This is a genomic window from Ruthenibacterium sp. (genome assembly GCF_017421385.1).
In the GTDB taxonomy this organism is placed as follows: Bacteria; Bacillota; Clostridia; order Oscillospirales; family Ruminococcaceae; genus Ruthenibacterium; species Ruthenibacterium lactatiformans.
Window position 1 is genome coordinate 1 of record NZ_JAFOIN010000011.1, and the last position, 57,495, is coordinate 57,495.

The 57,495-nt window shown below is 54.7% G+C and carries 53 protein-coding genes, 1 tRNA gene, 3 pseudogenes and 1 riboswitch; of the genes and pseudogenes, 34 read left to right on the top strand and 23 right to left on the bottom strand.

The features are described from left to right. Positions 1-547: hypothetical protein (locus IIY41_RS01040; RefSeq protein ID WP_287399246.1), on the top strand; the 547-nt coding region annotated here is incomplete at its 5' end. A 123-nt stretch (positions 548-670) separates the two neighbouring features. Here IIY41_RS01040 and IIY41_RS01045 read toward each other — a convergent pair. After that, a complete protein-coding gene (locus tag IIY41_RS01045) occupies positions 671-1,702 on the bottom strand; it encodes a hypothetical protein (protein ID WP_278886758.1) in 1,032 nt (343 codons plus the stop codon). 56 nt (positions 1,703-1,758) lie between these two features. Continuing rightward, positions 1,759-2,991 (bottom strand): hypothetical protein, encoded by a 1,233-nt coding sequence (locus tag IIY41_RS01050; RefSeq protein ID WP_154523391.1) that lies wholly within the window; start codon positions 2,989-2,991, stop codon positions 1,759-1,761. Positions 2,992-3,337: 346 nt separating this feature from the next. Between IIY41_RS01050 and IIY41_RS01055 the strand changes: the two genes are divergently transcribed. The 3 genes from IIY41_RS01055 to IIY41_RS01065 all read left to right on the top strand — a co-directional run bounded on the left by IIY41_RS01055 (position 3,338) and on the right by IIY41_RS01065 (position 5,678). After that, on the top strand, positions 3,338-4,048 hold the full coding sequence (locus tag IIY41_RS01055; RefSeq protein WP_154523394.1) for a metallophosphoesterase: 711 nt from the start codon (positions 3,338-3,340) through the stop codon (positions 4,046-4,048). 312 nt (positions 4,049-4,360) lie between these two features. After that, positions 4,361-5,041 carry a BglII/BstYI family type II restriction endonuclease gene (locus IIY41_RS01060; protein WP_154523768.1) on the top strand — a complete coding sequence of 227 codons (681 nt, stop codon included), beginning with the start codon at positions 4,361-4,363 and terminating at the stop codon, positions 5,039-5,041. Between the two features lies 1 nt (position 5,042). Continuing rightward, entirely contained in the window at positions 5,043-5,678 is a 636-nt protein-coding gene (locus IIY41_RS01065) for an MT-A70 family methyltransferase (RefSeq protein ID WP_154523771.1), read from the top strand. Between the two features lie 133 nt (positions 5,679-5,811). On the opposite strand, the gene IIY41_RS01070 is transcribed toward IIY41_RS01065, so the two are convergent. Beyond that, positions 5,812-6,360 carry a helix-turn-helix domain-containing protein gene (locus tag IIY41_RS01070; RefSeq protein ID WP_154523774.1) on the bottom strand — a complete coding sequence of 183 codons (549 nt, stop codon included), beginning with the start codon at positions 6,358-6,360 and terminating at the stop codon, positions 5,812-5,814. Between the two features lie 1,008 nt (positions 6,361-7,368). Between IIY41_RS01070 and IIY41_RS01075 the strand changes: the two genes are divergently transcribed. The 5 genes and pseudogenes from IIY41_RS01075 to IIY41_RS01095 all read left to right on the top strand — a co-directional run bounded on the left by IIY41_RS01075 (position 7,369) and on the right by IIY41_RS01095 (position 11,948). After that, on the top strand, positions 7,369-7,611 hold the full coding sequence (locus IIY41_RS01075) for a helix-turn-helix domain-containing protein (protein WP_154523777.1): 243 nt from the start codon (positions 7,369-7,371) through the stop codon (positions 7,609-7,611). Between the two features lie 183 nt (positions 7,612-7,794). Then, positions 7,795-8,952 (top strand): annotated as a pseudogene (locus IIY41_RS01080) (AAA family ATPase). An 11-nt stretch (positions 8,953-8,963) separates the two neighbouring features. Beyond that, positions 8,964-9,245, top strand: coding sequence for a plasmid mobilization protein (locus IIY41_RS01085; protein WP_278886753.1), 282 nt, complete (start codon positions 8,964-8,966; stop codon positions 9,243-9,245). Further along, on the top strand, positions 9,226-10,599 hold the full coding sequence (locus tag IIY41_RS01090) for a relaxase/mobilization nuclease domain-containing protein (protein ID WP_195839820.1): 1,374 nt from the start codon (positions 9,226-9,228) through the stop codon (positions 10,597-10,599). Before IIY41_RS01085 ends, IIY41_RS01090 begins: the two co-directional genes overlap by 20 nt. A gap of 161 nt (positions 10,600-10,760) precedes the next feature. Further along, positions 10,761-11,948 (top strand): tyrosine-type recombinase/integrase, encoded by a 1,188-nt coding sequence (locus IIY41_RS01095; RefSeq protein ID WP_154523786.1) that lies wholly within the window; start codon positions 10,761-10,763, stop codon positions 11,946-11,948. A 78-nt stretch (positions 11,949-12,026) separates the two neighbouring features. Here IIY41_RS01095 and IIY41_RS01100 read toward each other — a convergent pair. From IIY41_RS01100 to aspS, 3 genes are all read right to left on the bottom strand, one after another. Next, positions 12,027-12,114, bottom strand: a tRNA-Ser gene (locus IIY41_RS01100). Between the two features lie 290 nt (positions 12,115-12,404). Further along, positions 12,405-13,082 (bottom strand): PAQR family membrane homeostasis protein TrhA, encoded by a 678-nt coding sequence (gene trhA, locus IIY41_RS01105; protein WP_055080358.1) that lies wholly within the window; start codon positions 13,080-13,082, stop codon positions 12,405-12,407. Positions 13,083-13,264: 182 nt separating this feature from the next. Further along, positions 13,265-14,584 (bottom strand): aspartate--tRNA(Asn) ligase, encoded by a 1,320-nt coding sequence (aspS, locus tag IIY41_RS01110; RefSeq protein WP_287399258.1) that lies wholly within the window; start codon positions 14,582-14,584, stop codon positions 13,265-13,267. Positions 14,585-15,012: 428 nt separating this feature from the next. Between aspS and IIY41_RS01115 the strand changes: the two genes are divergently transcribed. The 7 genes and pseudogenes from IIY41_RS01115 (at position 15,013) to IIY41_RS01145 (ending at position 24,007) form a co-directional block, all read left to right on the top strand. Continuing rightward, positions 15,013-15,813 (top strand): GNAT family N-acetyltransferase, encoded by an 801-nt coding sequence (locus IIY41_RS01115; protein WP_205486079.1) that lies wholly within the window; start codon positions 15,013-15,015, stop codon positions 15,811-15,813. Between the two features lie 105 nt (positions 15,814-15,918). Continuing rightward, positions 15,919-17,523: a phosphoenolpyruvate--protein phosphotransferase gene (gene ptsP, locus IIY41_RS01120; RefSeq protein WP_287399260.1), complete on the top strand. Its 1,605-nt coding sequence runs from the start codon at positions 15,919-15,921 to the stop codon at positions 17,521-17,523. A 205-nt stretch (positions 17,524-17,728) separates the two neighbouring features. Further along, positions 17,729-18,220, top strand: a pseudogene (locus IIY41_RS14120) (SF0329 family protein). Positions 18,221-18,390: 170 nt separating this feature from the next. Continuing rightward, positions 18,391-18,476: riboswitch (ZMP/ZTP riboswitch) on the top strand. 129 nt (positions 18,477-18,605) lie between these two features. After that, the gene (pflB, locus tag IIY41_RS01130) at positions 18,606-20,837 is read left to right on the top strand and encodes a formate C-acetyltransferase (protein WP_205506397.1); all 2,232 of its coding nucleotides are present in this window, start codon (positions 18,606-18,608) and stop codon (positions 20,835-20,837) included. Between the two features lie 3 nt (positions 20,838-20,840). Beyond that, the gene (gene pflA / locus IIY41_RS01135) at positions 20,841-21,596 is read left to right on the top strand and encodes a pyruvate formate-lyase-activating protein (RefSeq protein ID WP_287399263.1); all 756 of its coding nucleotides are present in this window, start codon (positions 20,841-20,843) and stop codon (positions 21,594-21,596) included. A gap of 323 nt (positions 21,597-21,919) precedes the next feature. Continuing rightward, positions 21,920-22,492: a manganese efflux pump MntP gene (locus tag IIY41_RS01140; RefSeq protein ID WP_050005375.1), complete on the top strand. Its 573-nt coding sequence runs from the start codon at positions 21,920-21,922 to the stop codon at positions 22,490-22,492. Between the two features lie 141 nt (positions 22,493-22,633). Continuing rightward, complete coding sequence (locus IIY41_RS01145; RefSeq protein WP_009323003.1) at positions 22,634-24,007, top strand: sodium-dependent transporter; 1,374 nt, start codon at positions 22,634-22,636, stop codon at positions 24,005-24,007. A 65-nt stretch (positions 24,008-24,072) separates the two neighbouring features. Here the strand turns inward: IIY41_RS01145 and IIY41_RS01150 are convergent, their stop codons facing one another. The 3 genes from IIY41_RS01150 to IIY41_RS01160 all read right to left on the bottom strand — a co-directional run bounded on the left by IIY41_RS01150 (position 24,073) and on the right by IIY41_RS01160 (position 27,726). Continuing rightward, a complete protein-coding gene (locus IIY41_RS01150) occupies positions 24,073-25,422 on the bottom strand; it encodes a S1C family serine protease (RefSeq protein WP_287399267.1) in 1,350 nt (449 codons plus the stop codon). A gap of 88 nt (positions 25,423-25,510) precedes the next feature. Next, complete coding sequence (locus IIY41_RS01155; protein WP_069955726.1) at positions 25,511-26,989, bottom strand: sensor histidine kinase; 1,479 nt, start codon at positions 26,987-26,989, stop codon at positions 25,511-25,513. A 47-nt stretch (positions 26,990-27,036) separates the two neighbouring features. Beyond that, complete coding sequence (locus tag IIY41_RS01160) at positions 27,037-27,726, bottom strand: response regulator transcription factor (RefSeq protein ID WP_009323000.1); 690 nt, start codon at positions 27,724-27,726, stop codon at positions 27,037-27,039. 545 nt (positions 27,727-28,271) lie between these two features. Here IIY41_RS01160 and dinD point away from each other — a divergent pair. Then, positions 28,272-28,853, top strand: coding sequence for a DNA damage-inducible protein D (gene dinD, locus IIY41_RS01165; protein WP_353806287.1), 582 nt, complete (start codon positions 28,272-28,274; stop codon positions 28,851-28,853). Positions 28,854-28,922: 69 nt separating this feature from the next. Beyond that, positions 28,923-29,906: an IS5 family transposase gene (locus tag IIY41_RS01170; protein WP_287399272.1), complete on the top strand. Its 984-nt coding sequence runs from the start codon at positions 28,923-28,925 to the stop codon at positions 29,904-29,906. Positions 29,907-30,049: 143 nt separating this feature from the next. On the opposite strand, the gene IIY41_RS01175 is transcribed toward IIY41_RS01170, so the two are convergent. The 3 genes from IIY41_RS01175 to IIY41_RS01185 are packed head-to-tail and all read right to left on the bottom strand — an operon-like array spanning position 30,050 to position 30,985. Continuing rightward, positions 30,050-30,328, bottom strand: a complete 279-nt coding sequence (locus tag IIY41_RS01175) for a helix-turn-helix domain-containing protein (RefSeq protein WP_287399274.1) — start codon at positions 30,326-30,328, stop codon at positions 30,050-30,052. A gap of 19 nt (positions 30,329-30,347) precedes the next feature. After that, positions 30,348-30,692 (bottom strand): GPP34 family phosphoprotein, encoded by a 345-nt coding sequence (locus IIY41_RS01180; protein ID WP_287399276.1) that lies wholly within the window; start codon positions 30,690-30,692, stop codon positions 30,348-30,350. Beyond that, complete coding sequence (locus tag IIY41_RS01185; protein WP_287399278.1) at positions 30,668-30,985, bottom strand: hypothetical protein; 318 nt, start codon at positions 30,983-30,985, stop codon at positions 30,668-30,670. Before IIY41_RS01185 ends, IIY41_RS01180 begins: the two co-directional genes overlap by 25 nt. 211 nt (positions 30,986-31,196) lie before the next feature. Between IIY41_RS01185 and IIY41_RS01190 the strand changes: the two genes are divergently transcribed. Continuing rightward, on the top strand, positions 31,197-31,514 hold the full coding sequence (locus IIY41_RS01190; RefSeq protein WP_502709810.1) for a PadR family transcriptional regulator: 318 nt from the start codon (positions 31,197-31,199) through the stop codon (positions 31,512-31,514). Further along, complete coding sequence (locus tag IIY41_RS01195; protein WP_287399281.1) at positions 31,508-32,836, top strand: permease prefix domain 1-containing protein; 1,329 nt, start codon at positions 31,508-31,510, stop codon at positions 32,834-32,836. Before IIY41_RS01190 ends, IIY41_RS01195 begins: the two co-directional genes overlap by 7 nt. Positions 32,837-32,912: 76 nt before the next feature. Here the strand turns inward: IIY41_RS01195 and IIY41_RS01200 are convergent, their stop codons facing one another. The 4 genes and pseudogenes from IIY41_RS01200 to IIY41_RS01215 form a co-directional block, all read right to left on the bottom strand. After that, a complete protein-coding gene (locus IIY41_RS01200; RefSeq protein WP_287399282.1) occupies positions 32,913-34,541 on the bottom strand; it encodes a mannitol dehydrogenase family protein in 1,629 nt (542 codons plus the stop codon). Between the two features lie 19 nt (positions 34,542-34,560). Beyond that, positions 34,561-35,637 (bottom strand): mannonate dehydratase, encoded by a 1,077-nt coding sequence (gene uxuA, locus IIY41_RS01205; RefSeq protein ID WP_287399284.1) that lies wholly within the window; start codon positions 35,635-35,637, stop codon positions 34,561-34,563. A 52-nt stretch (positions 35,638-35,689) separates the two neighbouring features. Then, complete coding sequence (locus IIY41_RS01210) at positions 35,690-36,718, bottom strand: substrate-binding domain-containing protein (protein ID WP_287399286.1); 1,029 nt, start codon at positions 36,716-36,718, stop codon at positions 35,690-35,692. 101 nt (positions 36,719-36,819) lie between these two features. Then, positions 36,820-37,452 (bottom strand): annotated as a pseudogene (locus IIY41_RS01215) (IS30 family transposase); the annotation flags it as partial. An 8-nt stretch (positions 37,453-37,460) separates the two neighbouring features. Between IIY41_RS01215 and IIY41_RS01220 the strand changes: the two are divergent. From IIY41_RS01220 to IIY41_RS01260, 9 genes are all read left to right on the top strand, one after another. Then, positions 37,461-37,898 (top strand): transposase, encoded by a 438-nt coding sequence (locus tag IIY41_RS01220; protein ID WP_287399290.1) that lies wholly within the window; start codon positions 37,461-37,463, stop codon positions 37,896-37,898. Positions 37,899-38,454: 556 nt separating this feature from the next. Then, on the top strand, positions 38,455-39,237 hold the full coding sequence (locus tag IIY41_RS01225; protein ID WP_287399292.1) for an amino acid ABC transporter ATP-binding protein: 783 nt from the start codon (positions 38,455-38,457) through the stop codon (positions 39,235-39,237). 24 nt (positions 39,238-39,261) lie between these two features. After that, complete coding sequence (locus IIY41_RS01230) at positions 39,262-40,095, top strand: sugar phosphate isomerase/epimerase family protein (protein ID WP_287399293.1); 834 nt, start codon at positions 39,262-39,264, stop codon at positions 40,093-40,095. Further along, positions 40,092-40,925 (top strand): sugar phosphate isomerase/epimerase family protein, encoded by an 834-nt coding sequence (locus IIY41_RS01235; RefSeq protein WP_287399295.1) that lies wholly within the window; start codon positions 40,092-40,094, stop codon positions 40,923-40,925. The genes IIY41_RS01230 and IIY41_RS01235 overlap by 4 nt, the downstream gene beginning before the upstream one ends. 68 nt (positions 40,926-40,993) lie before the next feature. Then, complete coding sequence (locus IIY41_RS01240; RefSeq protein ID WP_287399297.1) at positions 40,994-41,728, top strand: cupin domain-containing protein; 735 nt, start codon at positions 40,994-40,996, stop codon at positions 41,726-41,728. Between the two features lie 66 nt (positions 41,729-41,794). Then, on the top strand, positions 41,795-42,754 hold the full coding sequence (locus tag IIY41_RS01245) for a transporter substrate-binding domain-containing protein (RefSeq protein ID WP_287399298.1): 960 nt from the start codon (positions 41,795-41,797) through the stop codon (positions 42,752-42,754). 112 nt (positions 42,755-42,866) lie between these two features. Then, positions 42,867-43,544, top strand: coding sequence for an amino acid ABC transporter permease (locus IIY41_RS01250; RefSeq protein ID WP_287399300.1), 678 nt, complete (start codon positions 42,867-42,869; stop codon positions 43,542-43,544). After that, the gene (locus IIY41_RS01255) at positions 43,525-44,421 is read left to right on the top strand and encodes a DMT family transporter (RefSeq protein WP_287399302.1); all 897 of its coding nucleotides are present in this window, start codon (positions 43,525-43,527) and stop codon (positions 44,419-44,421) included. The genes IIY41_RS01250 and IIY41_RS01255 overlap by 20 nt, the downstream gene beginning before the upstream one ends. A 133-nt stretch (positions 44,422-44,554) precedes the next feature. Continuing rightward, entirely contained in the window at positions 44,555-45,274 is a 720-nt protein-coding gene (locus IIY41_RS01260) for a hypothetical protein (RefSeq protein WP_287399304.1), read from the top strand. Between the two features lie 296 nt (positions 45,275-45,570). Here IIY41_RS01260 and IIY41_RS01265 read toward each other — a convergent pair whose 3' ends face one another. From IIY41_RS01265 to IIY41_RS01290, 6 genes are all read right to left on the bottom strand, one after another. Continuing rightward, entirely contained in the window at positions 45,571-47,001 is a 1,431-nt protein-coding gene (locus IIY41_RS01265; protein ID WP_287399306.1) for an IS5 family transposase, read from the bottom strand. Positions 47,002-47,111: 110 nt separating this feature from the next. Then, on the bottom strand, positions 47,112-47,660 hold the full coding sequence (locus IIY41_RS01270) for a recombinase family protein (RefSeq protein ID WP_055079563.1): 549 nt from the start codon (positions 47,658-47,660) through the stop codon (positions 47,112-47,114). Then, a complete protein-coding gene (locus tag IIY41_RS01275; RefSeq protein WP_287399309.1) occupies positions 47,578-48,336 on the bottom strand; it encodes an N-6 DNA methylase in 759 nt (252 codons plus the stop codon). Before IIY41_RS01275 ends, IIY41_RS01270 begins: the two co-directional genes overlap by 83 nt. 113 nt (positions 48,337-48,449) lie before the next feature. Then, on the bottom strand, positions 48,450-49,430 hold the full coding sequence (locus IIY41_RS01280) for a class II glutamine amidotransferase (protein ID WP_287399311.1): 981 nt from the start codon (positions 49,428-49,430) through the stop codon (positions 48,450-48,452). 3 nt (positions 49,431-49,433) lie between these two features. Continuing rightward, entirely contained in the window at positions 49,434-50,543 is a 1,110-nt protein-coding gene (locus IIY41_RS01285) for an amidoligase family protein (RefSeq protein ID WP_287399312.1), read from the bottom strand. A gap of 199 nt (positions 50,544-50,742) precedes the next feature. After that, entirely contained in the window at positions 50,743-50,961 is a 219-nt protein-coding gene (locus IIY41_RS01290; RefSeq protein ID WP_287399314.1) for a helix-turn-helix domain-containing protein, read from the bottom strand. A 378-nt stretch (positions 50,962-51,339) separates the two neighbouring features. Between IIY41_RS01290 and IIY41_RS01295 the strand changes: the two genes are divergently transcribed. The 5 genes from IIY41_RS01295 to IIY41_RS01315 all read left to right on the top strand — a co-directional run bounded on the left by IIY41_RS01295 (position 51,340) and on the right by IIY41_RS01315 (position 56,717). After that, on the top strand, positions 51,340-52,581 hold the full coding sequence (locus IIY41_RS01295) for a tyrosine-type recombinase/integrase (RefSeq protein WP_287399315.1): 1,242 nt from the start codon (positions 51,340-51,342) through the stop codon (positions 52,579-52,581). A gap of 96 nt (positions 52,582-52,677) precedes the next feature. Beyond that, a complete protein-coding gene (gene ychF / locus IIY41_RS01300) occupies positions 52,678-53,790 on the top strand; it encodes a redox-regulated ATPase YchF (protein WP_009323455.1) in 1,113 nt (370 codons plus the stop codon). Between the two features lie 12 nt (positions 53,791-53,802). Beyond that, positions 53,803-54,492, top strand: a complete 690-nt coding sequence (locus IIY41_RS01305; protein ID WP_009323454.1) for a 5'-methylthioadenosine/adenosylhomocysteine nucleosidase — start codon at positions 53,803-53,805, stop codon at positions 54,490-54,492. A 191-nt stretch (positions 54,493-54,683) separates the two neighbouring features. Beyond that, complete coding sequence (locus tag IIY41_RS01310; RefSeq protein ID WP_055080445.1) at positions 54,684-55,199, top strand: HDIG domain-containing metalloprotein; 516 nt, start codon at positions 54,684-54,686, stop codon at positions 55,197-55,199. A 171-nt stretch (positions 55,200-55,370) separates the two neighbouring features. Beyond that, entirely contained in the window at positions 55,371-56,717 is a 1,347-nt protein-coding gene (locus IIY41_RS01315) for a glucuronyl esterase domain-containing protein (protein WP_154523488.1), read from the top strand. Between the two features lie 133 nt (positions 56,718-56,850). Here the strand turns inward: IIY41_RS01315 and IIY41_RS01320 are convergent, their stop codons facing one another. Beyond that, on the bottom strand, positions 56,851-57,282 hold the full coding sequence (locus IIY41_RS01320) for a hypothetical protein (protein ID WP_055080447.1): 432 nt from the start codon (positions 57,280-57,282) through the stop codon (positions 56,851-56,853). Between the last annotated feature and the right edge of the window lie 213 nt (positions 57,283-57,495).

The following is a 57,495-nucleotide window of genomic DNA, read 5'->3' on the forward strand; positions in this document are numbered from 1 at the left end:
CTTCCGCAAAGCCTGCCGCATCGGCACCCGCACCTCGCTATACTTGCTGCAGAGCGGCCTGGTGCCCTGCGAGAACACCGGCAAGCAGACCCGCTGCTACAAGATCGCCAAGGCCGACGTGGCCGCCTACCTGCGCCGCCGTCTGGCGGAGCCGGCGTACTACACCCCGCCCAGCGGCTGGTACAAGAACTACCCGAACCACAAGCCCCCAGCCTTCGGCCTGAACGGCGCGCTCCTCCTCACCGACGCCACCCGCCGGCGGGTGCGCCGCTGGTACGAGAACCTGCTGGCCCGCCAGCCCGACGTGCTGGACGCCCGCCAGATCTCCCGCGTCACCGGCTACGCCTCCCGCACCGTCAGCCGCTGGTGCACCGAGGGCAGGTTAAAGTCCTTTCCGTACCAGCACACCTATAAGGTGCCAAAAGAGTGGCTGCTGGAGTTCCTCACCTCCGAGGACTACAACAGCATCACAAGAAAGAGCAAGGAACACTACGCCATGATTGCGGCAGTAGCGCCGAAGAAAAAAGGCCAGAAAAGGACGTTGTAAAAGCGTGATGCAAATCACCAAAATATACCGAAAATGTGATGGCGCCCCAAAACTGCACGGTAATGCTCAAAACATTACCGTGCAGTTTCTATTGCGGTTAATCGTATTTTGTAAATGATTGTATCATTGCATGGTTAATCTTCTTTTTTCACCATCAATTAACGATTGAAAGTAAGTGTGCGAATCCTCTCCAAAATCAGGTGGTTGCCTATTTAATGTAATTTTTCCAATGAACTCTGCCAATTCGCAGTATTCTTTTTTGGGGAACACATTCGAAAGAACCCCATTCCAGCCATAAGGGTTGTTTTTATATATAAAGATCCGTTTTAACAGAATATCATTAGTCGCAAACATAAATTCTTCCGGATATTCATCGGGATACTCGTATAATGTGCTCCAGTGCGTCAAATAGGATATATCCCAAGCTTGGTTTTCACACCCCGCAATGACTTTTTCTACATCTTTGGAGTTGGCGTTTTTGGGAGCTTTGATATTTTCATACCCTGTAAATAAAAGAGTAATATATACCAACATATATTCGCCAATCAATAAGTTGTCACAGGTCCATTGAAAGAATTCGCGAACTTTTTCTGCAGCATTCATTCTTTTGTCCCGATATAACCATACAGCATGAAGTAAAGACGCTAAAGCCATATCATAGTGATCGCCACCCACCGCATAATCAACAGTGATATTCTGCGCTAATGCTTGGGAATAACTTATAGGCTGGATTTTTGTGATACGCCCCTCGGCAAGAGCCACCCATAGTTGTCCCGGATATGTGCTCATAATCTCTTGAAATCTTTGGATTTCAAGCAACCCACTTTCTTGGCAATGCAGTTGACTTGCTCGTTCCATAACGGCCAACCCGGAACTAACTTCCATCCCATTGAGTGCTGCCCACGCCATTACCAGTGCGACACGTCGTGCCTCTGCGCGATTCTTCAATTCTCCCTGTTCACATAATTTAAAAAGGCTGATCAATATGTTTCTGTCCAAAAACAAGGAAAATGGCTTTTGAGCTTTTGATTGAAAGAACTTCTCATAATCGAATTTGCCAAACGGAGCAACAGAAGGATGGAAGATGAGCTGTAGTTTTTGGATAGCATCCCAAATAAAGTTCACATCATTGTCGTCCACTACTAAAACATCCATATTATTCTCCACCAACACTTTGGGTCACTGTGAAATGTTATCAAAGTATTATATCGTTACTCAAACCCTTTTTCATATTCCTTTTTCATCGCCTCCATACGCTCGCTTATCCTCGCCCGGCGATCATTACTATTTGATACTTTGAAAATTGGCCGAACTTTCCATGTACTCCCAGACACTTTTTCCCATGCAATGATTTCAGGCGCTATTGCATGTGCAAAGGCGAAATCAGACAATGATGCGCAAAAACTTCGTTTGTGGGCTTCGTATCCCAAAATATTCCAAGCGGTATAGTATGCGATATCAAGGAATGTTTCTCCCTCGATTGCGGAAACGTCGCAGGAATACATTGTACTAACCTCTTTGCTTTGATCATTACGGATAACAGGACTAAAGGAATACTTTGCTATTTCATAGGGGCGCCCGCTAAAAGGCTCAAACAATAAATCCATTGCCAAATATTTGTAAATCTTTAGATGCCTTTTATGAATTTGTCGTTCTATTTCGCCTGCACGAAAAGCATACACTTTCGGCGTTCTTTCCGTAATTGAACTGTTAAGGCACAAAATCACATAATCGACTGCGGATTTGTCGATTATCCGCTCTATGAGTGCAATAACTTCTTGAAATAGTGGCACTTCTCCAATCTTACATGCACGTATCCCCCTGCTATCGAATTTCATCAAAGAAAAGAACTCTGCATAAAGATCAATGAGTAGTGCTATCTGAATTTTTTCTCCCGGCTGTGCGATTTTTCTCAAGTTTTCTTGATATGTCGGTATGCTCTTTACATGCGTTTCAAGATTTTGCTGCAAAGATGCTAACAACGAGCGATAATTTGCGCCTATCACTTTTTGCATATGTTCGCCCGCTAAATCAAAAAGGTCTTGAGCAGCCTCTTCGAAAAACTCTTCCGGCAATATCCCGCTCTCATCCAAGCAGTTATTCCATTTTTCATACGTAGCACGTTTCTTTTTATCCAAAACTGGTGCAACTGAAGCGATTCGTGAAGATTGAGCTTTTTTGCTCTTCTTAGGATGCTTTTTGATAGCCAAGTGATCTACTCGAAAATGCTCGATTCCCAGAAGGACACCTTTTGTCCCTTCCTTCTGAGGAGATATTCTCCTAACAAAATCAGGACGTTCTTCGTGCGCACGATAAACATCTTCTCCAGCCAAGAATTCAAGGATTTTGCGCGACTCTCCCTTTTGCTGCTTTTTTGCCTCTATGGCTATTTGCAAGCAATGTAATTCCTGAGACTTTTGATCGTTTTCATGAGATGAACTCATATCATTTTTCTCCGTAGCATTTTATCTTTTTATAAAATTATATCACATTCTCCCTTACGCATCGAATTTTCCTGTATATATATTAAAAAATCAATGGTTTTCGATAGCTTTTCTATGTTAACTCTTTTGAAATCCTCTATCTAATCATTATTCTAACAATCATTGTTAGAAAGATTGTTAGAAAGCCCATTATCGCATACCTTTCAGCACGGCTGCAATTCTGCACAACTTTTGCCGTTTTCCGTTCGCCGAGCGGACAAAGTTGTGTAATTTCAAACTCTCATTTTTTGATAGTCCATACTATGGGACCGGCTCTCTGCTATAATGGAAAAAAGGAGTGAGTGGTATGGTGTTCTACACAGGCGATCCCCACGGCGATGTGGCAGAAATCGTGAAGTTCTGTCGGCAGATGCGGCTGCAGCCCGCCGACACCCTGGTGATCCTGGGCGACGTGGGGGCCAACTACTATCTGAACAAACGGGATATATATGTCAAGGAGCAGCTGGACGCCTGCGGCCCCACGGTCTTGTGCATTCACGGCAATCACGAGTGTCGGCCTGCCCATGTGCCCGGCTACGGGTTGCAGGATTGGAGCGGCGGTCAGGTGTATGCCCAACCGGAGTATCCCCATGTTCTGTTCGCCGTGGACGGCGAGGTCTACACGCTGGAAGGACGAGATCATCTTGTGATCGGCGGCGCCTACAGCGTGGACAAGTACTATCGCCTCATGCGGGGCTTCCGCTGGTGGGAGGACGAACAGCCCGACGAAGCCACCAAAGCCAAGGTAGAGCGGGTACTGGTCGCCCGGGGCTGGCAGGTGCCAGTGGTGCTGAGCCACACCTGCCCCTTCAAGTACGAGCCGGTTGAAGCCTTTCTGCCCGGCATCGACCAGGGCAGCGTGGATTCCTCCACCGAGCGGTGGTTGGATACCATCGACGACCGCCTGACCTGTGACGCTTGGTATTGCGGGCACTGGCACATCAACAAGCGGATCGGGAGGATGCATTTCTTGTTCCACGAGTTTGAGGTGATGCAATCTCACAAAACTCAGCCTTAAAAATTGGTGTAGTTGTTACTGGAGAATTATCATTTTGTGTGATATGTTGTTGTGCTGAAAGGCAGGTTGATCTCCATGACAACATCAATAAAGAACCAGCACGAGCACCTCAACAAGAATTACCCCAATGAATTCTGGCGCTTTTATGATTTATATCGTAGAGGCAAACTTACCTTAGAGGATTTTGCAGAAAGTTCACACCTCACAAAAGAAGAAATCCTCATTTACCTTAAAGAATTAAGCAAAGAGGCATTTAAAGCAGAGCATTTTGTGTTATAATAGTTTATATCATCCCATTTGGAGGCGTCCCCTATGGACATTAAAAGTTACATTCCAGAGGACCTTCTGGAGAAGTATGAATTTCATAACTACAATCATGCTCTTGAGATTATCACACAAGCATTCCCCGAAGAGTGGAACGAGCTTGTCACCTGTCTGCGCAAGCTCAACATCTCGGTTTCTGACTTGCAGGCTGCCGGTGGAAATGAAACCAACATTCCTAAAAAATTCGATGATGTTTTGTATCCTTTCGGTTGGCGGGAAATCCGCATTTCCGGGGATCTGCATATCAAATTCTTTCCCAGGCAAGCGGATCAGCGCGGGCGCTTCTCGAATGAACCGTTTGAGGAACGAGTTATTGAACAGTACATTGATGGTCACAATATAGATTTCTTGAAAAACCGTGTTGCGTTCGACTTGGAATGGAACAGCAAGGACCAGACATTTGACCGTGACTTGCTTGCAATGCGTACATATTACGATTGTGACATCATCAGTGCTGGTGTCATTATCACTCGCTCACAAGAGCTGAACGATGTATTTAAGACCGTACTTGATCACGACGGGAAACCAATTATGAGAAAATATGGTGCCAGCACCACTTGGATGGGCAAGTTGCTGTACCGCTTAAATTCCAGACGCAATGGCGGCTGTCCTATTCTTGCTGTTGGCATTCGGAAAGCTTGCATTTCGGACTGGACCGAAGGAGAATAACATGGAGAAGGTCCTTACCACCGGAGAAAACTTATTACATTTTTGTGCGGGCAAAAAGTACGCAACCATTTATGCTGATCCGCCTTGGCGTTTTCAAAACAGAACCGGCAAGGTAGCCCCTGAGAACAAAAAACTCAATCGCTACGAAACCATGTCCCTTGAAGAGATCGAAGATCTTCCTGTTGGAGAAATCGCAGCGGAAAAAAGCCACTTGTATCTTTGGGTGCCAAACGCACTCCTTCCCGACGGCTTGGCTGTAATGAAAGCGTGGGGATTCGAGTATAAAGGAAATATCATCTGGGAAAAGGTCAGGAAAGATGGCCAGCCAGACGGTCGTGGCGTAGGGTTTTATTTCCGGAATGTTACAGAGATTCTCCTGTTCGGAATTCGCGGTGAAAACAACCGCACACTTGCTCCTGCAAGGTCGCAAGTGAATTTGATTCGCACACAAAAGCGCGAGCATTCCCGCAAACCGGACGAGATTATCCCGATTATTGAGCGGTGTTCGCCTGGCCCTTTCTTGGAACTTTTTGCTCGAGGCGATCGAGAAGGTTGGGATATGTGGGGAAACCAAGCCACTGCAGATTATGAGCCTACTTGGAACACATATAAAAACCATACTGTGAAAGGCGATTGATCTTTATGAAAAGAGACTGGCCAGAATGGCCAGTCTCTTTTCATTTTATTTTTTTCTAAGATAATTCGTCACCCGCTTAAAACACACTCTTTTCCCTATTTCTCACTGGTCATATCCTTGCGTTTTCCACCTATCATTTTTCGATAAAGAACTCTGCACCTCTCACCTCTGAATCCATCGGCCATCTGATTTTCCACTCAAAATACTGTTCGCGGGTGAGGCGTCCTGCGTAGTAGGCAGCCTGTTTTTCGGCCCACCCCTTAAAAAAGCTGTCCAACATCCCATTTTCTGTCCACAGCACTGTGGGCGGAAACACGCTGCTGGGAAGAACGATGTTCCCATGGAGGCAGGCCTCTGCTCCTTCCTCCTGGTATTCCTCCCGCCAACAGTCCGGATCATCAAATTGGATCGTGGTCAAGCGGAACACGCCGGGCACATCTTCATCCATCCAGAACAGCGTTTCCATGATGTCTGAAATATTTCCTGTATTCGGCTCTTGAAGCGCCAGAGGGGACACCTGCAGCGCCTGTGCCATCTGTTCCAGCAGAGGCTTCTTGGGCACACGATACCCCATCTCATACTGAGCAACACGATTGGCGGGCAGGCCGATCGCATCGCCCAGCTCTTTCTGTGTCATTTTCCGATGCTGCCGTATACGCTGGATTTTTCCGCCGGTTGTCATTGAGCAAGCCCGTCCTTTCCGTTTCTTATCTTGATTGTACCGTAGCAAGAAAAAATTGTAAAGAAAAAATTAACTTTTTTGCGAAAGCTATTGACATTCGCATTTTTGTTAATTATAATTAACAAAAATGCGAAACACCAATTCAACTTCGTATTGAACGAGCTGCTGGTAATCCACCTGGATCGCCAGCGGCTCGCATCTGCTTTGCGGTTGGATAGCCATGTGGCGATCCAAGTCAGCCTATCGCGCTGTATGCTGGGTGTATCACAAACTGTATCTTTCGGAGGCTTTGGGATGGTGGATATGCTGCCTGAATCGCCGTTTATTGCGGTTTTGCGAGGTTTGTGGGCCGTGGGGCTGTTCCTTTGGCCGGCGCGCCGCTGTTCGTATAGCCATGTGCAGGCAAGTGAACGAAGTGTGTTTCCCGGACTGTGAATCCGCCTCACCAGTCTTTTGCAAAATGTGAAATTTTCAAATGGGTGAGCGTTTTGGCATGTCCGTGTTACATGGATATAATGGGGAGATTTTTCCACTGCCCCCCTTGTCGTCAAAACCAACAAACTTCTGAATTTGTTTTTGGAAGGGTGACCGTTTTGAGGGGGTCCGTGTTACATGGATATAACGAGGGGCTTTTTCCATGGTCGGTTTCCCGTCAAATTTGCCAAACTTTCAAAGATTTTCTTGGCAGGTGTTCGTTTGCGGCACTCCGTGTTACTGGTATATAACGAGAGGACTTTTTCCCGACCATGCCACCACCGCAAGGAACCCTACATGATGGGTTCCTTGTTCGGGCAAATTCTGCCGTCCGTCGCCACAAGGAACCCTACATAAGGAACTCTGGAATCCCGTCACATTCAAAACAAGGAACCCTGCATAAGGAACCCTTGGCCGCCACCCATCAATCTCACAGAAAGGAGGGGTAGCGCCGCTTTCGGCCGGCGTCCGCTGTCCGTTTATCCGCCCAGGCGCGTTTTTCGCGCCGCAAAAACCTTTGAGAGCAGGTGATCGATGAAGAATATTGACATCCAAACCCTTTACAAACTGTTATTCGCCGACTATCCCGACATCGTGACGGTGCGCCAGCTGCAGGTCATGCTGGGCATCAGCCGCCATGCGGCCTACGACCTGCTGACAGACGGCAGCATCCAGGGGCTGAAGCTGGGCAACGCCTACAAGATCCCCAAGATCAACGTAATCCGCTATGTGGTGGAGAACGGCGTGCAACCCGCCGCCCGGGCCGCCGGCTCCTGACCCTCCCGCGCCGCAAAGCGTCCCTCGCCGCTGTCCGCCCGGTGTTCGCCCTGTGCGGGGCCTGACAGGCGGTGCGGACGTTTTCCCCCGCGCCGGGGCCAAGGCCGTTTTGCGGGCCTGTTTGGGGCCGCTGTGGCCGCGCCCGCCTCATCCAATCAAACCAACTGAAAAGGAGAAATGCTTTTGACGAAATTCCAACCCATTGACGCGCGAACTCTTTCCATCACCCCGCTGCCGCCAGTGCGGTGGCTCGTTCCCAATCTGTTGTCCGGCGGGCTTTCCATGCTGTCGGGCGGCAGCAAAATCGGTAAAAGCTGGCTTTGCCTCTGGCTGTGTTTGCAACTGGCCAAAGGCGGTGAACTCTGGGAGCGGCAACTCCGCGCCCAGGCGGTGCTGTACCTTTGCCTTGAGGATACATACAGCCGCATCCAGAACCGGTTGTTCCGCCTGAGCGAGGAGGAGATGCCGGACAACCTCTATTTCTAGACCGCCTGCGAAGGTCTGGGACATGGCCTCGAGGAACAGATCGAGCAGTTTCTAACCGTCCGTCCGGACACCGGGCTGGTGGTCATCGACACCCTGCAAAAGGTGCGCACCGGCGACGCCAACGGAAACGTCTACGCCTGCGACTACCGGGACATGAGCGCCTTGAAATCCCTTGCCGACCGACACAACATCGGCATCCTGCTGGTGCACCACCAGCGCAAGGACCAGACCGGCGACCCTTTCGATGACATTTCCGGCTCGGTGGCCCTGATGGGCGGGGCGGACACCAGCTGGGTGCTGCGCCGCCGGCGGATGAGCCTGAACGCCCAGCTGCACGTGACCGGCCGGGACATGGAGAGCCGCGCCCTGGATCTGCGCTGGGAGGACTGCCGCTGGGAGCTGGAGCAGGAGGAGACCTCCGAGGAACTGGCCCGCAAGGCCGTGCCCGCCTGTGTGTGGGCGGTGGCCGAGTTTGTTCAGCGGCAGAAATGCTGGCAGGGCACCGCCACCGAACTGCTGGCCGCCGCCGGCATCGCCGATGTGCAGCCCAACCAGCTGACCCGCAAGCTGGTGGAGTTCTATCCCACCGGCCTGGCGCCCCTGGGCATCCGCTGTGAGAGCCGCCGCACCGCCAGCGCCCGGCAGCTTCGGCTCTGGTATGACGGTGATGACGCGGATGACGATAAATCCGGCACATCCCCGGACGGCGGGGGTATCCCGGAAACACCGTCAGCACCGTCATCGTCGTCACTCGAGGCGCTTCGGGGTAACAAGCATGGGCTTTGTGTTGCCGCCGGGCAACCCTTCGCCGGTACGGGGAGCGCCCCGAACCCCCATGCGGAGGTGGCCCTGTGAGGATAAGAAGCGTGGGCCTCAACGTGCGGGTGAGCCCCGCCGAGAAACAACGAATCCAAACAGCGGCCGGCCAATGCGGGCTGACCCTGTCGGAATATCTGCGCCAACGGGCGTTGGGGTATGAGCCTCGGTTCCACCCGCCCCAAGCCTTCTTTGACAGTCTGGACCGGCTGGAGCACCTCACCGATCAGCTGGCGCAATACGACCCGGCATTTGCCAATGAGTTCCGCCGCTGTCGGGAAGGGCTGCTGGACAGCCTCTTGCGGAAGGAGGATGCCTCTGGCGACCACTAAAATTTGGCCGGTGCGGGACAGCCTGCGCCGCGTGGTGGACTACGCCGCCAACCCGGACAAGACCGAGTACAGCGGTTTGGCCCAGGCGCTGCACTACGCGGAGAACGGAGAGAAAACCATCTTGCGGGAAACGGCCCAGCTGGTGAGCGGCGTCCACTGCCGCCCCGCCACCGCCTGGGCGGAGATGCGGGCGGTGCAGGAGCAGTTCGGCAAAACCGAAGGAGTAGTGGCCATGCACGCCTACCAGAGTTTCAAGCCCGGGGAGGTGACTCCGGAGCAGTGCCACGCCATCGGGGTGGAACTGGCCCGTCGGGTGTGGGGCGGGCGGTTCCAGGTGCTGGTGGCCACCCATCTGAACACGGGATGTTTGCACAACCACTTCGTCATCAATGCGGTGTCCTATGTGGACGGCAAGAAGTATGAGCAACGGCGGAGCCAATATCAGGACCTGCGAAGAATTTCCGACCAGTTGTGCCGGGAGCACGCCCTGTCGGTCATCCGGCAGCCAGGAGGCAAAAAGCCCCGGCCGCTCTACGAAGGGGAGGGCCAGACCCGGTACGAGGCGATGCGCCGGGCCATCCGCAAGGCCATTTCTCAAGCCAGCACCGAGCGGGACTTCGCCCGGGTGCTGCGGCAGCAGGGGTATCTCTGGCGGCGGGAGGAGGGCCGCAAATACGCCACCCTCCGTTCGCTGGACGGCGGACGGGCGGTGCGTATCTACCGGCTGGGAGCGGAATACGACTGGCCCACCCTGGAGCGGGCGCTGGCCCAGAACTTTGCCCGGTACGGCCCCCACTTCTATGATCTGAATTTCAACCCCAAATACAGCCTGCGGCCCCGGCCTGCATACCATCCGCCCACGCGGCGGTATCGGTGCCGGGGAATGTTCGCCCATCAAACGGGCAGCCTGTTCCGGCTGTACCTCTACTACTGCTACCAGCTGGGCATCTACCCAAAGCGGCCCGCGCCCCGGGTGAACTGGCCGGAGATCAACGCCCTGTGGCGGGACATCGGCAAGACGCTGGAGGAACTGCACCTGATCAGCGAGCGGGGCTTTTCCACGGTGGCGGAAGTGAAGGCCCACCGGGAGGCCCTGGCGGGGCAAATCACCGCCCTTTGCCAAGAGCGGGCGGACTGCGCCCGGCAGCTGCGGTGGAGGGAGCCGTCGCCCGGGGCAGCTCAGCGGCGGGCGGAGCTGACCCGCCAAATTTCCGCCCTGCGCAGGGATGACGCGGCCGCCAAACGCATCATCGGGAAGGTGGAAAAGACCGCCGCCTGCCGGGATGAATACCGTCGCCAGCAGGAACGGGACAAGCCCCGCCGCAAACCTCGCGATCGCGCGCAAATCCGCTAAAATCAAAACGCCCGCGCCGGGCAAACCGGCGCGGGTAATCTGGTGGATGTGTACCCAATTCGGGCACACATCCTTGTACACTTTTGTGAATAGCTTTCGTACCGGGTTCCGGGTATTCTTGTGTCGGACCCGGAGAACACCAACTAAAAGGAGGAATGTCCATGGTAGCAGGCCGGTTGGCCGAAAAGAACGGCTACTTTTACATCGTACTCAGTTACAACGGCCCGGACGGCAAACGGGTGCAAAAATGGCAAGGCACCGGGCTGTCGGTGAAGGGCAACAAGAAAAAGGCGGACGAACTGCTGCGGCAGGCCCGCCGGGCTTTCACACCGCCCGTGCCGAACCGCTCGGATGACCTGAGCCCGGATATGCTGTTCAGCGATTACATGCTCTACTGGCTGGAAATCATCCGCCCCTCGGTGCAGCCCACCACCTGGTCATCCTATTGCTTCAATGTGAAGGACCACATCGTGCCCTACTTCGAGCCCACCGGCATAACGCTGGGCGGCTTGCAGGCGCGGCACATCCAGAGTTTTTATCTCCATGAGCGGAAAACGCTGAAATCCACCAGTGTGCTGCGGCTGCACGCCAATCTCCACAAGGCGCTGAAACAGGCAGTAAAGCTGGACCTCATCCCCGGCAACCCGGTGGACAAGGTGGAGCGACCCAAGCCCGAACGGTACATGGCCGCCTACTACACCGCTGAGGAGATGGAGCAGCTGTTTGAAGCCGCCCGGGGGCACCGGCTGGAACTCATCATTCAGTTTGCGGCCTTCTACGGGCTGCGGCGGGGCGAGGTGCTGGGCCTGCGGTGGGACGCCATCGACTTCGCGGCGGGAACCTTCACCATCCGCCACACGGTGACCACAGCCAGCGTGGAGGGAAAGCACCTGCTTATCCAGGCGGACCGGGCCAAGACCAAATCCAGCCTGCGGACCCTGCCGCTGGTGGAGGGCTTCGCCCAGCGGCTGCGGGCACTGAAGGAGCAGCAGAAGTACAACGAGAAACTCTGCGGCAACTGCTACAATCAGAAATTCAAGGGCTACCTGTTCGTGGATGAGATGGGAAACCTTATCCTACCTAATACCGTCACCGACAACTTCGCCCAACTGCTGAAGGAGCACGGCCTGCGGAAAATACGCTTTCACGATCTGCGGCACTCCTGCGCCAGCCTGCTGTTGAAGCAGGGTGTGCCCATGAAACAAATTCAGGAATGGCTGGGCCACAGCGACATCTCCACCACGGCGAACATCTACGCCCACCTGGATTCTCAGTCGAAACAGTTGAGCGCCGCCACAATGGAAAAGGCCCTGGCACTGCCCGAGGAACTGCCGGAAAGCCGGTGGTAAGGCAAGAAAAAATGTTGTCGGCGGTACGCCTTTAAGAAAAAGGCGTCATGCCGCAAAACCGCGGTATGACGCCTTTTTTGGCGGAGAGTTAGGGATTCGAACCCTAGGTCCCTTTCGGGACACAGCATTTCGAGTGCTGCACCATCGACCACTCGGACAACTCTCCATATTTATTTTTTCAAGCACCATCTTACACGCCCTTCGGACAAATGCAAGATTTCGATGCAAGATAAGCGGAAAAAATTATGATACACACCCCGGATTCAGCCCCGTGTGAAGCCAAACCCTGCGGACGAATCAGCCAGAAAGCCTCAAACTTTCGAGTCAGCCCCGTTATGACCACTTCGATACCGCTGCAAATGCTGCGCTGCAAATAAATCTGCTCACAGCCCAATTATTATACCAAAAAGGCCGATGGCAGTCAATGCTTACGCGCGGCTTTGCAACGGTTGTGTGTCAGGCATACGCCCGGGGCAGCACATACAGCAAAATACACAGATAATGCAGAACACTGCCCAGCAGCACGAACAGGTGCCATACGCCGTGCATGTAATGCACACGCCCTTTTTTATGCCAGGCGTAGAATACGATGCCGCCCGTATAGCTTACGCCTCCCAGCAGCAGAAGCCAGAATCCGGCGGACGGCAGTGCGCGTACCACATCCCCCACTGCAAATACAACGGCCCATCCCATGGCGATGTACAGCAGCATGGAGAACTTTTCAAACCGCTCCACACTGACGGCATTGAGCGTGACGCCCAGAAGGGCGGCGGCCCACACTACGCCGCAGATGACCGGGCCCTTCCAGGTGCCGTCCAAAAGGATAAGCGTGAACGGCGTATAACTGCCCGCAATGAGCAGGTAAATGGATGAGTGGTCGAACACGCGAAACAGGCGTTTCACGCCCTCGAACGGGAATGCATGGTACAGAGTGCTCATGGTATATAAAACCACCAGTGAAAGCCCGTATACAAGGCAGATGAGCACTGTCCGCCAATTGGCCAAAGCAGCGGCCAGCGCCACAAGCGCCCCGGTGCCCCCGATGGCCAGCACACTGCCCGCTCCGTGGCTGACCGCATTGAAAATCTCCTCGCCTTTTGTGTAGAACCCGGCTGGGTTTTGCTTTTGATGCATCGCGACAGCTCCCCTCTTGTGTGAATATTATTATACGCTGTTTTTAATATAAAATAAAGAGATTTTAGAAAATATGTAATATAGTTTTAAAAAACGGATTATTTCCAAAAAACTGCCGCCCGAAAATCGGGCGGCGGTATTTTTAGGCGGCAAAGCGGCGGCAAAAACAGCCGGCCGCCATGTCAGGGCACAAGATGATTGATGTCCCGGGGGAACAGACTGGCGTCGCGAATATTGGACAGCCCGCACAGCTTCATGGTCAGGCGCTCCAGCCCGATGCCCAGGCCGCCATGGGGCGGCAGGCCGCAGCGGTGTACGCCGATATAGCTTTCAAATTGAGCAGGGTCCAATCCGCGGGCCTGCATCTTGGCCACCTGCGCGTCATAATCGTGGATGCGCTGGCCGCCTGTCGTCACCTCCAGCCCGCGGAACAGCAGGTCGAAGCTGAGCGTTTCCCTGGGGTTGTGCGGGTCGTCCATCACATAGAACGGACGTTTGGCCGTGGGAAAATGCGTCACGAACACGAATTCGCCCAGCCTCTTTTCCCTGTAATACTCGCACAGCAGCACTTCGTCCTCGGGCGTGAGGTCGTTCCGGTTTTTGCCGCCGCCGAGCGTTTTCAACAAAGCCAGTGCGTCTGCGAACCGGATACAGGGAATTGCGCCGATCCGGGGCACATCAACGTCCAGCAGCGCGATCTCCGGCGCGCAGTGTTCTTGCACATAGGCCATGGTGTGCTGCAGCATGGCGGTCTCCATCTGCATCACGTCCTCCATGCCGTCGATGTATCCCATCTCAAAGTCCAGGCCTGTGTATTCGTTCAGATGGCGGCTGGTGTTGTGCAGCTCCGCCCGATAGACGGCTCCCACTTCAAACACGCGGTCGAAAAAAGCGACACAGGTCTGTTTGTACATCTGCGGGCTCTGCGCCAGCGTGGCGGGCATGCCGAAGTAGTCCAGCTCGAACACTTCTGCGCCGCCCTCGGCACCGATGCCCGTGATCTTCGGAGTATGGATCTCAGTAAAATCCTGGGAAAGCATGAACTCCCGGAAGCCGCAGGCGAGAGCCTGCTGGATGCGGAATACCGCGCGTTCCCTGGGATGACGCAGCGCCACGGTGCGGTACTCCATTTTGGTGCCCAGCGTGGCCTTCAGCTCTTTATCGGCTAGGTTCAGCGGCAGCGGCGAAGCCGGACGGGACAGAACGGTGAAGCCGTGGAGCAGCAGCTCCACGCCGTTTTCAGCGCGGGGTTCGGCGCGCAGCAGGCCCGTTGCGCGGACACAGTCGCCTGCGGAAAGCTGGCTCAGATTATTATCCGGACACACCTCCTTGTCGTACACGGACTGAATGAGATAACGCCCGGTGCGCAGCACCACGAATGCGATGCCGCCAAGCTCCCGGATGTTGTGAACGCACGCCTTGAGGGTGATTTCCTGCCCGGCGGCGGCCAGCAGCTCTGCGGGGGACGGACTGTGCCAGATTTGATCGCCTTTGATCTCCATGACTTACACCACCTTTTCTTTTCGTTTTGTAAAAGCCATAATTCTTCCGGCAGGCCGGAAAAATTATTTTAATATTTTAGCAAGATGAAGTGAAAATAGCAATATTTTTGATGGATTTTTTTTACAGAAAAACGCATTTTTTACCAATTGAACAAAAAAACGAAAAAACAACGCCGCAATCCCGCTCAATGCGGATTTCCGGGTATGCGCAAAATGTGCTATACTAATAAAAAACAGCAGCACAGCTGCTGTTTTTTACACGCATCCGGGCGCTTTGTGCCCGGGCGCTTGAGACCTTAAGGCCGTGGGCCGGGAGGGCCCGAATGGCCGTTGAGGGGACTTTTATTTCGGAGCAAAAAGGGGCGGCATGCCGCGGGAGAGGGCGACCGCCGCGCCCGGAAGACAATGTAGAGGAGGAGTGGAAAGGAATGGAAAAACTGACGGAGCAGAACCGGGCCGAGGTAGAGGCATATATCTCTGCCGAACCGGAATACAATGTATTTGTGCAAGGCGACCTTGAAAATTACGGCTTTGAATCGAAAACGGTGGAGATCTTCGGCACACGTGCTGCGGACGGCGCGCTTTGTGCGCTGCTGCTGCGGTATTTCAACAATTACTGTCTGTGCATGAGCGGGACAGCGCCGGTGGAGGAGCTGGCGGCGTTTCTGCAAGCCCGCGGGGCGCAGTATCTTTCGGGCAAGGAAGCAGATGTGGCCGCTTTGGCCGCACGCATGCCCGGCTGGAAGCTGCGCGGAACGAATCTGGCGCGCATGGACCGCCTGGCCGGCGGCGCGGCGCTGCCGGAGGGCTTTTCTCTGCGGATGCTCGGGCCGCAGGATGCGCAGGAAGTGATCGGGCTGGAAGTACAGATCGATGAATTTGCCGACAGCTTCCGCGATGTGGACCGGGAAGAAAAGGTGGAGGAATGCCGGGAAAACCTTACGCGCGGCGGCCATGCCTTCGGTGTGTACGATGGGGACAGGCTGGTGGCGCTGGCAGAGACGACTGCGGAAAACAGCGTTTCGGCCATGGTCGTCGGTGTGGCGACGCTGCCGGGATGGCGCGGGAGAGGCTTTGCCCGTGCCTGTGTGTACGCGGCCGCGGCCCACAGTTTTGCCGCCGGGCGGCGGTACCTGTGCCTGTTCTACGACAACCCCGCGGCGGGGCGCATCTATCACGCGCTGGGCTTTGCGGATGTGGGACGTTTTGGTATGGCAATGCCCGAATAAAAAGAACAAAAACAGATTTTCAAGGCACGCGAACCATTGGAGCAGGAAGAGGACGGCGGCGGGGCGGCTTGTGGCCTCTGCCGCGAAACCGGGAGGTGCGCGGATTTGAAGTATATCACGGCAGTGCCGGCCTCGGCGGGGCTGGCGGTGGGGACGGTGCGGTATTTGCGCCATACGCAAAGCGGGCTGGGGCGCGCGGTGCGGTCCCCCAAGGAGGAACAGGAGGCGTTTGAAAACGCGGTGCGGGAGGCGCAGGGCCAGCTCATCCGGCTGGAGCGGCGCGCTGCCGCACAGGACAGGGATATTTTTATGGTGCAGAGGGTGCTGCTGGAGGACGAGGGTCTTCGGCAGGAGGTGGCGTCCTATATCCGGGTGGGCGCGGGTGCGGCCGCATCGGTGGAGCGCGCGGCGGGCATTTTTGCGGGCCGCATTCGTGCACTGGAGGACCCGTACATGCGCGAGCGTGCCTGCGATATCCTGGACGCATGCCGCCGGGTCGTCAAGGTACTCGACGGCCAGCCCCACGAGACGCTGCGCCTGACGGGCCCGGCCATTTTGGTGGCTGAGGAGCTGTATCCCACGGATATCGTCACGCTGGACCGCAGTCTGGTGCTGGGGTTTATCACCAGCGCGGGTTCCCCCAATGCCCACGCGGCCATCATCGCCCGCACCATGGGCATCCCCGCCGCGGTGATGGCGGGGCCGGAGCTGCTGGAGGGCTGTGACGGCCGCACGCTGGCGCTGAACGGAGACACCGGCGAAGCGTATCTGGACCCGGATGAGGCGACGAAAACACGCTTTGCCCACAAACTGCGCTTGCAGCGGCGGCACACGCTCTCGCAGGAGCGGCTGCGGGCGGCACCATGTACCACGAAGGACGGCACGCGCATCTCGCTGATGGCGGACTGCGCGTCGGTGGAGGATGTGCGCACGGCCGTGGAGGCGGGAGCGGATGGCGTGGGTCTGCTGCTGAGCGAATACCTGCTGCTGGCGGGGCGCGTGAACGGCGAGGAGGAGCAGTATGGCTTCTATGCTGCCTGTCTGGCGGCGGCGCAGGGCAGACCCGTTACCATCTGTACCTTTGATGTGGCGCCGGATAAGACGGGGACGGAATTTCCACGGGAGGAAGAAGCAAATCCCGCGATGGGGCTGTGCGGCGTGCGCTACTGCCTAGCGCATCCGGATTTTTTTGAAACGCAGCTTCGGGCGCTGCTGCGCGCCGGGCTGGCGGGAAATCTGCGCATCCTGCTGCCCATGGTCTCTACGCGGGATGAGTTCGAGCATGCTCTGGACGCTGTTTACCGCGCCAAATGCGCGCTTCGGGAGCGGGGCGTGCCCTTTGCCGAAACGGTTCCCGTGGGTGCGTTTATCGAAACGCCCGCCGCAGCGCTGACAGCCGGGGACCTGGCGCGCCGCGCCGCGTTTTTCAATGTGGGCACCAACAATCTCATCCAGTATACATATGCGGCCGACCGTGTGAACCCCCAGGTGCGGGCCTATCTGCCCGCTGCCTCCCCCGCCGTATACCGGCTTGTACGGTTCGCCGTGGAGGCCGCGGCCGAAGCACGCATCCCGCTGTGCCTGTGCGGCGAGGGCGCGGCGCAGCCCGCGCTGGCCGAGGCCTATGCCCGCCTGGGCGTGCGCGCCTTTTCCCTGCCCGCGCGGGAGCTGCTGGAGGTAAAGGAGTACCTGATGGGCGTCACGCTGTAACAGAGCGTTCTGCCGGAGATAAGCGGCGGATGAACTTTGCGGGACACGGCGACACAGGCGTAAAACGAAGGCAGACAGCCGCTTTCATACAGCCCGGCGGCCCGGCAAACTGGAATCGGCCAGGCGGAACAGGAGATGCTTTCTGCATGACAGGGCAAGAAATGGGGCAATAAAACAATCAAAAGCTGAAGAGGAAGAACCGCAAATGGCAACAGGGAGCGGTATCAGGAAAAAGCTGGAAACAGAATATTTGGCGCAGAGTCTGCAAGGCCATATTCAGTATTACGCAACGTCGTATAGCAGAAGTCCTGACCATGAGGGGCGGGCGGCAATAAGATATGATGGCAACGAAATCATCAAGGGATGTTATTGGAATAACTGAATGAAAGCAGATTTGTTTCCCGGAGATGAAAAATACAAAAAACGCATGGAAGTGGAAAATGCGCATATGGATGATACAGCTTTAAGACTAAGTGTTTTTGGTCAACGCTGTTTTTACAACGCCTTTGCAGAGTTTGATGATCAAGATATTGAAATGAGCCTTAACAGTGCTAATTTAATCGTAAGAATATTTGCTGTATTGGATAGGCGGGTTGGCAAACGGAGATTGACCTTGATGAAAAAGAAAATACAGGAAAAATCAGATACGTTTCAGGAGTTTTTTGCAATTCGTGCAAAAGCAGAAGGACTGTTATAATTTCCAATTTACCAATTTTATGTTATCCACATACAGGCATCCTTCGTAAAGCAGAGCGTTGGCATCTCGAAGGCCGGTTTAACCATATTTTTGAGTTGTGCGGCCTGCGGATTCGGCTGTTTGTCCGTTGACAGCCTTTGCCGAAGCGTGGTATCATGAATACATAACCGAGACGCGGCCGTAACTGACGGAACGAGTGGGCTTACCACAGGGGAACGGGCGCGGAGTTTTGATGCCGACCGTCTGGGCAACACCGCTTTTGCGGTGCTGCCCTTTTTTGTTGCCCTGAAACAAGAAGATTTTCTCAATGGCCGCCGCCGGGGCGGTACAGGAATGAAAAGGGGCCGCGCCTCCGCGGTGTGTGAGCGAACAGGAGGTACAGGAAATGTGCAAGGCATGGGAAGGGTTTACGGCCGGGGCGTGGCAGAGCCGCATCGATGTGCGGGATTTTATCCAGAAAAACTATACGCCCTACGGAGGAGATGAAGCGTTCCTGGCGCCGGCAACACCGCGCACACAGGCGCTGATGCATAAGCTGCAGGGCCTGATGAAGCTGGAGCAGGAGTTCGGCGGCGTGCTGGATGTGGACACCCAGACGGTGTCCTCCCTGCTCAATTACAAGCCGGGCTATCTGGACAAAGACAACGAGCTGATCGTCGGCCTGCAGACGGACAGGCCGCTGAAGCGCGGTGTGAATCCTTTCGGAGGCATCCGCATGGCACGGGAGGCCTGCCGGGCCTACGGCTATGAGCTGTCCGGGCAGGTGGAGCAGGAGTTCGCCTACCGCACCACCCACAACGACGGCGTATTCCGCGTGTACAACGAGCAGACCCGTGCGGCCCGGCACTGCGGCCTGATCACGGGCCTGCCCGACGCATATGGCCGGGGCCGGATCATCGGCGATTACCGCCGCGTGGCGCTCTACGGGACAGACCGACTGATCGAGGAAAAGAAAAAGGACAAGGCGGAGCTGGGCCGCGGCGCGATGACGGACGAGAACATCCGTCTCATCGAGGAGGTCTGGCGGCAGATCGACTTTCTGGGCAAGCTGCGGGATATGGCCGCGCTGTACGGCTGCGACATCAGCCGCCCGGCGCAAAGTGCCCGCGAGGCCGTGCAGTGGACCTACTTCGGCTACCTTGGGGCCATCAAGGAGCAGAACGGCGCGGCCATGAGCCTGGGCCGCGTGAGCACGTTTCTGGATATCTATTTCGAGCGGGACCTGGCCGCGGGCAGGCTGGACGAGGCGGGCGCGCAGGAGCTGATGGACGACTTTGTGATGAAGCTGCGTATGGCGCGCCACCTGCGTACGCCGGAGTACAACGCGCTGTTCGGCGGCGACCCCATGTGGATCACCGAAGCCGTGGGGGGCATGGGCTCGGATGGCCGCACGCTGGTGACGAAAACTTCCTTCCGCATGCTGCATACGCTTTACAATCTGGGGGCGTCGCCGGAACCGAACCTGACCATTTTGTGGAGCGGTGCGCTGCCCGCCGCGTTTAAGACATACTGCGCCCGCGTCTCCTGCGAGACAGACGCCATCCAATACGAAAACGACGACCTGATGCGCCCCATTTACGGCGACGATTACGCCATCGCATGCTGTGTCTCAGCCATGCGGCTGGGTAAAGACATGCAGTTTTTCGGCGCGCGGGTCAATTTGCCAAAGCTGCTGCTCCTGTCCCTCAACGGTGGCCGGGACGAGATGAAGAACATGCAGGTCGGCCCGGTGCATACGCCCTATGAGGACGAGTATCTGGAGTACGGCAGGGTGACGGCGCTGCTGGACGCATACCGCCCCTGGCTGGCGGAATTGTATGCCGATACCATGAACGTCATCCATTACATGCACGATAAATATGCTTATGAAAAAACGCAGATGGCTCTGCACGACACCCATGTGCACCGCTACATGGCTTTCGGTATGGCGGGCCTGTCCGTGCTGGCAGATTCACTCTCGGCCATTAAATACGCGAAGGTGCGCTGCATCCGCGACGCCGGAACGGGCCTCATCACGGATTTCGAGGTGGAGGGAGACTACCCCGCTTTCGGCAACGATGACGACCGCGTGGACGCCATTGCCTGCGAACAGGCCGAAGCGTTTTACAACGAGCTGGCAGGCCATGCGCTGTACCGCGGAGCCGAAGCCACGCTCTCGGTGCTGACGATCACCTCCAACGTGGTGTACGGTAAAAAAACAGGCTCCACGCCCGACGGCCGCAAAGCGGGGCAGCCCTTTGCCCCGGGCGCGAACCCCATGCACGGCCGGGAAAAAAGCGGCGCGCTGGCCTCGCTGAACTCTGTGGCAAAGCTTTCGTACCGGTACTGCAAGGACGGCATCTCCAATACGTTTTCCATCGTGCCGGGAGCGCTGGGCAGGACGGACGAGCAGCGCCGGGCCAATCTCGTCAGCCTGCTGGACGGCTATTTTTCCCAGATGGCCCACCACATCAACGTCAACGTGCTCAGCCGTGAAACGCTGGTGGAGGCGTACAATGACCCGGAAAAATACCCCAATCTGACCATCCGCGTTTCAGGCTACGCGGTGAACTTCCACAAGCTGACGAAAGAACAGCAGCGCGAGGTCATCGCCCGCACGTTCCACGAGGCGATGTGAGCCGTGGACGCGCAGATGCAGACGCCGGAAAACGGCGTGAAAGGGCGCATACACTCGTTTTTGTCCATGGGAGCGGTGGACGGACCGGGGCTGCGCTATGTGGTGTTTCTGCAGGGCTGCCCGCTGCGCTGTGCCTGCTGCCACAACCCGGACACCTGGGACGCGGCGGACGGCACGGAATACACGGTGGAGGATGTGCTGCGGCGTGTGCGCCGCTGTAAGCCGTACATTTATGAGTCGGGGGGCGTTACGGTTACGGGCGGTGAGCCGCTGGCCCAGCCCGTGTTCACTGCGGCGCTGCTGAAGGCGCTGCGGGCGGAGGGCTACCACACGGCGCTGGATACCTCCGGCGCGGGTGCTCTTGCCGCCGCGCGGGAGGTGCTGGCGCATACGGACCTGGTGCTGGCGGACCTGAAGTTCAGCTCCGAAGAGGGATACCGCGCCCATACGGGCGGCAGCCTGGCCCATACGCTGGATTTTCTGGCGCTGACACAAGAGCTGGACGTGCCGCTGTGGGTGCGGCACGTGGTGATCCCCGGCTTGACGGACGGCGAGGCACATATCCGCGCATTGGCGCGCATGGCCGGACAGTTCCATAATTTGCAGAAGGTGGAGCTGTTGGGCTTCCGAAAGCTGTGTCTGGAAAAATACGGGGCTATGGGCGTTCCGTTCCCTCTTGCGGACACACCGGAGATGGACGCCGCAGCGCTGTGCCGGCTGGAGGACGCGGTGCGGCGAGAACTGCCGGACCTTGCGTGAAAAAGGCGCGCCGGACGAAAAAACACTTGCGCGCCGCAAAAGGGTATGGTAAGATATGCTTATACCTTTGAGGGAGTAGTTCGCGCCGGGCCTGTACGGCGTGTAAAGTCAACATGATGGCGCGCCGGCACGCGCCTGGCTTTGCTTAATGAACAAGACTCATGGGCGGCTTTGCGCCGTCCGTGGGTCTTTTTTTTGCGGCCCCGCCCCACAGGGCCGCAAAACGGACGCCTCCCTTTTCCGGCGCGCGCTGCGGGCGGAACAGATTATCCGGCCGCAGACACGCATATTCTTATGAAAGCAGATTTGGAGGAAAAAGCGTTATGGATTCGATCACCCTGTTCGTACTCGCGCTGGGGCTTTCGATGGACGCATTTGCGGTGTCCATCTCCAACAGCATGTGTTTTTCCGGCCTGCGGCGGAACGAGGCCGCCCTCACGTCGCTGTCCTTCGGCGTGTTTCAGGGCCTGATGCCCGTGGCCGGGTATTTTGCGGGCCGCGCCTTCGCCGATGTGGTGAGCGCGTTTGACCACTGGATCGCCTTTGCACTGCTGGGCTTCATCGGCGGCAAAATGATCTGGGACGCCGTCAAGGAGCTGCGCGCGCCGGAGGCGTGCCCCGTGGGCCGCGCGTTCAGCTATAAGCTGATGGTGGTGCAGGCCTTCGCCACCAGCATCGATGCGCTGGCTGTCGGCGTCAGCTTTGCCGCGCTGGATGTGAACATCGCCGCGGCGGCTTCCTTCATCGCCTGCGTCACGTTCGTCTGCTGCCTTGCGGGCCATCTGCTGGGTAAAAAATTCGGCAGCTGGCTGGGCGGTAAGGCCGAGATATTCGGCGGCGTCATTTTGGTGTGCATCGGCGCAAAGATCCTCGTTGAGCATCTTTCCGGCGGCTGAGGGCCGGAAAAAAACAGAGAAAATGCAAAAACGTGCGCGTGTTTCGTTGACACACGCACGTTTTGTTTGCTATGCTGGACAAAGACGGCGCTCTATGCGGATGCGCCGGGTATCGGAGAAGGAAAAAGAGGGATCAGGGTTATGGAAAAACGAGAAAAATTTGCCTCGCGGCTGGGCTTTCTGCTCATTTCGGCCGGGTGTGCCATCGGCATCGGCAACGTATGGCGCTTCCCCTATATTACCGGACAGTACGGCGGCGCGGCGTTCGTGCTTATTTACCTGTTTTTCCTGGTCGTGCTGGGCTTGCCCATCATGGCCATGGAGTTCGCCGTGGGCCGGGCGTCCCGCAAAAGCTGCGCGGTCAGCTTCCGCGTGCTGGAGCCTGCGGGCACCAAATGGCATTGGTACGCCTGGCTGGGCATGGCGGGCAACTATCTGCTGATGATGTTCTACACCACGGTGGCGGGCTGGATGCTGGCCTATGTGGTAAAAATGCTGCGCGGTGCGTTCACAGGCGCGTCCGCCGAGGCGGTGGGCGGCATTTTCAATGACATGCTGGCGCAGCCGGGGCCGCAGATATTCTGGATGATTGTGGCTGTGGTGCTGGGCTTCGGCGTGTGCAGCCTGGGCTTGCAGAACGGTGTGGAGAAAATCACAAAAGCCATGATGGTCTGCCTGCTGCTGCTGATGGTGGCGCTGGCCGTGCGCAGCGTCACACTGCCAGGCGCGGGCGAAGGCCTCAAATTTTATCTTGTACCGGATTTCGGGCGCCTTGTGGAGCAGGGCGTGGGCAATGTGGTGTACGCGGCCATGGGACAGGCCTTTTTCACGCTGTCTCTGGGCATCGGCGCCATGGCCATTTTCGGCAGCTACATCGGCAAGGAGCGCACGCTGCTCAGCGAGAGCGTCAACATCACGCTGCTGGATACCTTTGTGGCGCTGATGGCGGGCCTTATCATTTTTCCCGCCTGCTTTTCCTTCGGCGTCAACCCGGGGCAGGGCCCAGGCCTTGTATTCGTCACGCTGCCCAATATCTTCGGCGGCATGGCGGGCGGCCGGGTATGGGGCGCGCTGTTTTTTGTGTTCATGAGCTTTGCGGCGCTGTCCACCGTTATTGCCGTATTTGAAAACATCGTTGCCTTCGGTATGGACTTGTGGGGCTGGAGCCGCAAAAAAGCCGTGTTGGTAAATTTTTTCGCCATTCTTGTGCTGTCGCTGCCCTGTGTACTGGGATACAACGTGCTTTCGGGCTTTATGCCCTTCGGCGAGGGCAGCGCCGTGCTGGACCTGGAGGACTTCCTTGTTTCCAATACGATCCTCCCGCTGGGCAGTCTTGTATACCTGTTGTTCTGCACGTCCCGCTACGGCTGGGGATGGAAAAATTTTGTGGCCGAGGCAGACGAGGGCAAGGGCATACGGTTTCCAAAATGGGCGCGGGTATACGTCAGTTACATTCTGCCGCTCATCGTGCTGTTCATCTTTTTGATGGGCTATAAGGACAAATTCTTCACCTGAGGAGAAAAACAAAAAGAGGCGCCGCCGCGGGATATATCCGCGGCGGCGCTTTTTGTTTTGAAGCTTCAGTTGCTGCGGCTCTCGGCCAGCACCGCGTCCACGGTGACGACATTGCCGCTGCCGCGCTTTTGGATCTCCAGCCGCACGGTTTCGCCGGGCTTGTGCGTCTCCAGCACATCCAGCAAATCGGACGTGGTTTCCAACGTTACGCCGTCGGCCGTCAATATCACGTCGCCCACGGTGATGTCGTGGTTGTTCAGGTCGCTGTAATCTTCCACAGATGAAATATATAAGCCCTGGCTGGGCAGGTCGTTGGCAGGGCCTGTGACGGGCGACAGCGCGATTACCATCACGCCCAGTGCCACGCGGTCCTTTACATAGCCGTAGGCAATCAGATCCTCCACCACGGGCTGCGCGTCCGCCGAGGGGATGGCAAAGCCGATGCCCTCAAACATTGAGCTGTTGAGCTTGGCGGAATTGATGCCGATCACCTGACCGAAGCGGTTCACCAGCGCGCCGCCGGAATTGCCGGGGTTGATGGCCGCGGAGGTCTGGATAAGGTTCATCGTGACGACGCTGTTGCCCGCCTGCATGCTGATCTCACGATTGAGGCCGGAGATGATGCCCTGGGTGACGGTGCCGGAGAGCTGTCCGGCCGCATTGCCGATCGCCACGGCCCGCTCGCCCACCTGCAGGATGTCCGAATCTCCGAAGGAGGCGGGCGCCAGCCCATCCGCCGTGATTTTGACCACGGCCAGGTCCGTACGGGTGTCGGAGCCGACGATCCATGCGTCCAGCTCACGGCCGTCGTCCAGCAGCACGGTAACTGCGGAGGAGCCCTCCACCACATGGGCGTTGGTGACGATGAAGCCGTCCTCGTTGAGAATGATGCCGCTGCCGCTGCCTGCAATGGAAATGCTGCCCGGCTCATATACATTGATGCATACCACGCTGGGGCCAACGGTCTTGGCAATCTCCACCGTGGAGAGCCCGCCGTCCGCGTCCTCGGGAAGATCCTCGATGGTAAAGCTGGGCACCTCTCCGGGCGCGGGACGCCGGCGCGCGGCGCCGCCGCTGCGCAGTGCGTCAAAAGCCTCTCCCGCCAGAAAAACGGTTGCGGCAAGCCCCAGGCAAAGCAGAACAGCCACCAGCGGCGCACGGTTCCTGCGCCGGCGGGGCGGTTTCCCGCCGGGGACGCCCGGCATCGAGCCGGGCGTCTGATATACATATTGGGGCGCCCGCGGCGGCACGGGGCCGCCGCCCTGCCCGTAAACGGGGCCGCCGTAGGGCGGGGCTGCGGAGCCCTGTCCGCCATAGGGCGGATAAGGCGGATACTCCATCCCGGGCTGTTGTACATAGGGCGGGCAGGGCCCGCCGGGCTGCTGCGGATATTGCGGATACTGGCGCTGATCCATGATTCCCTCTCTCCCTGCCGGGCCTCCCGGCAATGCGCAGCACTGCGGCCGCGAATATTTCTCTTCCATGCCTCATGCGGCGCGGTGGTCACTGATCCTTGAGCTTGCCGCCCTTAATGGGCGAAGAAGGCGGCGCGGGCAACGTGAACAGGAATTCGCAGTATTCGCCCTCCTTGCTGTCCACCCAGATCTTGCCGCCGGACAAATTGATGAGGACTTTGCAGATATGCAGACCCAGGCCGCTTCCGGTGGTGTTCAGCCCACGGCTTTTGTCTTCCTTGTAAAAGCGGTCGAACACATAAGGCAGCGCCTCGGGCGCAATACCCGCGCCTGTGTTGCGCACGCCTACGGTAACGGCGCCCTTGCTCTGTGTGACGGAAAAACGGATCTCCCCGCCCACATTGCAGAACTTGATAGCGTTGTCCACCAGATTGTAGATGACCTGGTACACCAGATCCTGATCCGCCAGAACCAAGGTCTTGGTTGGGGCGAAGCCGCTGATTTGGATGTTGTTGGCCTCCAGCCGCTGTTCCGCGCCGAACACCACGCTGGTGATGCTCTCCCAGATATCATAGGTAGTGGCGTTTACTTTATACTCCCCGGCCTCCAGCTTGGTGATGTCCAGCATGTTCTTGATGAGACGCGTCAGGCGGCCCACCTCCTGAGAGACAATGCCCAGGTAGTGGTTCTGGTTTTCGGGCGGGATGGTGCCGTCCAGCATGCCGTCGATAAAGCCCTTGATGGTGGTCATGGGCGTGCGCAGCTCGTGAGCGATATTGCCCATGAAGCTGCGGCGGGACTGGTCGATTTTTTCCAGGCTGCCGGCCATGGTGTTAAAGGTCTCGGCCAGCTGGGCCAGCTCATCGTCGCCCTCCACGGGCACGCGGGCGGAAAAATCTCCGCCGCCGAACTTTTTCGCGGCGTCCGAAATGCGGCGCAGCGGCGTGGTCATGCGGTTGGTCAGCACGATGGAAAGCACGCTGGATACCATCAGCATCAGCCCGGCGGAGAGGATGAACGTAGAGAACAGGTTTGCCAGGTATTCCGTGAGGCTGTCGGCGTTTGCCCCCGCGAACACAAAGCCCTGGAGCATGCCTTTCTCGTCGAGAATGGGCTTGCCCGCGATGTAATATCGGCTGCTGAAGATACCGCCCAAAGTGCCCATTTCGTCGTAAATGCCCCGGCTGTATGTGGCATTGCACGTTTTTACAGACACTTCCATGCCCTGATATTCCGACGGGATGGAAAGCACCACGGAGCCGTAGGCGTCCGTCACAAGGATGCTCTTTCCGGCGGCGCGGGCCGTCAGCGTGATGCCCCTTTTGATATCCTCCACATCCAGCCCGGCGGCTTCGGCGGCTTCGGCCCTTTTTTCAACGATGCCGTCATCCGCGGCTTCCTGCATGGCGAGGATGGCGTTGTCGATGGTCTGGATCAGGGCGGTGCCGTTTTCTTCGCGGAAGTAGCCCATGGCCAGATACATCTGAATAAAGCCCATCACGGCGATGCTGCAGATGAGCAGGACTGCCGTGGAATAAAAATACCGCGTGGTGATGCTTTTGCGCACGGGCGCACCCCCCTTTCTTCCGGCATGCCGCGGGCCCCGGCCCGCCGTCATTCTTTCACTTCAAATTTATAGCCCACGCCCCAGACGGTCTTTAAACTCCACTGGTCGCTGGTGTTTTCAAGCTTTTCGCGCAGACGCTTCACGTGTACGTCGATGGTGCGGGAATCGCCGTAGTATTCAAAACCCCATACCTCGTCCAGCAGCTGGTCGCGGGTGAATACCCGGTTGGGATGGCTGGCCAGATAATACAAAAGCTCCAGTTCCTTGGGCGGCGCGTCCACTACCTGGCCGTTCACCTTCAGCTCATAGCGCGTCAGGTCCACCGAGAGCTTATCATAGCTGATGACGCCGTCCGGCTGGGCCTCGGCGGGCGTGCAGCGGCGCAGCACGGCTTTGATGCGCGCCACCACTTCCTTGGAGTCGAACGGCTTTACTACATAGTCGTCCGCACCCAGCTCCAGGCCGAGCACCTTGTCGAAGGTCTCGCCTTTAGCCGTGAGCATGATAACGGGTGTGTTGTCCGCCGCGCGGATGCGGCGGCACACCTCCCAGCCGTCCATTTTGGGCATCATCACGTCCAGCAGCACCATGTTGGGCTTTTCCTTTTCAAACGCGGCCACGGCGGCCTCGCCATCGTTGGCGATCACCGTCTCATAGCCCTCCTTGGCCAGGTACAGGCGCAGCAGCTCACAGATATTTTTGTCGTCGTCCGCGATCAGAATTTTCTCGTTCGCCATGGGTCACACTCCTTTATTCCCCTGTACCGCGCCCGTTTTTGCGCGGCATGCCGTATGCGGTGTACCGCAGATGCTCTGCGGGGCGCAGAAAAACAGCAGTTTGACAATATTATACGATATAATTGTGTATAAAAAAAGTCCTGCGGGAGCTCCCGCGCAGTTTTTTGGGGTGCTCCGCGTCCGGTGCATTGCGCGCAGGGCTGCCTGTATGGTAGAATAATCAAAGATATACCCGGGGCTGCCGCCCCGCTTGAGAAGAGGAAGGTTTTATATGAAGCTTGGAATCGTAGTCCACAGCCTATTTTCTATAAATTCCTAAATCTTTGCAAAAGTCTATAAAACCGCATTGATACGTAGTTTTTTCGAACTTTGGAAACATGAATCTCTATAATGGCTCATGTGACCATCCGCGAAAATGGTGTAGAAATGGTGTAAACATATTTGTTTTTTATCTTGACGAAAAAGGCCAATGCAACACATTATAAGCCATAAATATAAAGATAGTCCCTCCTTAGATACGAACGGAGTCAAGAGGTAATTGGCATATGGACAAGAAAAAAATTGAGCAAATACGACAGCAGTATGATCTTATTATACATAGCGCAGAGGATGCCGAAACCGAATTTTGGTATGCTCGAGAATTGATGATTTTGCTTGGATATGGACGATGGGAAAACTTTGATCAGGCAGTATACCGTGCGATGGATTCCTGTAAAACTTCCGGCGTTGAAGTATCCGATCACTTTCGTGAGGTCACGAAAATGATAACGGCGGGTAAAGGCGCTAAAAGATCTATAAAAGATTATATGCTCACTCGTTACGCATGCTATTTGATTGCGCAGAATGGTGATCCCAGAAAAGAAGAAATAGCGTTTGCACAGAGCTATTTTGCCGTCCAGACAAGAAAACAAGAACTCATTGAGGAACGTATCTCTCTGATTGAGCGTACTGAAGCTCGTATAAGATTGCGTGAATCCGAAAAGCGTCTTTCCCAGAACATATATGAGCGCGGTGTGGATGATGCAGGATTTGGTCGTATACGTTCTAAAGGCGATCAAGCCTTGTTTGGGGGATATACTACGCAGGAGATGAAAGGTCGGCTGGGTGTTAAGGAACCTCTGAATTAATCTGTGGTCGTCAGATAACAAGGCTTGCTGTATAATAGAAGCATCAAAAAAAATGGCGGTGCATGGGATATGAAACAACAAACCTTTACAGATATGGAGTACAACTGTCGGAAGAAGAAAACGAAGCGGGAAGAATTTCTGGAAATCATGGACGAAATCATTCCCTGGGATGAGTGGGTACAAATCATAGAGCCGTATTATCCCAACAACAGGCGGGGACGTCCGACGATCGGCATTGAAAGAATGCTGCGGATGTACCTGCTTCAGATCTGGTTCAATTTATCTGACCCGGCAACAGAGGATGCCATATACGACAGCTATGCCATGCGGAAATTCGCGGGAATCGACTTTATGACGGAAAATGTGCCGGACGAAACGACGCTTTGCAGATTCCGGCATCTTCTGGAGGAAAACGGCCTGAACAAGCTGTTTTTTGATGCCATTAACCGGGTAATGGTCGCAACCGGCCATATGATGAAGGGCGGAACGATTGTTGACGCGACTATAATCAATGCTCCCAGTTCGACGAAGAATGCGGAAAAATCCCGCGATCCGGAAATGCATCAGACGAAGAAGGGCAATGAATGGCGGTTTGGCATGAAATGTCATGCCGGAGTAGATGCCGGCAGCGGCCTGGTTCACACGATTGCGGTGACTGCTGCGAATGTTCACGATGTGGTTGTTGCCCCGAAGCTCATCCGGAAAGACGATCTCGTGGTTTACGGTGATTCCGGGTATGTCGGGATACAGAATCGACCGGAGATTCGAGAAAATACACATTTAGCCGCTATCGATTACCGTATCAATCGCAGACCGCACAGTTTTCCACAGGTTTCCGACAATGCACTGGACTGGGAACGCATAATTGAGCATCGAAAATCTTCCGTCCGCTGTAAGGTGGAGCATGTTTTCCGGATAATCAAGTGCCAGTTTGGGTATCAAAAGGTGCGGTATCGTGGACTGAAAAAGAACGAAAACCGCCTATACGCCATGTTTGCCTGTGCCAATCTATATGCCCTTGCTCTGGCAGAGCGAAGTCTCCGCGAAGCCTGACATGGAATCAGTGCACCCTTTTGACGGGTGCACGAAAGAAAATAGAGCTGAAATGACGTAAAATTCGCCGTTTTTTCGAAAAAGGACCTCAGTGGGACTCAAACTTGAATGATATCTGCGTTTTTCCGTTCAGCAGACCCTATTTAATAAGGAAGGGCGGAGGTCTCCTTTTGCACAAGCGCCTTGATTTCGGGAATGCTCTTTCCATTGTGGCGCAATTCCCTCAAAAGAGCGATGCGCTGCAGACTCTCGGTTCGGCGATAGCGCCGGGTCAAATTGGGTTCAGACTGTTCAAAGTCCAGAAGTCCTTCTTCTGTGTAAAACTTCAGGGTACTGTACCGCGCCCCCGTAAGACGCACCAGCTCCCCGATGGTGACGAATTCCGCCTGTTCAATCACATCCATCCGTCTTTGTCGCGACATATCAGCGCCTCTTTTCGCCTCATTGGGTGCTCAGCACAGTGGTGATGGTGAGCATCGCGTAAATATGATCGATCATATCCTGTGTTTTTCTTCCCGCTTCAGTCGCGGCAAGGGCCTTTCGTCTTTGAGAAATCTCCCCCTGCTCGTATTTGGAAAAAAACATTTTCATTTGGTTGCTCTTATCCAGCAGCACGGCCAACAGAGCCGCTTCCTCGGTGATGACACCCTCTTCCAGCAACTCGGCCCGCAGTTTGTTCACCACCCGATCCACTGCCTCGTGAGACGGAAGATACCGGACGGCGCCGAACAAAGCGCTTTCCCGCCGAGCGCAACCGGCCTTTACCAGCGCGTCTCCCACGGACATGACCAGCTCCTTGAGATTGCGGTTTGTAAAGGTGTATTTCTGCGCAAGTTTTCAACGTTCAAGGCTTTTTGAGAAAGCAGGAGTCGGAACAAGGGCTCCAACGTTGCTTTTTCCGGCGGAAGAACTTTTACCAACGGGACAATTTGTTTGTTCTCAAAGCGAACCAGTCCTTCCAGCATCAACTCAAACAAACCGGCTGCCACCGGGCAAAGCGCTTTCTCGGTGCCGGAAATCTTTCCGTTTTTGGCCGCGGCGCATACGAAATATTCCTGTGTCACTGTCAAATCGGTCATGAAAAGACACCTCGCTTTTTACATATTACTTACTACTTACGATTTAAATTGTACCACAAACCTGAAAAAAATCAACGGTTTTGCGTGAGGATGAAAAGAAAAAGAGGTTGACACAGGGAAAGAGGGACGGTATAATGCTATATATAGATTATCTATATATAAGGAGGCGAAGGGAGTGTAGCCCAAAAATATGGTGCCGGGTTCCACCCAGATGTTGCTTTTACGGCTTTTGCAGGAGAGCGATATGTACGGCTATCAGATGATCGACGAGCTGGCAAAACGTTCCAACGATACGTTTTTGTTGAAGGCGGGCACATTGTATCCCATTTTGCACGCACTGGAGCAGGAGGGAAAAATCGAGAGCTATGAGGCCGCGGGCGCGGCGGGCAAACCTCGCAAGTATTATCATTTGACCCGGACAGGCCGGCAGGCGCTGGAGGTAGAACAAAGCGAGTGGGACCGGGTAAGTACGGCCATCAATCGTGTGCTGCATCCCGCGCAGTTCCAGAGGAGGGAAGGAAAATGCTGACGAAGAAATTGGAGCAGTGGCTGGATTTGGCCACGGCGCAGCTTCGCTGTGGTGCCGCCGTACAGCCGGTTCGGGCCGAACTGGAAACCCATCTTCAAGACCAGTACGACGCATACCTTGCCCAGGGGGAAACTTGCGAGCAGGCAGAGCGAAAAACGCTGGAGAGCATGGGAGACGCGATTTTAATCGGTGGTCAACTGGACGAAGTTCATCGCCCTCGCCCTGCCTGGCGGCCGTTTGTTCTGGGCGCGCTGGTGCGGTGCGTGAGTCAAGTTCAGCTGGACGAATGTGCGTGGCAGGACATCCTTTGTTACGAGGGGCTGCGTGTCCTTCTGCCGGTGGGTGTGTTGGCGGCGGTCTCTTTTACGGATCCGGCGGCGCAGATGCGCCGCGCATGGCTTGTGTATGGAGGTGCGCTTGCCCTGGTGATGGGAGCCATTTTGACAACGCAGCCTGTTCAGGGAACGCATATTTCTGCGCGATATTTATGTTCCTTTTTGATTTTGGGGTATGCGGCGGTACTGTATCGGCAGAGAGGAAGAGGAATGCGGGGCCTTGTAACGGCCGGCGCGGCACTGTTGACGGCGGTTTTGATGGCACTCTGTGTCCCGGCGTTTTCGGTGGCACTGAGCCTGTTTTTGGCGGGTCTGGTGCTGAGTCTGTACTGTGGTTGGAGCAATTGGTTTGGCTTGGGCCGTGGAAAGAGCCTGGGCGTCGTTTTGGCTGCGGCGTTCACGCCCGGGGTGGGGATTCTGCTTTTGCCCGGTGTGGCGACGCGGGTGATGGAGCGTCTGAACCCGTTTTTTGACCCCACCGGCAGTGGTTGGATTTCGCTGATGCGCCTGACCATCTGGCAGGGGCGTTCGCCCCTGCAGCCGGTGGCGCAGCAATGGCTTGACCGGGTACCGGAAAATATGTTTCAAAACATGACGGAACAGACGATTTTCCATCTGCTGGGCGCGGAGGATCCGCTGACATGGAGCGCTTATGCATTTGGCCGGCCGGCGGCGCTGGCGCTGTTGGCGGGAGTGGCTTTTTGCCTGTTTGTGTTGTGGCGGGCCGCGCTGGGCACCCGAAATGCGTCCGGCCGTCTGCTGGGAGTGGCTTGTGTGTCTCTTTTGACCACACAGCTTCTGGTCAGTGCAGCGTTTTGCGGCGGGGTGATGGTGCCTTTCCTGAGCGATGGTCTGTGGAACGGCTGTACCCAGGCCGTGTTGGTGGGGACACTGCTCTCGGCCGTCCGTTTGGATCCGGTGAAAGGCGGGCAGCTTCTTTCTGCTCCCGGCGAAAAGGTTGGCGTGTGGAAACGTCTGCTTGGATGACCTGAAGGAGAGCGACAAAAAAGACTTGGGATCGAACCGGATCCCAAGTCTTTTTTTGTATGTGGATCGGGGACCTTTACACGGTCGAGTCCGACGCAAGATGTTTTTTCAAAGTTGCGCGCACCGAGCCGGGGCCGGCGAGCATTTCACAGAACATGGCCTCAATTTGTTCCGCCATGCCGAGGGCGCACAGATCGGAGCCAAAGAGGGCCCGCTTGTTCAGAATGTTTCGCAGTTGTCCCTGATAGGAAGCGGGCGAATCAAACGAAATGCCGGCAAGCTGTGCCTGCAGCGCCTCTGCCATGGGGTCGGCGCTGATGGGCATCGCCCCGCCTGCATCGTCCACAGCCAGGAGATAACGCATCCAACCGGCAATAACCAGGGGAACGGCAATCAGCTGATGCAGGTCCAGCGACGCGTCAGCAACATAAGCCTTGATGGTTTCGCCAAATCGAATGGGAACTTTCTGACTGGTGTCGGTGGCAATGCGCTGCGGTGCATCTGGAATAAAGGGGTTGGGCAGACGCTGCTCGATCACTTCCCGCAGGAAAGTCTCGGGGTTCAGAATGCCGGGATCGGCCACCACCGGCAGACCTTCGACATAACCGATGCGCTCCACAAGGCGTTTCAGATCGGGATCCTGCATCTCCCGGGCAATGCTTTTGTATCCGAGCAGACATCCATAGACGGCGAGAGCGGTGTGCAACGGATTGAGACACGTGCAGACCTTCATGCGCTCGGTGAGATTCACCGTATCGCGGTCGGTCATGTATACACCGGCCTGCTCCAGCGATGGCCGGCCGTTGGGAAAACGGTCCTCAATGACCAGGTACTGTGGAACTTCGGTGTTGACGAAGGGCGCGATGTATGTGTTTCGGGATGTGACGATGGGCTGCATTCCCTCAATGCCGTCTTCCGCCAGACTGCGGGCGATCCCTTCATCCGGCCGGGGCGTAATTTTGTCGATCATGCTCCAGGGAAAGGAGACGCGCGCCTCATCCTCAAGGTACTGCACAAAACCGGCGGGAACAAATCCTCTCTCCGACCAGCCGCGCGCAATGGTCAGAACGCTGCTGCGCAGCTTTTCGCCGTTGTGACTGCAGTTGTCCATGCTCACCAGCGCAATGGGAAAGGCACCCGCCTGATAGCGGGCCAGCATCAAAGCCGTCAGGATGCTCATGGCGTGTCGCGGCCGGTCCGGACCGTTGTCCAAATCCTCCCGCACCATTTGCGTCCGTTCTCCATTCAGACCGGACAGGGCGTATCCCTTTTCCGTGATGGTAAAGCTGACCATCTGCAGACCGGGATCCGCAAAAATCGTCCGCAGCTGTCCCATCTGTCCGGCGTCGGCGGGGTCCGCCCGCAGCGCTTTGGCAACGCTGGCGACGATCTCACGGGTGGTCGTTGCGTCGGGTTTCAAGCTCACCAGGAGCGTCAGATTGTCAAAGGGCGCGTAAATGCGGTCGATGATATCGTAATCAAAGGTATCCACTGCGATAATACCACTCTGTGCCAGCCCTTTGTTCAGCAGTGTCTGCTGCAGATTGGCAATAAACCCGCGAAAAATATTGCCGGCGCCAAAATGTACCCAGACAGGATGTTTTTCTGTATGAGCCTGCATGGCACACCTGTCAAATGCGGGAAGTGTTACGCCGATTCGTTTCCAATCGTCTGCGGCACACAGACCTTTTTGGTTCAGAAGCATCGTTTCGCATTCTCTCCTTTCAGGACATTTTTTCAATGGCTTCCCAAAGACCATTGAGATAGCAGGCGCCCAGTGCGCGGTCATAAAGACCGTATCCCGGCCGGCCGGTTTCGTCCCAGATCATGCGCCCGTGATCGGGACGCACATACGTGTCCGGGCATACTTCGTGAACCGCTTTCATGATTTCGAACATGTCGAGATCGCCGGTACTGGACAAATGGGCGCTCTCGCGGAAGCAGCGATCGCTGCCCAGATGCTTGATGTTTCGGATGTGCATGGCCCCGATTCGGTCCATGTTGCCGAAATGGCGGATCATGGCCGGAATGTCGTTGGCGGTGTTGCTGCCCAGACTGCCGGTGCACAGGCAGACCGTATTGGCCGGACTGTCGTGCAGAGCAAGAATTCGGTCATAGCCGGCCTGATCGTGGGCAATGCGGGGCAGTCCGAAAATGGGCCAGCCCGGATCGTCCGGGTGACAGGCCATCCGAACGCCGGTCTCTTCGCACACGGGAATGACCGCGTCCAAAAAATATTTGAAATGTTCCAACAGGCGGAGTTCGTCGATGTTTTGATACAGAGACATCACATGTTCCAGATCCGCCAGGCGCTTGGGCTCCCATCCGGGCAAGGTGAATCCGTTGGACTGTTCCGCCGTGCGGCGTACAATGTCCATGGGGGTCATGTCCCCCAGCTCTTTTTCGTCAAAATAAAGACTGTTGGACCCATCTTCGGGAATCGTGCGCGCAAGATCCGTGCGCAGCCAGTCCAGCACAGGCATAAAATTGTAGATAATGACTTTGACACCGTATTTCGCCAGATTGCGGATGGTGATCCGGTAGTTTTCAATGTACAGATCCCGGGATGGCAAGCCGAGTTTGATGTCCTCGTGCACATTGACGCTCTCAATGACTTCGCATTCCAATCCGGCGGCATGTACCTTTTCAATGTAAGTCCGAATCTCCTCTTCGTTCCAGACCTCCCCGGCCGCCTTGTAATCCAGCAGTCCCATAATGCCGCTCATACCGGGAATTTGCTTGATCTGTTTGAGTGTGACCGAGTCGCTGTCATCTCCATACCAGCGAAATGTCATTTTCATTGTGCTTTCCTTCTTTCTTCCGTTTGATTTTACCCAACACGGCTTTGCCTGCTCAGCAGGTTGCCATATTGTACTTCAAAATGATGTTGGTGGGAAGGGAGATTTCGTTGCGGTCGGGAAGTTGATGGTTCAACAGGTATTTGGTCATGCATTTCACGGCCAGATATCCCTGACGGTATGGGTTCTGATGCAGGACGGCATCGCAATATCCGTCAATCAAGGCCGCGCGCGTCCCGGAAGAAAGGTCGTATCCCACAACCGACAGATCTTTGCGGTCCAGCTCGCGCAATGCCTCGATGGTCCCGCAGGTACAGGTGGCATTTGTGGGAAAAATGCCGGTGATGTCCGGGTTCTCCGCAAGCAGTGTTTTGATTTCCTGGGCGACAATGTGGTCCGATTTGTAACATTGGATACTGGGCATCAGCAGGATGTTGGGAAAATCGTTCTGGATCACAGAGCAAAAACCGGAAAAACGATCCATCCAGCAGGAGCTGCCGGCAAAGTTGCCCAGAATGAGGACCTTTCCTTTTTCTCCCATGAGCTTTCCCATCAGGCTGGCGCTCATACATCCGGACTGGTAGGCGTTTGTTCCCACAAAAAACAATCGCTCGCTGGTGGGGGCATCCGTGTTGAAAGTGGCCACCGGGAGCCCTTGCGCAATCAACTGATCGATCAGAACGCCGTTTCCATTGCTTGCGCTGTTGATCAAGAGTGCATCAAAATCGTCCGGGCAGAGGGATTGCAGCAGTTCGGATTGTTCCTTTTGTTCCAGATATTCCGTGCGAAGAAGGGTCACGCGCACAGGGTGATTCTTCTGGAGCTCGCGCTCGGCGTCCAAAATGCCTGCGGTCACCCGTTCGTAAAACTCCTCGCTTTTCTGGCAATAGACGATGCCGATTCGCAATTCCTTGCGGTCGGCCATCCCATTGAATTTCTGATATCCCAGCTGCGCAGCTGTCTCCAGCACACGGGCCTTTGTCTCGGGATTGATATCTGGCTTTTCGCTCAAAGCACGGCTGACGGTTCCCACGGAAATGCCGCAGGTATGCGCAATGGTAGCGAGCGTTACTTTTTTGCTCATAAAAGGATTCTCCTTGTCCGTTTATTGGTATAAAAATCGCAAATTGCAAGAACAAGTTGGACACTGCCGGAAGATAGAGAGGAGCGGAAAATTTTCAAAAGTCACGCAGCGAATACAGCATCGAGAAAGGCATCGAATAGCTCTTCAGGAGTGCGATATCCGAGTTTCTTGCGAGGGCGTCCATTCAGTTCGTCAGCGGCGGAAAGAATATCTTCGTCGGAGAAAGCCTCAATGGAGGCTCCCTTCGGAACAAAAGCGCGGAACAGGCCGTTGTGCCGTTCGTTTTGCGGGCGCTCCCAAGATGTGTAGGGATGAGCAAAGAAAGCTTGGGTTCCCCATTGTTCCACTTGAGCGAAGTCGGCAAACTCGCTGCCATTGTCGACTGTAATGGTCTTAAAGATACGGGAGAAGTTTTCGCCGTATTCATCGTGCAGCGCGGTCATGAGACCCATCACAGCTTCGCTGGTCTTGCCGGGAATACGGAACGCCAGGTAGGTTTCTGTCTTCTTTTCCAGTAGGGAAAACACCACTGATTCTTGTCCGGCGCGCTTACCGACCACGGTATCGCCCTCCCAGTGTCCTTCTTCAAGACGAAGACAAGCAATCTCCGGACGGGTCGAAATACTCGCGCCGTAGTGCCGTTTGTTCGCCATTTCACGATGCTTTGTTGCCTTTCGTTTCAATGCTTCAGGCAATTCTGTGGGTTTAATGGACACGTCTCCACGCCACACCATAAAGTCTGGTGGAAGCAGTCTCGGAATACCACCGTATCTTTGGCTTTTACCCCGCCACAATTCTGGCAGACCGTGCCTATCCCAACCGGGAGAATAAGCTGTGGTGCACCGCACACGGGATACGACTTTCGGGGCCACGGCTGGGACGGAAGTCAATAACCGAGAAAGCATCGGAGAGCAAGCAAATCTATCAGGACGGTTGTGAACGAGTGGCAATTGAAGGAGAATTCGGTGTTGTCAAGCGGCGGTACGGGTTGGACAGGATTATGTGCCGCCAGCCAGACACATCCATGACCTCTATTGCCATGGGTTTCTTTGCCGCAAATATGGAGCGCAAACTGCGTCTCCTTTTTGCGCCTCTGAATGAGTGGTCTCTCGACTACGATTTTGATTTGGGTGAAATCATCCTTTTTCCGGTTATTGATGAAATAGCAGTCATTCAGTAAGCTCTACTTAGGGCAGTCCATAGTGATTGCTCTCCTTTGGTGAATGTTATCTTTTCAACTCCATTCTACCACCGGGCAAATCACTATGGATTTCTTTTATCTGTCCAACTTGATTTTACAATCAACCTTGGTATAAAAATCAATCGATTCCCTTGAGAAGGGATCGCATGTTACTCTTTTACGTTATATATATAGTATTTTACGGTAATTTGTCAACGTTTTTGAAAAAATTACGAAAAACTTTTTGGATATTTTACACTTATGCTATTTTCAATAAGAAACATTTGTGCATTTTATTGAAATTAAATCCACATATCGAAAATCTTATTGACTTTCTAACGGGAATATGATAAAAAATATTCAAGCAGCTACAGTAATATAACGTTAAAATTTAAATAAATTCCGTTATTAATATTTAAGATATCAAAAAAATGACGACGAAAATGAAATAAAAACGAAAAAGACAACCACATCATATCACACAAAACGCTTTGCGGGCAATGCACACAGAAAGGATTTGCGGTTATGCAACCGTATTTTGTTGGAGGTGCCGAAATTGCAGGAAAACAACATTTTATTGAAAGTGCGTGGAGTCAAAAAGAGCTTTGGACATCTGGAAGTTTTAAAAGGAATTGACTTGGATGTAAAGCGGGGAGAAGTGATTGTAATCATCGGCCCGTCCGGCACCGGGAAATCCACTTTTTTGCGCTGCCTGAACGGTTTGGAACAGCCGACCAGCGGCCAGATCAATATGGCGGTTTCCCTGGAAAAGGGAAAAGAACCGGTTTTTGTCGATCTGTGCGGAAAGGCGAAATCCGAAAAGGTGCTGCGGAAAAAGGCGATGGATGAAATCGGAATGGTGTTTCAGAACTTCAATCTTTTCATCAATCACACCATTTTGGGAAACATGACCCTCGCCCTGAAGACCAACACGAACAAGACCCCACAAGAGCGGGAGGAAATCGCCATGCGCCTTTTGGAGCGCGTGGGCCTGCCGGAAAAGCGGGATGCTTATCCGGCGCAGCTGTCCGGCGGCCAGCAACAGCGGGTAGCCATTGCGCGTGCGCTGGCCATGAATCCGCAGTTGATGCTTTTTGACGAGCCGACTTCCGCCTTGGATCCGGAGATGATCGGCGAAGTGCTGGACGTAATGAAGGAACTGGCGGCTGAAGGCATGACGATGATCATCGTTTCTCACGAAATGGGATTTGCCCGGGAAGTTGCCGACCGGGTGCTCTTTTTCGACGGCGGCTACATTCTGGAGCAAAATACGCCTGCGGAACTGTTCAACAATCCGCAGCAGGAGCGCACCAAAGACTTTTTGTCCAAAGTCCTTTAAACAGCCGACGGGGAGGGCCCAAAAATGGAGAGTCAAATTCAGACGGTTTTGTCAAACGCGCACTATGTGCGCTATTCCTTTGCATATTTTCTGCGCAGTCAGGAACAGTTGGGGTTGAAACGTTTCTCCCTCTATGGCAGCACTCCGCATCTGTTCATCGATCACCGCGATTTTTCAGAAGTAGAGGCGCTTGCCTGCCTCCTTGCACAAAAGGGATTTTCCATTTCCGCCTTTCTTCCCGCCAATTACGGCTACTCGCTCTTTGCACAGCAGGAGACCGAGCATTTTGCAGTCTCGCTGGAATATTACAAAAATTGTGTGCGCGCGGCCAAACGGCTGGGAGCGCAGGTGATGTGCCTGCGTCCGCAAAATGGTCTGCTGAGTGAGGACCCGGGTGTAAGAATGGCAAATTGCATTGCAATGATGAAGGGCATTCTGAAGCTCGCAGAATCGGAACACATGCCCGTTGCGCTGGGAACGGCTCTGCCGGCTTCGGCTGCCGCACTGCATACGGCGGCAGAACTGCAGAGTCTGCTGCGTGCAGTGGACAGTCCTCTGCTTGGCGTCCTCCTGGATACATATGTGATGAGCGAACGAAACGAAAGGGTGGAGGAGTGGTCACAGCGATTCGGAAAACGGCTGTATCACGTGCTGTTTTGTGACGGAAGAGCTGGAGGATACCGTATTCCAGGCCGGGGAATCCATCCCATGCAGCGATATTACCGCCAACTCCTGGAGGCGGGTTATCACGGCGACGCAACCTGTTTTTTGGGCGGACGCACCTATTTGCAGGAGCCGGACAAGGCCGATAAACAGACCATGCAGCAGATTCTTCCGAAAGAAGGTGCCGGTCAATGAGACGTTTGAAATGCAACCAGTTTGCCGGTGTAAATCAGCATTACCAGAACTTTCGGTTCGAGGAATATCTGGACAATATGGTGCGCTGTGGCATTGAGAGTTTGGAGATGTGGTGTGGCGCCCCGCATTTTATTTTGGACGCATACCACATTTCGGATCCTTCCTCACTTCGGCGCATGGCCTCAGAACGCGGATTGAAGTTTGTCTCTCTCACCACGCCCAGTATGCAGTGGCAACACCAATTTGCTGCCCCGGGAAAAGAGCGCCAGAAGCTGGCGGTTGCCTATTATAAAAATGGAGTCAGAGTGGCCGCGGAGCTGGGTTGTTCGATCCTATCCATCAATTCCGGATGGGGCTACCTGGATGAGTCCAAAAGCGAGGGAATGAAGCGGTCGATGGACGCCGTCGCACAGGTGGCGGACTTTGCGCAGAGCTGCGGTGTAACTTTGGCACTGGAGACGCTCCAGCCATTGGAGAGCAATCTGGTTCTTTCATTGGAAGATGCAAAAGCGTATTTGGAACAGCTGCGTCATCCGGCCGTAAAAGTGATGATAGACCTGGTGGCCATCGGCGTCGCCGGTGAAACGGTGGAGCAGTGGTTTGAGGCCTTCGGCGAAAATCTGGCGCATTGCCACCTGGCAGATGGGGCGCCCTCCGGGCATCGTGTGTTTGGCGAAGGGGAATACCCTCTGGTCCAAATACTGCAGACGTTTGAACGTTACGATTACAAGGGTACGTTCAACATGGAATTGGGAGGCCAATACCTGGCGGATCCCTTTTCGGCCGATCAACGGAATATGGCGGCGATCCGCCGCTTCTTGGAAGATTAAAGCTGTCTTTTGGTAGGCGGTGCTGCCTATACAATATTATTTTTCAAAAAAGTGGAGGTAGATGACGTATGTTAGTGGCCAGAAAAGAGGATCTTGTCGGAGCATTTGATGAAAATGGGTTGTCCCGGGTGGAAATTCTTCCGGGGGCAGCTCCCTGCATGAAGGCCTACAAATGCATATTGAAAGCCGGTTGTTCCTGGAAACCGGAGCTCTACGCATACAAGGACAAAACACAGTTTTTTGCTTTTATTACGGCGACAGGGTATGTCACCACCGAGTCCCAGTGCTGGCAGATTGCGGGCCCGGCCAATTTTGTGCCCAATTACGACGAGGAGACGTTTACCATTTTTGCAGGCAAAAAGGATTTGGAATTTTACCATTTTGTCGGGGAGATGGATCAACACGATATTGAGCGCATGGACTACATCCACATGGAACTGCCCCGTTTCCGCCTGTTCAAAGACGCATGGCGGTATGTGGAGGGGTTCAACACCAGCATCGCCTCTACCTGTCAGTCCCACCACGTGATGGAACACCGCTTTTTGGGACGGTATTCCATGGGTTGGAACGTGGGCGCCGGTCCCTCCGTCATCGGAACCCATATCCATCCGGATCTGGACCAGTGGTACATCATCCTGCCGGGAGGAAGCATGACCTATACCGCAGACGGCGAGTCCACACATGTGTCCGAAGGCGATGTCACTTATACGGGTATGAATACGCCGCATGGGTCCGAAATTGCCGCGGATGAAAAAATCAATTATTTCTGGGTCGAATGCGCCATCAACGGCTATGCAAGCTGACTTGCAGGGCAATTTTGTTCCTGGCGTGAACAAATTTTACAAAATCAGCAAAAAGGAGAGATGAAGATGAAAAAAGCACTTGCACTGTTCTTGTCACTGGCAATGATTCTGGGCCTGGCTGCATGTTCCAGCACCAGCAGTTCTTCCGCAGGGGCCAGTTCCGCTGCCGCCGAAGAGCCAGCCAGTTCCGCTCCCGTCTCACAGGAGACTGCCGAATCCGATGACTTCCAGGCCGCCTTGGACGATATTCTGGCCAATGCCACCGACGATTCTCTCCAGAGAGTGCTGGATGCAGGCGTGCTCACCTGCGGCTGTGAAGGAAACTGGATTCCGTTCTTGTACTATTCCGAAGAAGATCCGGATTATCTGACGGGTTTTGATGCCGAGGTGGCAAGATGTGTGGCGGACAAGCTCGGCGTGGACATCAAGTTTGACGTTGCCTCTCAGTTTGACGGCATTCTGGCCGGTCTGCAGTCAAAGCGCTATGACATCATCACCGAAGGCCTGAAAAAATCCACAGTGGATCCCTTTGAAGGATTGACCACTTCGACGTTGTATCACCAGGATATGCCCATCGTCATCGTAGCGGCGGACAATACCGACATCGTGGACATCGCTTCCATGAACGGCAAAAAAGCAGGTAACTCCACCACCTCTTCCTACGGTAAGATCGCGTTTAACGCGGGCTGCGAGTGCAACCCCGATCTGGACTTTGCCATGGCGATCCAGGGCATTCTGAACGGAACCATTGATTTGACGGTCAACTCCATGGTGGTTTATGAGACTTATCTGGAAACCTATCCCGAAGCGGCCGATAAGCTGAAGATTGCATTTGTCTATGAGGCCGAAAATCCCGAGGATCTCCAGGGCGGCATCACAGTGCGCACAGAAGACGCATCTTTGAAGGAAGCAATTGACCTGGCGCTGACGGATCTGCTGGAAGATGGCACCATCATGGCGCTGTCCGATGAATTTATGGGAGAGGCATACACCGAGCAGTCTCCCGTTTTCGATCCGTATCGCTGAAATGTACTTGCAGGAAGGGGAGCGCAGGCTCCCCTTCTTGTGAGAAAAATACAATGAGTGGATGGGGGCGATTCCTATTTTAGAAACAAATCCTGTCAAGATCGCGGAACTGATGGGGAACGCGTTGTGGCCAATGCTCAAGGCATGTATCCTGACGACGATTCCTCTTTCCATCATTGCGTTCATCCTGGGAATTATAGTCGCGTTCATTGTGGCGTTGATGCGGCTGTCAAACTCGAAGGTGTTGCAGGCGATCGCCAAATTTTACGTGTGGATCATCCGCGGTACGCCGCTTCTGGTCCAGTTGTTCATCATTTTCTACGGATTGCCACAGTTCGGCATTGTCCTGAGTCCTTTCGTCTCGGCGTCCGTGGGCCTGATCATCAGTCAGGGCGCCTACAACTCCGAAGTCATCCGCGCCGCAATCGCAGCGGTGCCCAAAGGCCAGTGGGAAGCCGCCCATGCGCTCAACATCAGCCGGGCGCAGACAATCCGCTACATCATTATCCCGCAGGCGGCTCTGATCGCGGTGCCGTCCGTCGGAAACTATTTCATCAGCCTCACCAAAGACACCTCTCTGTGCGCAGTGCTCACCGTAAAGGAGATTTTCCAGGTGGCGCGTGCACAGGTGGCAAACAATTTTCAGCCTCTTTGGATGTATGTGGAAGCAGGTCTCATCTATCTGCTTTTGTGCACGGTCCTGACGTTCCTGCAAGGAGCGCTGGAAAAATATCTTGGAAAACACAACGCGGTGTTGGCCGCTGCGAACAATGCTGCAAAGAAATCCTGAAACATGGCGCCACGGCCGTCTGATGGGCGTGTTTTATGTGATTCTGGCCGCGGTGCTCAATGGTTTCTTGCCGTTGATGATCACAATCGTCTATGAATCGGGCGGCCATTTTACCAACATCATGTTTTACAAAGGAATTTTCGTGGTACCGGCGGCCTGGATGCTGTGCAGACTGCGCAGAATTTCATTGCGCGTAACTCTTCGGCAGAATCTCTCCTGCATGACCATCGCACTGTTTCAGTTCCTGACGTCCGTGCTGCTCTATTCCTCTTATACCATGATTTCCACAGGCATGGCCACAACACTGCATTTTATGTATCCCGTTTTTGTAATGTTGCTGTGCGTGGTGCTGTTCCGAAAACATCCGCATGTGCGTGAATGGATGATTCTGGCGCTGTGCGTGACCGGCGTGATCCTGTTTTGCAACGTCCAGACAGGAAAGCAGAATTTATCCGGGATTTTTGTCGCGTTGCTGTCCGGACTGGTTTATTCCGGTTACATTCTGACCATTGACAAAAGCTCTGCGGCAGGCCTGTCCTCGCTGGTGTTCATGTTTTATGTGTTTTTGTACAACGGACTGTTCTCCGGAAGCGTCAGCCTCTTGGCCGGCACGTTGACCGGCCTGTCTCTCAGCGGGTGGATCGCCATGGCGATCTCTGCGCTGGCGGCCGGAATCGTCGCAGTGGCATATCAGCGTGGCATCGTGGCCACAGGTGCCTGTACGGCTTCCATCCTCAGCGTGGCAGAACCCATGGTCAGCGTTCTGGTGGGGGTGTTCTTTTTGGGCGAAGCGTTTACACTGCGCTCCGGTTTTGGAACACTTTGTGTCGTGGCGGCGGTCGTTTTGTCCGCTTTGAACAGAGGAGACGAAGATTAAACCGCAGAGAAAACAGCAAAAATGTCGTTTTTTATTATATTCTTTTGGCGCAATAAAATCAAACCAGGAAAGAGAAAGGGTGAATCATCTTTTTCCTGTGGATGGTTGAATCGTAAAGAAAGATGGTGGAAAAATGTCGATTGCAATTGTAAGAAAAGAGGAAATGGTTCCTCAGTACAACGCTGAAGGGTATGCGCGCATAGAGTTGCTGCCGGGTTCTTTTCCCGGTGTGTACAACTATAAATGCTTTTTAAAGGCCGGCTGCGATGTGCGGCCGGAAAAATATGCCGACAAAACAGCGGTTTATTGTTTTACATCGGGGAAAGGGTATGTCAACACCGTGAAATTTGCCCGCAACATTACAGAGCTGGCGTTCTTCGTTCCGGATTTTGACAACAGCGATTTCTCCATTCATGCCATTGAGGATATGGAATTTTTGTGCCTGGTCCTGGATATGACGGAAGGCGATTTGAAAAATTACGCGGCATGCCACACCACGTTGCCAATCTTTCGTTCATTTTGCGAATGCCATGAATACACCCAGGACTGCAAAGGTCCGCACACCCGCAGCTGGCAGGTGCTTCATTCAGGGGAAGTGGGCCGCAATTTGATGGGCGTGGTAAAAGCCGTTGGGGAAGGCACCGTTGAGAAAGGGCATCCCGCGGTGGACCAGTGGAACTTCGGCCTGGACAATGCCGATTTTACGCTGACAATCGAAAATGAGAGCGTACCCCATTATGCGGGCGACTGGAGTTTTGTACCGGCGGGCCTGGACCATTCGCTGACTGCCGAACCGGGCAAGGAAGTAGCCTATATCTGGTTTGAGCGTTTTGTAAAAGAACGGGAAGCCTGACCGTTCGATTGCCCGGAAAGAGCTCCTCTTGGAAAGCCGGGATTGCGTAAGAAAATGACACGCGGCTGCATCAAAAGGCCTCCCTTTCCGGTGTGAGCAGTTGCGTCCCGGAAATTTAAATCGAAACAAACAGAGCGGTCCTGCAAGCTTTTTGCTTGCGGGACCGCTCTGCCCGTTTTCTGCGGCAAAGACCACAATCCGCGTTTTTGCGTCACTCCGGAAAAAGAGATCTCCTCTTTTGTGACTGGCAGTTCTTACAAAAAGTTTTGTCGGTTTTATGGATTGATAAATAATGTCTACTGAACAAGTGCCCAATTTTTGTTCTGAGCGAGAATCTCCAGAAGATATGTGAGCATTCTCAAAAGGGCGCGCTGAATCTTGCGGAGATTCAGCACCAGAACGGACATGGCGATCACATGGGCCGCAGTCTCCCGCAGCTTTGCGGTGACCAGCCCCATGCCACATTTTCGCTTCGCCAGACTGAATCTGCGCTCCACTTCCACGCGCTCGCACTCATCCCGATAGTCCTGAGCCTTGTCTCTGGTTTCACCCTTTTTAGGCCGTCCCAGAGCTGGGCCGGAAAGACGGATCCCACGCGCCTTGCAATAGCTGAGATTCTCCCGGTTTCGGTAGATTTTGTCCGCCAAGGTCCGGCTGGGGTAATGCCCCTCTCGCACTCGGAACCGCTCTGCCATTTCCTGCAGATTTCCTGCCTCATTGTAGGCGTCAAAAGAACAGCACTCCAGCCGTGTCCATCCGTCAACGACACTGATGTCCAGTTTCGCGCCAAACTCCACCGGCTTTCCCGCTTTTCCCCGCACAATGGGCCGAACGAAGGGCTGGCTCACACTGACGATCCGGTCAGGCACACTGTGGGTACGGTTGTCGTACATGTACTTCTGCTGCTCATAGACGGCGCGGATCGTGCCCAAACGCTCCGCCTGGCGAGGGGGCAGATTTTTTCCGAGGGACAGTTTGCCATCGATGGCATTCAGGTCACGCCGGAGGTAAGTCAGCTGCTTTCCAATGGCTTTGCGGGTCATTTTCGCGGTGTGTTTACGGCATCTTGTGTATTTCAGGTAATCTTTCCGGGCGCGTTTGCGGTAGGTTCGAGGCTTCTTTCCGTCCGCGGGATCATGAAGAACATCCAAAAGCTTTTCAGCGTTTTCTCTGGCCTCATTGAGCAGAGAAACATCCTGAGGATATCGGATATTGGACGGCGCGCAGGTGGCGTCCACGATCATAGTACCGTTGTTTCCACCAGTTCCCGGCTGGTCGTCAGAATCATCGTCATCCTTGGATTCGGCTTCTTTGACCTGACGCTCCTTTGCGTCCCGCACGATCATCTCATTGATCTCACCCAGTACTTCCGGCGTCAGGCGCTTGCGGAAATACACCATCAAAGACGGGTCAAAGGGCAGCTTTTCGTCATCATAGCCAGGATACCCGCAGAAATATTGAAGATATGGGTTCTCCTGAATCTGAAGCGCGGTTTCCTCGTCAGAATAGCCATACTCCGCCTGAATGATGCAGGCTCCCAAGGCCAGACGCAGTGGCTTGGCCACATTGCCTTTCCGGTTTGTGAATAGGGCGGCGTAGCGTTTCTCGATCTCCGGCCATGGGATCGTCTGGGCTTTCTTTACCCAACGGTTGCTTTCCTTCAGATTCATGCCCACCGGCTGTCTGAAATCCGCTAAGCTGATTTGGCCATTGCTGTAACGATACATGGTTGCCCTCCAGGTGCAAGGTTTTTGCTGGATTTTTGCCATTTTCCGTGTTTCAATTATACGTAACCGCTCCATAATCCCCCGTACAGGAAAGGTTAAAAATGCCAATATCACCTAGCAGCCAGCAACCGATAGAACGTGCTCCTGCTGACTCCCATTTTTCGCATCGCCTGTGTAGCGGTCAGTAATCCCTTATGGTATTCCTCCAGCACAGGCTGCAGCCCGGCCCGGTCGATGGGCTTGCGGCCCTTGTACTTGCCGGCCTGCTTTGCCACGGCAATGCCCTCCCTCTGCCGCTGGAGGATGTATTCACGCTCCAGCTCCGCCACGGCTGCAAACACTGTCAGCATAAATTTACCCGTCGGCGTCCCGGTGTCGATCGCTTCTTTTTTGCTGATGAACCCGACGCCTTTGGCCGTCAGCTTTTCCATCAGCTCCAGCAGATCTTTTGTGTTCCGGGCAAAGCGGCTGATGCTCTCCACCACGATGGTATCGCCCTGCCGGGCAAAGGCCAGCATCTCATTCAACTGCGGCCTGTTCACGTTTTTGCCGCTGGCCTTATCCACAAATACTTTCTCAGCCCCTAACTCCTGCATCAATACTTCCTGCCTCGCAGCATTCTGCTCGGCTGTACTGACCCGGACGTATCCTATCAGCATAATCTGTCCCTCCTACATGTTTGAAAATAAAGGCATGATAAGCCGGCGTCACCCAGGCATCGTCCGGCGCTTTCAAAACATTCCCTGTCAACGGTTCGGAAAGCGAATCTCCGATCACGACATAGCCCGGACACCCGGCCAGCGACAATTGAACATAGGCCATCAGCCCGATGCCGGTTTCGATGTCCTGCCCTACAAACAACACGTTGCTTTCAACCCCGATTTTCTGCTGGCGCAAACAGTTCGCCCCAGCAAGCAGCATGACCCCAGACCCGCATGCTGGATCATTGACCGTGATATACCCCTTCCGCTTTATCTCCGCACCGGCTGTCCCAAGCGTGATCCGGCTCATCATATCGGCCACATCATATGGTGTAAAATACTGGCCCCTTCGAGGATTGCCCAACCGTTCCGCCATATAGAATCCGCCAAGAAAATCCTGTTCCGGATTACGGGCCATATCGGCAGCCACGATCGCCAGCATCTCCGCGATCCGCTCCTGCTCATCCCTTGTATATTTCTGAATAATTGCGAGGTAAGCATCCTCGATTTTTTGTTTGTAATGGACGCGGTTGTTGATTGCCGCTGCCCATAGGAACACAATGTCCCTCCATACCTCCGCGCGGTCTCTCGTAACGCTCATACTATAGAATAAACTGGCAAATTCTTTTTTCATTGTCTGCGCATCCTCCCAGCCATGCCCCGGCCATCTTTTTCCGTTATCATTGAGTTCAATACCTTACATCCTGTAAAAAAGAAAGCCCAAACCACTGGGCTTTCTTTTTGCTTTCAGTATTCCATTGGCGCGTAAATCTCTTCCATCAGGGTCCTGTAGAACAGGCTGGGGCTGTTCAGCATCGCCTCGATCTCCTCCTCACAGAAGCCCTCCTCCAGCAGCATGAGGATATCATCCTCGATGAATCCCATATTGCAGGCTGTTTCCAGCAGCCCGTCCAGCGGCGTCCGCGTGTCGTCCGTGAGAATGCGGTTTTGCTTTGGCTCGAAAAAATAGTAATCGCCGCAGTTCCACCAGCGCAGACGTTTGTTGAGGTTGGTGGTATCGAACCGGCTCATCTGCAGCCGTCCGTCCGGGCGGATACAGAGGATATCACCCTCGGATATGCCGATGATCTCCTTACTGCCGGAAAGGAATCTGCATCGATTTAGGGCCTCTTTCAAAATATCCGCTGTGCTCGCATAACAGAGCAGCCCGTTTTCAAAGCGGTAGATGCACAGCGGGCTGTTTCCTTTTATGAGATAAAGGTTGTTGAACTGGTCCAGGACGGACAGCGAGAAGGTCCCCTCCAACAGTGACGCGGCATTTCCGATGGTCTCTGCATCCAGCCGTCCGTCCTGCTCCAGAAGTTGTACGGCCACATAGCTGTCCGTCCGGATATTGGTTTTGGGCAAATGATACCGCTCTTTCAGTTCATCGTCGTTGTGCAGCACACCGTTATGTGCCAGTGCAAAGCGTGTCTGGCCGGATACGCCGGGGAAGGGATGGTTGTTCGGGTTGAATGTGCCATCCCCCTGCGTTGTCATCCGGGTGTGTCCCATTACGGCAGTCGTATGGAGCGGGACCAGCCAGGTCATCTCATGGGCTGGCCTGGGGCGCTTGTAGATGCGTAAGGACTGCCCCTGTACGTATGCGATACCGGAGGCGTCTGTCCCGCGCTGCTCGCTTGCCGTGGCGAGAGCGGTTGTCAGCCTGCGTATCTGCTTCTGTGTGAGCGTATGCTCCGGGTCGCTGAATCCAAACAATCCGCACATGGCTTACACCTCGCATTCCGCAGAAACAGGGGCGTTGATATACAGGCGGAGCTCTTTTAAGTACTGTACCAGCTCGGGATAGCGCTGAGGATCGATGCCAAGCATGATATCGCTCCAGGACAGTGCCTGCAGACGTTCTTCAGACAAAGAAACCGCCACATTGCACAGCTTCTCAACCAGCTGCAATGTGGCGATTAATGTATTGTATTTCAGCGTACCCCGGAAGATCCGGAATTCGATGGTATCGGTGTTCGTGAGGTTCACGCAGGTATACCGGCCCTGGTATGCTTTCTTGGCATGCTCCATGATCTCGCGCCCGGTATCCTTGTATCCGTATCTTGCGGCCCATTGGGCCACCTGCCGCTGTGTGCGCCGGGAGAACCGCAGCAGCTCCTGCCAGAACCGCTCGAACAGATACAGGACGTGGCCGATCTTTTCATCCTGCTCTGCCTGCGCAGCTCCGAAAAATGTACGGTTCACATGCACGTGCAGCCCGCAGGTCGAGCTTTGGTGGGAATAGTAACCGAGTGCTTTGAATTTTTCCAATGCTTCCCTCCACGGGACTTCATGCATGTGGGCCTCCAGCGTACAGGGATGGGTGACAAGCTCCAATCCATCGTCGAGGCTGCCGTCGGATTTGATGTATCCGAACTCGCCCGTCTGGTTGAAGATGCTGAGGATCTTTTTGGCCTTGGCGGGATCCTTTCCTCCGTCATCCACCTCCAGCTCCACCCCCATGTACATGGGAGCATTCCCGTGAAAGATCGGCACGGGTTTATAGCCGTAGCAATGGATGGTCTCGCCGCACTCGTGATAGCAGGCTGAACAATAGGGAGTTTCCTCATCTTCGTCCTCATCCTGGTAGTATGCTGCGGAAAAGGAGATCAGTCTGCCGCATTGGCTGCAGCGCGTATAGTGATTGGTATAGCATGCCTCACACAACGCGGTATCACTGTCTCCAAAATCGTTTTCACGCCAAATGCGTTCGCCGCAGTAACTGCATTCCACGGTGTCCGTTTCGGCGCAGGATGGACAAACCGCCTCCCCCGCTACATGGTATGCTTCTTCCGGGCGGACCTCTGCTCCGCACTGGATACATATTTCGTGTTCCATTCTTTTTCCTACTCCTTTACGATTCATTGTTGTTGACAAAACAGTCAGCAAAAGCCATCAGCACAGTGACTGCAAAAGCCAGTATCGTGCTGATGGTTTTCTTCGTTAAGGTAGGAATAGCCGAATCTTACCCATAGGCTCATCTCCTTTTTTTATTATTCGTGGAGATGATATGTTTTTGAGATTGGTGCTGTTACGGCTACATATTACGTTCAACAAACCGAATTAAGTCGCTTTTGCAAATGCGCCAAGCGCCGCCAACTTTAGATGCGGGCAGTTTTCCGCTTTGCAGCAGGCGGTATACTGTGTTGGGATGCAGGTCGAGCAGTTCGCTGACTTCTGCGGGTCGAATAACAATGCGTAGGTCATCCAGATCATCTTTTACTTCATCTGTATCGATTGAATAAAATAGGCTCATGTTACGGCAACCTCCTTGGTGTTTTAGGTGAAAATTCTATTTATGGGACTGTTTCACAAATTTCCACCAGATTTACCATGGAGGAGGGAAAATAAAATAGGCTGAAATCCCCACATGCCCTATACAGGCACTTGAGTGGATTTCAGCCTTTTTTTACGTTTCTGTGAGCCCCATAATTACATGAGCACATAAGAGACAAATCAGCGGGTAATCAATATTTAAAGGGTTTGTTTCGTGGCTCTCCAGAAATAGTAAGATGCTGACCATATAAAAGAGCAGTCAGAGCGCCCACTGTACCTTGAGAAAAACCGCTCATTGTGGTATAATTTAGCGTGTTGCACTGGCTCTTTTTCTGCAACTGGAAAAGGGGTCAATATTATGGGCAAAAATCTGAAAGGCAAAGAATGCGGGAAAGGCATTTGCCAGCGAAAGGATGGTCAATACTACGCAAGGTTTGTAAACAGGAGTGGAAAACGCCAGGATGGCTATTTCGCCACCCTCCCAGAAGCACGGAATTGGTTGGAGGATGCCCGCTATCAAGATAAGCACGGAAAGGTGCTTACCTCCCCGGACATGACGGTAACTGAGTGGTTTCAGTTTTGGCAAGCAGAACTCCTGCAGGGCCTTTCCCCCAATACCAAGCGCAATTACAGGGATCGCTTTGAACTCAACATCAAACCCATCATTGGTGATATGCGGCTGGTCGATGTAAAGCCCATGCACTGCAAAATCGTGTTGAATCGCATGGAGGCAAAATATGCCGGTTCCACGATCCGGCAGGCATATATCGCCATGGGCAGTATGTTCAAATCGGCCAAGATGAACCAAATGATTGATTCCCACCCGATGGATGGAGTGCGATACACAAAACCCGTGCGGGCCGTGGATGATATCCACTATCTTACGGTTGAAGAACAGGAGAAATTTTTAGACGCTGCCCGAAGCTCTCACAATTTCTACCAATACGCACTCATTCTGGAAACTGGCCTACGCACAGGCGAGATGATTGGGTTGACCTGGGACGCCATCGACTGGGAAAAACGGACTCTAACTGTCAATAAAACGCTTGAGTTCAGGCACAATCAAAAAGATTGGCGAGCCGGGCCACCTAAAACCGTGTCCAGCTATCGAACCATCCCTTTGACCACCCGTGCATACGATATTCTGAAAGCCGTCTATGCCACCCGGGATTTCCGCAAGCAGTCGCCGATGTTATCCCAGACTTTAACTTACATTGATCGGCGAACCGGGAAGGAAATGACATTTTTCTTGGGAGATCTGGTTTTTCTGAATTATCGAACTGGCGAACCTTCAAAAAACAGCAGTTATGATACCCACCTCTATAAACTCTGCGATGAGAACGGAATTGAACGATTCTGCATGCACGCTCTTCGCCATACCTATGCCACCCGGGCCATCGAGCGCGGGATGCCGCCCAAGACACTCCAGAAACTTTTGGGCCATGCAAGCATCAAGACTACCATGGATCGGTATGTTCATGTAACGGATGAATCCCTGGTAGCAGGTGTCCGGCAATTTGAGCAAGGTCAGCAGACAATTACCCCCTCAGAACAGGGTGAGAGGAATGGGAACAGCAAAAACCCTGACAGCGCGGCCTAAAAAAGCGAAAAATGGTGTAAAAATGGTGTAGAAACACTCGCCAGAAAATCGCAAAACCGCGTAACTAAGCCAAAAATTAAGGAGATAGATCGAACTATGAAATTAGGAATCGTAGGCCTGCCGAACGTCGGCAAGAGCACGCTGTTCAACGCCATCACCAGCACCAAAAATGCCGCTGCGGCGAACTATCCGTTCTGCACCATCGACCCGAATACCGGCGTCGTGCCCGTGCCGGACGCCCGGCTGGACAAGCTGGCTGAAATTTGGGATACCAATAAAAAAACGCCCGCCATCGTGGAATTTGTGGACATCGCCGGTTTGGTGAAGGGTGCGTCCAAAGGCGAGGGACTGGGCAATAAATTTTTGGGCAACATCCGCGAATGCGACGCCATCGTGCATGTGGTGCGCTGCTTTGAAGGCACGGACATTGTGCATGTGGAAGGCAATGTGGACCCGGTGCGGGACATTGAGACCATTGATACAGAGCTGATCCTGAGCGACCTGGAGGTCGTTTCCAACCGTGCGGCGCGTATGGCCAAGGCGGGCAAGACCGGAGACAAAAAGGCGCTGGCCAGCGCCGCATGGCTGAGCGCGCTGGAGGAGCATCTGGGCGCGGGCAAAAATGCGCGCACCTTCCCGCTGGACGAGGCCGACGAGGACCAGGTGCTGCAGATGCGCGAAATGGGCCTGTTGACGGCAAAGCCTGTCATCTATGCGGCCAATATGAGCGAGGACGATCTGATGGAGGGAATGCTGGGCAATCCGCATTACCAGACCGTGAAAAAGCTGGCCCTGGACGAAGGCGCGGAGTGCATCCCCATTTGTGCCAAAACCGAGGAGGATATCGCGGATTACACGCCCGAGGAGAAAAAGGAATTCCTGGCGGAGATGGGCATTGAGGCCACGGGCCTGGACAACCTCATCAAGGCCAGCTACGGCCTGCTGGGACTTATCAGCTTTTTGACGGACGGTAAAAAGGAATGCCGCGCCTGGACCATCCGCCGCGGTACCAAGGCCCCTCAGGCCGCAGGGAAGATCCATTCCGATTTTGAGCGCGGCTTCATCCGCGCCAGCGTGGTGAAATACGACGACCTCGCCGCCTGCGGTTACAGCATGGCCAACGTGAAGGCCAAGGGCCTGCAGCGCACCGAGGGCAAGGAATATGTGGTGCAGGACGGGGACATCATTGAGTTCCTGTTCAATGTGTGAGGAGGCACCGCTATGGAAAAGATCATCGGCCTGATGGGTGCCATGCGGGAAGAAATTGCGCTTTTGTGTGAGCGTATGACAGACAAGGGGGAGGAAACCGTTGCGGGCGTGACGTTTTACACAGGCCTGCTGCAGGGACGCCGTGTGGCGCTTTGCTGCGCGGGCATCGGCAAGGTAAACGCGGCCTGCGCGGCGCAGCTTCTCATTGCAAGATTCGGCGCAAAAGCGCTGGTATTTTCGGGCATTGCGGGCAATATGACGGATAAGATCGGCGTGGGCGACGTTGTCATCGGCGGCACGCTGGTGTACCATGACGCAGACCGTGAAATGATTTCAGATACGTTCCCGTATTTGAAGGAGTTTGCGGCAGACCCTGTGCTTGTGGCCGCCGCCGAGCAGGCCTGCACGGATGCGGGCGTAAAATATATTGTCGGCAAGATCGCCACAGGCGACACCTTTGTGGGCGACAGCGCCACCAAAAACGCCATTGCGGCTGATTGTGCGCCGGACTGTGTGGAGATGGAGGGCGCGGCCGTGGCCCACGTGGCGGCAAAATACGGTGTTCCCTGCGTGGTGTTGCGCGCCATGAGCGACAATGCCGACGAAGAAGCTTATGACACGCTGGTGGTGAAGGAATTCGATATTACGGAATACTGCACTACGGCGGCGCGTATCTGTGAGGACCTGATTTCCCGGCTCTGAATCACGGCGTGTTTTGCGGCGGCCCGTCCGCGGCAAAACGCGCCTTTTTCAAATCTAGGTAAAAGGTTTGTATGCGGTAACATTTTCTTGTAGATAATCCGGCTTTTTTCTCGTATCATAAGCACAGGGGCAAAACGCCCCGGCTGCACGCCCGCTGTGGGCTGTGCGCAAACGACAAAGAGGTGATTCCGATGCAGTGGAAAGAAGAGAACCGCGCGCTGTTCGCCGCCTGCCTGAACGGGCTGGAGGACGAGCCAATGGTGCGCGCGATGGACGCCATTCCCCAGCATGTCAAAGGCGTCAGCTGCTATGACCATTGCCTGTTCGTGGCTTATGTGGGTTTTACGCTGTGCCGCATTTTCGGGCTGGATTACCGCGCCGCTGCCCGTGCAGGGCTGTTGCACGACCTGTATCTGCAAAAATGGGAGGAGACAGACGTCGGGCGCTTCCGGCGGCTGGTCATCCATCCGCAGCTCGCGCTGGAAAATGCGCGCGCCTTCGGCCTGTCCCCCATGGAAGAGGACATCATCGGCAAGCACATGTGGCCGCTGACCGCGCCTTTGCCCTATTATAAGGAGTCCTATATGGTGAGCCTGGCGGATAAGATCTGCGCCACATTGGAGATGGCCCATCTATATGGCCTCTTGGGCGTGCGCCGGAACCTGCGTGCCTGCCGCCCCGCGCTGCTGCGCCGGGCCGTGTTGTAAAACGAACCGAAACACAGAAGCCCCGCTGCCGGCCGGCAGCGGGGCTTCTGTTGATCAGGGATTGTGAAAAAGTACGTTTTTCCCTGTTGATTCGCAATAAAAACAATGGAAAATACTCAAAAATCCTTTATTGTAAAATCATGGATCTTGGGTAAAAGGAGTTTTGTGCGGGTGAAAGAGAAGCAGAGGAAAAAATTCCATTGGTGGTATATCCCCCTGGGCATCGTGCTGGTTCTGGTGCTGACGGCGGGGGGCCTTGTGCTGTGGATGCACAGCATGCTGCCCTGGCCGAACATGGTGGCCATGACCAGTAACTTCCAGCTGGAGCTTTCGGACCCCATGCGGGCCTATGTCGTGAGCGGCGAGCGGGATTATTCCACACTGCCCGAGGTGCTGGCGCTGCAGGACGGAACGGGAGTGGAAACGCCGGAGGATATGGCTTTGCGCCGGGCGGAGGTGCTGGACCTGTTTGAGAAGCATGTGTATGGTGTGCTGCCGAAGAATGGCTTCGAAATGTCTTTTGAGGTTATGGAGGAAGGCGAAGCACTGGACGGCGCGGCCCTGCGCCGTCAGGTGAAGCTCACTGTCACAACGGACAAAGGCTCCTCCGATGCGCTGCTTCTGCTGTATCTGCCCAATTCCGGCCGGCCCGCGCCCGTTGTGGTGGGGCTGAACTTCAACGGCAACCACACGGTGCTGGATGATCCGGCCATCCTGCCCTCTTACGCCGGCAAAAAGGACGCGGCCGTGCTGGAAGAGGAACGCGGCGGAAAAGCGGAGCGTTGGGCCATTGAAGAAGCTGTGGCACGTGGTTACGGCGTGGCCACTATTTGGTGCAACGATTTTGCCCCGGATGACGCCAAGGCTTACAGCAGCCGTGTAATTTCGCTGTTTGACGAGCCGGAGTTCAAGGCCGTGGGCGCGTGGGCCTTCGGCATTATGCGCGGCGTGGATTATCTTGTGCAGGACGCGGATGTGGACGCGGCGCGCATTGCGGATATCGGTCATTCACGCCTGGGCAAGACGGCGGTTTGGGCAGGAGCCAACGATGAACGTATCGCGCTTGTGATCTCCAACGATTCCGGGAACACGGGCGCCAGTCTCACGCGGGAAAACCGCGGCGAGACACTGAAATCCATCAATGCTCTGTTTCCCCACTGGTTCTGCACAAAATATAAGGAATATGGAGCGGACGCCGCCTCCTTGCCTGTGGACCAGCACTTGCTGCTGGCCTGCATCGCACCGCGACGGGTATATGTGGCTTGTGCGGAGGGAGACCTCTGGGCCGATCCGCAGGGCGCATGGAACAGCCTGATGGCCAGCCGCCCGGCCTTTGCGCTGTACGGGCTGGACGTACTGCCGGACGGCTGCGTGGCTGAGGGCGAAACGCAGCCCCATGCGGGCCAGGCTTGCTGGAGCGGGGCCATGGGCTATCACAACCGTGCCGGATGGCATGACGTCCAGCGCGAGGACTGGGAATTTTATTTTCAGTATATGGACGAGTATCTGAAGGCGTGAGCGCCTTCCGTCTGTAAAAATTGAAAAACAGAACTGCCGCACTGGAATTTCCGATGCGGCAGTTGTTTTTGTTCTTTCACGGCAGCCATAGGATGGTTCCGGCCGAAAATACAGCCTGCGGCTGTTTGAGTGCTTACAGAAATACGTTCAATTCTCCGGCATATTCATTTTCGGCATGCTGCAGGCGCTGAGCCAGTGCGATAGCGCCCGGGTTCGCGTCGGGTGCGTCCTTGATGGCAATGGTCATATCTGTAACGCCCACATGGCTGCCTTCAATGAGCATCTCCGCGATTTTGCGGGGAGACTTATCGTATATCGTCTGTATTTTTACACCCATTTTGGCATTCAGCTTTGTAAAAGCATTCTGGCCTTCGGCCTGTTCGCCCTCCACGGCCAGCATTGCATTGGCCCGTTTGGAAAGATCCTCGTATGTGGCCAGCTGGCGGTTCAGGTGTATCTTCAGGCGTTCGTCATCAGTGATGCCCAAAAGCTGAGTGACGGTATTTTTGCCCATCTCGGCATTCTTTACGACCTCGTTGAGCAATAGAACAGTTTGATCGTCCATGGTGTTCCACTCCTTTTAAAACTAGGGTGCGCCGCCGTCGGGAAGAATATGCACTTCGAAAAAAGGCAGATCATGGAGAAAGGATGCACTGGAATTGCAATCGAAGGCTAAACAGAAAAAATTTCACGAACATAAGAAAGGGCATATGAAGGAACTGATTTTGCAAAAGGCAAAAAGATTTCCAGGAAATTCGTCAATATGACGATAATATAG

Bases quoted from the DNA above. Each gene is read 5' to 3' on its own strand.
- IIY41_RS01045 (WP_278886758.1), bottom strand. From the start codon at position 1,702: ATGGATGTTTTAGTAGTGGACGACAATGATGTGAACTTTATTTGGGAT.
- IIY41_RS01050 (WP_154523391.1), bottom strand. From the start codon at position 2,991: ATGAGTTCATCTCATGAAAACGATCAAAAGTCTCAGGAATTACATTGC.
- IIY41_RS01055 (WP_154523394.1), top strand. From the start codon at position 3,338: ATGGTGTTCTACACAGGCGATCCCCACGGCGATGTGGCAGAAATCGTG.
- IIY41_RS01060 (WP_154523768.1), top strand. From the start codon at position 4,361: ATGGACATTAAAAGTTACATTCCAGAGGACCTTCTGGAGAAGTATGAA.
- IIY41_RS01065 (WP_154523771.1), top strand. From the start codon at position 5,043: ATGGAGAAGGTCCTTACCACCGGAGAAAACTTATTACATTTTTGTGCG.
- IIY41_RS01070 (WP_154523774.1), bottom strand. From the start codon at position 6,360: ATGACAACCGGCGGAAAAATCCAGCGTATACGGCAGCATCGGAAAATG.
- IIY41_RS01075 (WP_154523777.1), top strand. From the start codon at position 7,369: ATGAAGAATATTGACATCCAAACCCTTTACAAACTGTTATTCGCCGAC.
- IIY41_RS01090 (WP_195839820.1), top strand. From the start codon at position 9,226: ATGCCTCTGGCGACCACTAAAATTTGGCCGGTGCGGGACAGCCTGCGC.
- IIY41_RS01095 (WP_154523786.1), top strand. From the start codon at position 10,761: ATGGTAGCAGGCCGGTTGGCCGAAAAGAACGGCTACTTTTACATCGTA.
- trhA (WP_055080358.1), bottom strand. From the start codon at position 13,082: ATGCATCAAAAGCAAAACCCAGCCGGGTTCTACACAAAAGGCGAGGAG.
- aspS (WP_287399258.1), bottom strand. From the start codon at position 14,584: ATGGAGATCAAAGGCGATCAAATCTGGCACAGTCCGTCCCCCGCAGAG.
- IIY41_RS01115 (WP_205486079.1), top strand. From the start codon at position 15,013: ATGGAAAAACTGACGGAGCAGAACCGGGCCGAGGTAGAGGCATATATC.
- pflB (WP_205506397.1), top strand. From the start codon at position 18,606: ATGTGCAAGGCATGGGAAGGGTTTACGGCCGGGGCGTGGCAGAGCCGC.
- IIY41_RS01140 (WP_050005375.1), top strand. From the start codon at position 21,920: ATGGATTCGATCACCCTGTTCGTACTCGCGCTGGGGCTTTCGATGGAC.
- IIY41_RS01145 (WP_009323003.1), top strand. From the start codon at position 22,634: ATGGAAAAACGAGAAAAATTTGCCTCGCGGCTGGGCTTTCTGCTCATT.
- IIY41_RS01150 (WP_287399267.1), bottom strand. From the start codon at position 25,422: ATGGATCAGCGCCAGTATCCGCAATATCCGCAGCAGCCCGGCGGGCCC.
- IIY41_RS01160 (WP_009323000.1), bottom strand. From the start codon at position 27,726: ATGGCGAACGAGAAAATTCTGATCGCGGACGACGACAAAAATATCTGT.
- dinD (WP_353806287.1), top strand. From the start codon at position 28,272: ATGGACAAGAAAAAAATTGAGCAAATACGACAGCAGTATGATCTTATT.
- IIY41_RS01170 (WP_287399272.1), top strand. From the start codon at position 28,923: ATGAAACAACAAACCTTTACAGATATGGAGTACAACTGTCGGAAGAAG.
- IIY41_RS01175 (WP_287399274.1), bottom strand. From the start codon at position 30,328: ATGTCGCGACAAAGACGGATGGATGTGATTGAACAGGCGGAATTCGTC.
- IIY41_RS01180 (WP_287399276.1), bottom strand. From the start codon at position 30,692: ATGTCCGTGGGAGACGCGCTGGTAAAGGCCGGTTGCGCTCGGCGGGAA.
- IIY41_RS01185 (WP_287399278.1), bottom strand. From the start codon at position 30,985: ATGACCGATTTGACAGTGACACAGGAATATTTCGTATGCGCCGCGGCC.
- IIY41_RS01190 (WP_502709810.1), top strand. From the start codon at position 31,197: ATGTTGCTTTTACGGCTTTTGCAGGAGAGCGATATGTACGGCTATCAG.
- IIY41_RS01195 (WP_287399281.1), top strand. From the start codon at position 31,508: ATGCTGACGAAGAAATTGGAGCAGTGGCTGGATTTGGCCACGGCGCAG.
- IIY41_RS01200 (WP_287399282.1), bottom strand. From the start codon at position 34,541: ATGCTTCTGAACCAAAAAGGTCTGTGTGCCGCAGACGATTGGAAACGA.
- uxuA (WP_287399284.1), bottom strand. From the start codon at position 35,637: ATGAAAATGACATTTCGCTGGTATGGAGATGACAGCGACTCGGTCACA.
- IIY41_RS01210 (WP_287399286.1), bottom strand. From the start codon at position 36,718: ATGAGCAAAAAAGTAACGCTCGCTACCATTGCGCATACCTGCGGCATT.
- IIY41_RS01230 (WP_287399293.1), top strand. From the start codon at position 39,262: ATGGAGAGTCAAATTCAGACGGTTTTGTCAAACGCGCACTATGTGCGC.
- IIY41_RS01235 (WP_287399295.1), top strand. From the start codon at position 40,092: ATGAGACGTTTGAAATGCAACCAGTTTGCCGGTGTAAATCAGCATTAC.
- IIY41_RS01240 (WP_287399297.1), top strand. From the start codon at position 40,994: ATGTTAGTGGCCAGAAAAGAGGATCTTGTCGGAGCATTTGATGAAAAT.
- IIY41_RS01245 (WP_287399298.1), top strand. From the start codon at position 41,795: ATGAAAAAAGCACTTGCACTGTTCTTGTCACTGGCAATGATTCTGGGC.
- IIY41_RS01250 (WP_287399300.1), top strand. From the start codon at position 42,867: ATGGGGAACGCGTTGTGGCCAATGCTCAAGGCATGTATCCTGACGACG.
- IIY41_RS01255 (WP_287399302.1), top strand. From the start codon at position 43,525: ATGCTGCAAAGAAATCCTGAAACATGGCGCCACGGCCGTCTGATGGGC.
- IIY41_RS01260 (WP_287399304.1), top strand. From the start codon at position 44,555: ATGTCGATTGCAATTGTAAGAAAAGAGGAAATGGTTCCTCAGTACAAC.
- IIY41_RS01265 (WP_287399306.1), bottom strand. From the start codon at position 47,001: ATGTATCGTTACAGCAATGGCCAAATCAGCTTAGCGGATTTCAGACAG.
- IIY41_RS01270 (WP_055079563.1), bottom strand. From the start codon at position 47,660: ATGCTGATAGGATACGTCCGGGTCAGTACAGCCGAGCAGAATGCTGCG.
- IIY41_RS01275 (WP_287399309.1), bottom strand. From the start codon at position 48,336: ATGAAAAAAGAATTTGCCAGTTTATTCTATAGTATGAGCGTTACGAGA.
- IIY41_RS01280 (WP_287399311.1), bottom strand. From the start codon at position 49,430: ATGTGCGGATTGTTTGGATTCAGCGACCCGGAGCATACGCTCACACAG.
- IIY41_RS01285 (WP_287399312.1), bottom strand. From the start codon at position 50,543: ATGGAACACGAAATATGTATCCAGTGCGGAGCAGAGGTCCGCCCGGAA.
- IIY41_RS01290 (WP_287399314.1), bottom strand. From the start codon at position 50,961: ATGAGCCTATTTTATTCAATCGATACAGATGAAGTAAAAGATGATCTG.
- IIY41_RS01295 (WP_287399315.1), top strand. From the start codon at position 51,340: ATGGGCAAAAATCTGAAAGGCAAAGAATGCGGGAAAGGCATTTGCCAG.
- ychF (WP_009323455.1), top strand. From the start codon at position 52,678: ATGAAATTAGGAATCGTAGGCCTGCCGAACGTCGGCAAGAGCACGCTG.
- IIY41_RS01305 (WP_009323454.1), top strand. From the start codon at position 53,803: ATGGAAAAGATCATCGGCCTGATGGGTGCCATGCGGGAAGAAATTGCG.
- IIY41_RS01310 (WP_055080445.1), top strand. From the start codon at position 54,684: ATGCAGTGGAAAGAAGAGAACCGCGCGCTGTTCGCCGCCTGCCTGAAC.
- IIY41_RS01320 (WP_055080447.1), bottom strand. From the start codon at position 57,282: ATGGACGATCAAACTGTTCTATTGCTCAACGAGGTCGTAAAGAATGCC.